Genomic DNA, 57,671 nt, shown 5'->3' with positions numbered 1-57,671 from the left:
GAATGGCACACTGATCGATCTCGGTGGGGCAGATGTCATTAGCGGTGGAACTGCGACCCTTGGGCTCTCAAATGCCGAGCTGAATCATATCTCCGCCGGTACAATTGTTCTGGGGAATGGGAGCAGCGGTGCGATCACCGTTTCCAGCGATGTCGATCTGAACGGTCCGTCTCCCGTAAGCACGCTCGTTTTGACCAGCAGCGGTACGGTGATGGCGACAGCAGGGGGCATTCGCGTGAACAGTCTCGCGATCACTGCAGGAGACGCCGTAGACTTTTCCAGCGGGACTTCGAACATTGGCAACGTCGCGATTCGGGCCGCGAATGGAAACATCCGATTTGCGACGACGGGTGGCGTGAATGTTACGTCTATTGCGGGCATCAATGGCCTGGATACCTCAAGCAGTTCTGGGAATATTACGCTGACTGCAGGAGGAATGATCAATCTGCTGCAGGCGGTCAATGCGGGAGGTGGAACTGTTCGCCTGGCGACAACCACCGGGGGAATCAATCAGTCCAGTACCGCTGCAATTACGTCCTCGTCTTTAGGGGCGATCAATGCGGGAACGGGCGATGTCATCTTGACCGCCGCGAACACGGCGAGTGTCTTCGCGGCAAGCAATACCGCACCTGGAGGTGCAATTAAATTCGAAAGCACCAACGGAATCACGGTCGGCGCCGTGGCGAGCGACGGTGCATATTTCGGCGGGGTGATCGGAATTGCGACGAGTAACGGCGACATCACCGTTCGTTCGGGCGGATCGATCACGATCGATGATGACATCTCGGCGGGGTCGGGAACGGTCCGAATTTCGAATGCGATCGGCGGTGTGACTCAAAATGGCGGTGATACGATTACGGCCGGGGCTCTGGGGATCAGCAACGCCGGGACAGGCAGCATCACCCTGAGCGAAGCCAATCAGTTCGGCGTTATCGCAATCGCGAATCCACTCGGGGGCAGTGTCTCGATCCATAGTACAGGTCCGCTTACGGTCGGAACGGTGTCAGCCGACGGTTCTTTATTCTCTGAAGTGAGTGGCATCGCGGTGGGCGATCTCACTCATACTGGCGGGAATATCGTCGTGACCTCCGGCGGAAGTCTGATGGTTACGGGGCCGATCCAGACGTTCGGTGGCAATATCAATCTGCAGGCATCAGGTGCTGCCGCCGACGTTGTGATCCAGGGCTCGGTGACGGCGAACGGTGGAAATGGCAGCGTAACGGTTCTGGCCGGTCACGACATTCTGATCTTCGACGCCGGTTTGCCTCCAGAGATCAAAGTGGGCGGCACAGGCTTAATCACGCTGAACGCGCAGCATCTGGTGAGCTTTGGGCCCAACGTCGTCGTGCAGACGGGGACTGGAGCGATTGCAGGAGCGCCACCTTTAATTACGAATGTGCAAACACCGCCGTTGACCGCTGTGGGTGAAGGCAGCGTGTCGTTCGATTATGGTCGTCCTGGCGAACACAATTTCACAGTCACGGTCGACTGGGGCGACGGAACTGTCGAGACATTTCAATTCGATGATCCCGGGCACGTCTCATTGCAGCATTTGTACACTTCCAATCCGGACAAGACGAATCCGTCGGCACCCATCGAAATCAAAGTTCAGGTCGTGCAAGATCCTAGCGTCAAAGTGTTGGCGAGCGGTGCGAGTTTGGATACAGCGGTCGCGTCCTCGTTCGCGACGATTCCTGGAACAGGTTTGGCCGCCTATGTCGTCGATCTGACCCCTCCAGTGGCCTATCTAACGATTCCGGACGCACCAAAGTTTGTCGATCGGCTGCAGACATCGGGGACCCCACTCAACGACGTCTCGTCGTTGAGGCTCGATGCGATTCGAACGGAAGAGCGTGTCGCGTCTGAGCGTCAAGTTGTCGTCGAAGTCCTGTCACCGGATGGACAGATTCAGCAGCGAATCATTCTGGACGAATCCGTCCTTGATGATTCATTAGAGATCATTAGAAAATTGCCCGATGGCAACTACCGGTTCCAATTGCAGGAACCCGGGGAAGAGCGGCAACGACTCTTGCTTGAATTTGAAGTTCGGCAAGGCAAGATCGTTAACAGCAATGATGAGAGCTATCGGCCGCCGTCATCCACGAAATCAAAATTGCCGGCGGGACAAGGCGAGGCCGAGAAACCCGGGGCGAAGCCAGAGCCGGAACCTGACGAAAACGGTGCGGCGCAGCTCGAGCAGATGCCTGAATCGCCAAGCCTACTTGATGCCTCTCATTCAGCAGAAATCATATCACCGCTGATGAACCAAGACGAAGGTGATCAGCCTGCCACAGCCTGGAATGGTTGGTCGTCTGTTGTCGCACAACGAGCCTGGAAACGGGCCGAACGAGTCGTTGAAAGCATGACTCGCGGTGACGATGGCGGGTTGGATGATGGGGTGCCGTACGATGAACATCAGCCAGAAGAACAGCAATCGTCTTTGGGGCATGAGACGAATACCTTCTCAGGGGCGGCGGTCGCTGGTGCTACGGCGACAATGCTTGGGATGCGTCGCAACGGGAACGATCGGGAAGCTGCGTCGCCCTCGACCTATTTCAGCCGTGCAGCACGACTGATCCGGAAGTACATGAATTACTCGAATTGAGTATGGTAAATGTCCACAATTGCGGTGACGTGTCGATTCGATCCGCAGCCTCGAGCAAATTCAATTCTGACGACGATCGACAACGAACGACGATGTGAAGGATGCGGACGGACACAGCAGGTGGACGGCTGCACGGAGCGTGAGAATGTTGAACTGTCCGCGATGCCATCGTCAGATTCTCAGCCAGGACTTGGCTGTGGGAGTTTGCGCCAGGTGTGGCACGAGCCTGACCCAGGCCGCTCCGTCTGTGCTCGCTACCCTACAACTGTCACAAGGCTCAGTCTCCCACAACGCGATCGCGGAAGAGAGCGACAAGACGATCGTCGATTATGAATCCTCATCCGAAAGTTCGCAGACGTTTCAGATGCCCGACGAACAGATCTCTGAAGAATCTCGTACAATCGTGATTCCTGACGAGACCAAAACGATCCAGATGGACGATGATGGATCAATCGTCGATTCCGCAGAGGTGGGCGACGGCGGATACTCGAAGACCTTGTTGACGGACGAAGATTCCAGCACTCACACCAGTGATGTTGGTCGCGATATGACGGCTTCAAGGACCTCCGCCGGAGCCTCTGGAACCAAGTCGAGCGTCTCGGGACGTGGGGCTACCCAGCCCAAAGCGTCTGTGGGATCGAAATCGGATACGAGTGATACAACGTCCGGTGATACCGCTAATCAGTCGCTGGTGATCAAGACTCGATTGCTGGTCGATTCGGCGGAACTTGCGGTCGATATCGATCACAAGATTCAGCCGGAATATGAGCTGATCTCCGTCTTGGGCGTCGGTGGGATGGGGATCGTTTACGACGCGCGGCAAACGTCGATCGACCGCAATGTAGCCCTGAAAATGATCAAGGGCGAGGCGGCGCAAAACGACAAACGCAATGCGAAATTCCTTGCCGAAGCCGTGGTCACGGGCGATCTCGATCATCCCAATATCGTTCCAATCTATGACGTCGGGACAAACTCGAAGGGGCAACTCTTCTACTCGATGAAGAAGGTTCAGGGGACGCCCTGGCTAAAAGTGATTGCGAAGAAGTCGCTCAGTGAGAATCTGGACATCCTAATGCGTACCGCCGATGCAGTGGGGTTCGCACACGCACGCGGGATCGTTCATCGAGATCTCAAACCAGAAAACATCATGCTGGGTGAGTTTGGTGAAGTTCTGGTGATGGACTGGGGGCTCGCACATCCGTTAGGGGGCTATCGAAAATCGCGAAGCATCTCCAGTTCCAAGTCCATGGGGGGCACGCCGGCGTACATGGCTCCCGAAATGGCAACTGGTCCGATCGAAAAGATTGGCCCTGCCAGCGACATCTATCTGCTGGGCGCGATCTTGTACGAGATTGTGACCGGGCACCCGCCGCATATTGAAAAAACGGCGATGAAGTGCCTGGTGGCCGCTGCGAGCAATGTCATCGCTCCCACGGAAAAGACGGGCGAGCTGGTGGACATTGCACTCAAGGCGATGGCAACCGAAGTCACGGATCGATATCAGACCGTGAAAGAGATGCAGTTGGCCATTCGTGAATATCAATCGCATCTGGAAAGTGTGTTGCTCTCGACGCATGCCGATGAAGATTTGAAAGACGCGAAAGAGAAAGATGATTACCAGAAGTACTCGCGAGCACTTTTCGGTTATCAAGAAGCGTACGAGTTGTGGTCGGGAAACAAACGTGCCGCTGGCGGGATTTCGGTTGCGCGACTGGCCTACGCGGAAAGTGCGAAACGTAAAGGCGATTATGATCTCGGTCTCTCGCTACTGAACCAGACTGATCCAGAACACGTGTCGCTTTGGCACGAATTAGTCGCCGCGCAGGCTGAACGTGTGGCACGCCAAAAGCGCCTCACGCGTCTCAAGCGGCTCGCGATTGGACTCGTCGCATCAGTGCTCGTGATTGCGACCGGATCCGCGATCTGGATTCGAGCCGAACAACAGAAGGCCGTTGCCGAAGCAATCCGGGCGACCAATGCCGAGAAGGTCGCGCTCGCCGAGAAGTCCAAGGCGATGGTGGCAGCAGAGCAAGAAAAGAAGGCCAAGGTCCAGGCCATTGCGGCCGAAAAAGTGGCCGTTGCCCATCAATTGAAGGCCGAAGAGGCGCAAAAGCTCGAAGAGAAAGCCAAGAACGCGGCGATCGCTGCCGAGGAAGTCGCAGTCGTTGAACGCACCAAAGCCGAAGCGGCAAAGCTGCAGGAAGAGTACGAAGCCTACATTTCCAAAATTGGTCTGGCTGCGTCGCTGATCGACAAGAATGCCTTCGACGTGGCACGGACGACCTTAAGCACCTGCAAGCCCGAATTGAGAAATTGGGAATGGGGGCGCTTGATGCATCTCTGCTCGCAGAGCATTCGTGCGTTCGATGCCCATTCGCCGCTCGAGTCGCTTGCCGTCGATCATGATGGGAAGCGATTCGCGACTGGGGGCTGGGACGGAACCGCCTTGATTTGGGATCGCGAAACTGGTCGAGTTCTTCATTCGCTGAAGCATGGCGGTGAATACGTCAACTCGGTCGCGATTTCGCCTGATGGACGATTCCTGGCGACAGGCGGGAACGATCGAGAGGGTTTTATTCAAATCTGGGAGATCGCTTCGGGAAAGCGACTGAAAGTCATTAAGGGGCATGATGACGAAGTGCTGAGCGTCAGTTATTCAAAAGATGGCTCGCGATTGCTCACCAGTTCCTATGATAAAACGGCACGGATGTGGGACATCGAGACGGGGCACGAGATCCGAAAATTCTCGGGGCATACGTGGTGGGTCTGGTCGGCCGCGTTCTCTGCGGACGAACGACGAGTGATCACCGCGGGCCATGATGGAACTTCGATCGTGTGGGATGTCGCAACCGAAAAACGCTCGCCCGCATTCACGGGCCATCATGGACCGGTTTTTTGTGCCGTCTTCTCTCCAGATGGCAAGCATGCCGTTTCGGCCGGCTATGACCGTCGAATTCTGGTGTGGAAACCGGAAGAAATCCGACCCGTCGACTTTAAGAATCTCACTGACGGAGCGACCGTCGCGAATGCTCCTGTTCGTGCCTTCGACGGGCACGCCGACGCGGTCCGCTCGATCGCCTTTTCGGCTGATGGAAGTTTGCTGCTGAGCGGAAGCTTCGATAACACTGTACGTGTCTGGGTTTTTGATACGAATCAGCCATTGAAAACATTTCGTGGACACGGCGGCCGTGTCAAAGCGGTGTCATTTGCCTCAGGCAGTCAGTTCGTTCTGTCGGCCGCGCATGACAACACGGTTCGCGAATGGAGCATCCCCGGTTACGAAGAGATCCGCACACTCCAGGGACGTGTCCTCGAAGGACACTCAGATGCCGTTCTGGCTGCGACTTATTCGCGAGACCAGCAGCAGATCGTCACTGCCAGTCGTGATCGAACGGCTCGCACCTGGAATGCAAAAACGGGTGAGGCGGGTTTGACGTTGGCCGAAGGTCATTCCTTTTTGGCGTCAAGCGCGATCTTCTTTCCCAACGGTCGAAGGTTGCTGACGGCGGCAGTCGACAATACGGCACGCATCTGGGATGTCAGCACCGGAGGACAGCTTCTGCGCCTGGATCGCAGTGGCCGCAGCGCCGCGGCAGCCATCTCGCACGATGCAAAATTGATCGCAACGGGGGCCGACGACAAGTCGGCTCAGATTTGGGATGCGTCAACCGGAATCCGACTGAAAAAGCTCGAGGCGCACAACACGGAAGTAACAAGCGTTGCGTTTTCGATTGATGATCGCTTGCTGGCGACCGGGGACACAAAAGGACACGTCAAGTTGTGGGATGTTGCAGACGGTCAAGTCGTGGCGAGCCTGGATGGCCACACTCGACGCATTTCGTCTCTGATCTTTCTCGCCGATGGTTCACGTCTATTGACGGCAAGTAGCGACAATACGGTCGGGCAATGGAATGTGGCCTCGAAGAGAGAAATTCCCGATTTGATTCTCAAACACCCCGATAGCATTCTTACCATGCATGCGGTCCCGGGAGGCAATTCGGTCGTCACCAGTTGTGCGGATGGCTTGATTCGAATCTGGAATACGGACAGCGCGAAGGTCATTCGCACACTAGGACCATTCGGGCGAGAAGTGTTTTCAATCAGTGTGTCGGTGGATGGTAAACGCTTACTCGCCGCGAATTCCGACGAACGTACGGTTCGACTTTGGGATCTGGAAACCGGAAGCGAAATTCGTTCGCCACAACCAGGCGGAACGCTGGGACCACTTGTCGACCTGAAACGTCGAGGTGGTTTGCTATGGTCAACGGCATTTCTGCCAGGAACGGACGACGTCCTCACGGTCGGTGGCAGCGATGTCCGGCTATGGGACGCCAAGTCAGGCCGGGAAAAGATGAGCTTCAGTCCACACGGTGCTGTCGCATCTGCGCAGTTCTCACCCGAGGGAGATCTGGTCGTCACCGGTAGTTGGGATAATACCGCCAAGATCTGGGATGCGCGGACGGGGCACTCGATTCGCAAGCTCGAAAATGGCCATACAAGCCTGATTAATACGGCCGTCTTTTCACCCGACGGAAACTTCATTCTCACTGCCAGTGACGATGGTACGGCCAAACTTTGGGACGTTGAATCGGGAACCGTTGTCCGTGCCCTGGAAGGACACGGCGATCGTGTCCGATCGGGCATGTTCTCTCCGAACGGTGATTACATTGTCACAACATCCAGTGACAAAACGGCTCGATTGTGGAATGCAAAGTCGGGTGAGTTAATTCGCGAGTTCAAAGGGCACGAGTGGGCCGTCGTGTGCGTGGACTTTTCCAAAGACGGCCGCTGGATCGTCACGGGAAGTGAAGACAATACAGCACGTGTCTGGAATGTTGAGACCGCTGAGCAACTACTGACGCTCTCAGGTCACACAGCTTCGGTGACTTCGGTCAATTTCTCACCCGATTCCATGCGAATCATCACCGGTGGTCAGGATCAAGCCGCAAAACTGTGGGACGCCAAAACTGGCAAAGAAATCCTGACCCTTAGCCGTCACACTGAAGAAGTGACCAGCGTGGCATTCTCGCCCGATGGCCACCAGATCCTCACCGGCAGCCGAGATGGGACGGCCGTCATCTGGCTCTCACGCAACTGGAACGATACTCCATCCGTCGCCGCTGGCGGTAGCAGTCAGTAATTCGAATCGAAGACTCGAATTGGTGTTGCACCTCGAAATCGAAAATTTTATCGACTTCTATCTAAGCGTGGTCACTTCAAGTCGCCCGTTTTAGCTTCGGGGAGATTATCAAATCTCTTAAGATACTCGGCACCGAATCGATGGTACCACTGCCACAACGCACCCACGTTTGGAGCTTGTGGAAGAGAATCAATTCCAGGTGCGTTTTCGGCGCGGAGCATGTCGTTCAATTTCGTCGCGATTAGTTGTTCGTCTTGTGAAGATTTCGCACGGACCAGAATCGCCGACTGCAGGTGATAACGCCCCCTGGAGCGAATTGCGGCCTCAAATGCGGCAAGACGTAACGCATCGTTGTTGTTTTCCGGCTCAAAGTGTTCATGTTTCAGTTGATGCTCGTCTCCAAGTAACGCCATGGAAAGTTGGTGCATGCCGGTTTGAGGATTCGCCGATTCAATCAACGCCTTTGCCGGTTGATGCCGCAAATAAGCCAATGCGAGTCCCGCGACCTCTGCATCGGAACAGTCTGGGGCGATAACTTCAAAGTATTTCCCCAGATTCGAGGATTCATTTGGCGGTGCTTCGGGAAGTGCCCATGTCTCAATCGTACCACCTTTTAAGATCGTCATTAGCAGACTGATCGATTCCTGATTTTGAGCTCGACCGGCGATCAGCATGGCTTGTCGTCGTACTTGATGTTCGGGATCGTGAAGTCCAGTGTCCAGACGTCGCTGAAACTCATCATCCGTGAAGTCCTTTTTCCAACTCAAAAGGTCCTCCAGGGCCTCGATTCTTACGGAGGAAGATCGTGCTTCCTGTTCGATCTGAACCGTCATGCGGTTCCATTCAGGTTGACGCTTCGATCCCCATTGTTCTTTCGAAATGTCGGCATCCTTCCAGAGTCGCGCGGCGCCACGTCGCATCTGCCGGTCAGGGCCGTCGAACGCATTTCCAACAGCCAACTGCAGATCACTATGATGGTAGGTCCGAAGTTGCTCGCGCGCGACTGCACGAAAGAAGCCTGGTGAATCCCAGCGCGTGTTGCCCGTTCCGAGCATTCGCAACAGGATCTCGATCTGGCTGACTTCCTTTGGAAATTCTTTCTTGAGTGTGGCCTGAAAAGTATCGTGGATTGAAGCGACGCCATCCGCAAAATCAAGTGCCTTGGCCAGCGAGGATGGTAAGCTTGCGCGGATCAGATCGGCGTCTGTATCGGCTTCCCGATCTTGCTTTTCAGCGTCCCTAAGATCCCGATGTGGTTCCCACACATTTCGGTCCGCCAGCCAGGCGACAAGAAATTCACGCGATTCTCGTGTCAGATTGGCATCACCGGGCCATACCGCGCCCCATCGTAGGTGACTTCCGTGGTGCACACTGATTTTTGCGATGTGACTTTCGTCAGTGAAGAAATCCAGTACGACGCTTCCAAAGCAAAAACACGCGGCACCTCGATCTGTCTCGGTAAGACGAATGTTCGAGATCAATTGCTTGAGCTCAGGTTTGTCTCGCAGTTCAAGCAGGGCGATTCCTATAGGTTCTCCGCCTTTAAGCGGTCCTCGCACCCGAATACGTAGTCGCGTTGCGGGTGTCAGCAACATTTGAAATGAGTGATTCCATCCATTGAGCATTTCACACGCAGGATTGCGTTTTCTGAATTCGGAAACTTCGGATTCCGTCAGTTCCGAGGCAATCGAATTAAAGAATTTCAGCTTGGGAAGCGTTTGCGGCAATTTCGTAAGTGAAGAAAGCCGTGCGTCAATACGTTCAAGTTTGGGAAGACCATTGAGCGGACTGAGGTCTGAGATAGCCGTTCCAGAGATGTTGAGCGTTTTCAGCTCATTGAGACCAGCCGCAGGGCAGGTGATGACGGGGGTGTAAGCAACACTGAGCGATTCCAATCGCACCATTGATGGTAAGAACGACAGATCTGTCAGTTCCTGGCAAAAGTCGATGTTCAGGACTTGGACATGGAGCAACGACTTTAGGCTATTGCCGTTTATCAAAGTGCAATTCGAAAATAGGAGAGCGCGAATGTCGAACGACTTTGACAGCGCTTCACAATCAAAGTCCGCGTCTCGCACCATGAGCGAGCGAAGCTTTGTCAGGTGTCGAAGTGATGCGAAGTCCTTGAATCCGTGTTGCATTGATGAGGCAATAACAAGGTCTTCAATGTCGTAAGGTAATGGCGGCAGTCGAGCATCAGTCGGGCGTTGCTCTTGTTTGTCAAATGTGCTCAACACTCCGTCGTTGATCGTGACGCATGTTCGCTTGCCATTGATGTGGCTGAGCCTTTTAGCGATTTCATCGGACCAGAAATTGAGCTCGAGCCCCCACAAGCCATTGATCTCTGCGTCAGATAAAGTTGACAACGGATCCGTCCATGATTCATCATCCTCGGAATACTTCGTTGGAATCTTCACACCGACCAGCTTCGCCTGTTGCCCCGGCGTAGTCACATAGAGATAGGGAGAGTCCCCGGCCTTCCTGGTGAATTGCAGTTCCGGTTCGGGACCCAATTGCAATTGAAGGCCGACATCGGCGTGTCGAATCCCCGCGGTCTCTCGAACGAATACTTGAGAACCTTCTGGCCCGAGAATCACTGAAGAGGATCGATGCGGCGTATCAACATCTTCTGCATGTGCAACACATATCGCAGCAATTCCCGCAATGCAGAGCGTGAAGATAAAGATTTGAAGCGTTCGTGAAGGGTAAATCGAATGTTCCTCTGACGCGGCCTGAAAAAATCACGCTGCCCGAACATCTTCAGGCGATCGTTGAAGCAAGAATACCAGAGGTGAGGAGATTCGGTGCGGAAGCTTCGCAAAGCAGCCATTGATTTCGAATTATTCGACTCATCGTCCCCATCCGTTCAAAAAACGAACTGAATAGAGGGTTGCTCGATTGTCTGCGAAGGGAAAGCTTCGGTGAAGAGCATCTTCGTGGTCTAGAATTGGACTTTGTATTTCTCGGTCATCGCGCGACGAAGAGCGACCAGTCCATCTTCGATTTGCTTCCATTCTGAATAGACGACCGCACGTGAGGCCTGCCGGTTTGAGGCATCGATCGACATGCCGACGCCAGGGCCAGCCGTATAAGAGCCCACATACCCGTTGTTGTTCGCACCGTAGTAAGTCGTTCCAAATGAGTTGGCTTTTTGTGTGATCGCACCAAGATTATTCATCCGAATGCTTTGTGATTGATATCGCAGAGAATTGCTCACCTTTGCGGCGAAATCCAGCAAGGCGCCGTCGACATTCAGCGTCGGCACGTTATCGATCTTGCGTGCGTATCGCAGAACAATGTTCGTGTTAATACGGTTCGTCGCGCTAAGTTCCTTTCGCAGATCTTCCAGCAGCACTTGGATCGATTTGGAGTATTTGAGCGAAACCTTCTGGACCAGATCTGCGTCCGGCGTGGCCGCATTGCCTGCGTCGGCTGGCTTGGCTGCGATCGACATTGTGATTGAGGGAGGTTCGAGAATCGATACCAAACGACGTCCGGCACCGGGAGCCACAGGGCCGTTCCCGATGACCTGTTTGCCTTTCGTGATCCATTTCCAGTTTTCGACCTCCTTATCGGAGATGCCGGCGTGCTCGAGGACCGCTGCAACGAGCTGATCCATAACCGGTTTCAGGGGCGTAGTGTCGATTCCAAAATCGACAGTCGCTTGCCCCAGTGCCGTATCGCTGACTGTGATTGCGATCGTGATTCCCTGAACTCTTTCGAGGACTTTTGCGATCGTCTCGGCATCAAAGTCGGTCTTAAACCAATCGGTCGCCTTCAATTCCTCGGTAATGGCCTGTCCCGAAAAGTTGTCCTGCAGGTCGATCGCCATCAACAACTGAGCCGTTGAATCTTTCGAATTCAATGCGGATTTAAGATAGTCTGACAACTGAGGTGCTCCTGGTGTCACTCCGGTCTTCAGCCATCGTGTGATCATTTGGCGATTGGAAGATCCGTTGGTGAGCCAGTATCCGTCGCCCGTATCTGCCACATAGCCGTTGCTTCCAAAGTTTCCCAGCGGCTTCCCCAAGAATTGCTCCAACCGGCCCGGAACCCATGTCGACAGCGTTTCCAGCGTCATTTGTTTATCAGGAACTAGTACGGAAAACGTTCGAGTTGCGGTCACGCCGTTGGAAATCTCGAGATCCGCGCCCGTCAAAATCAGACTCGTGCCTGGTGGGACAAAAGCCTCTTGTTGGATGAATGCTTCAGTCGATTTCTTGAGCCAACCTTCTTTGATTGCGAGTTGACTTTTATAGATGTCGGCCACGTTGATGCGGGCCACAGCGTTGATGTCGCCTGGCAGCCAGGCAATCGGATCAGCGGCGATGCCAGTTGCGACCTGACATGCAACAACAAAGGGCAGCAACAAGACCGCGGAAGCTCGCATAATTCATTCTCGTTGTAATAAAGACAAACCGTATCGGGTGCGTGATCCCTTCGCCCCTTAGAGGGGAAGGGATCACGCCTGAAGATGTGATGTTCGCGTTGTACCGTGCAATTCCGCCAATATTGCGGGCGACGTTGTGTCCAGCATGCAGATTTGACGGTGAATCGGTGATGGCGATTGTGGGATGACGGCCTTCACTTCGCGGGCAAATAAGGTGTCCCGCGAAATTTCAGACGTTCGAACAATCGGCTTCACGTAGAGTGCCAATTCAATTGTCGAAAATCAATCGATCACTGAACTTTGTACAGGCTGGATGAAGAGATGATCGAGCGTCAGTCGCGACTGATTGCAAACGCTTCGATTTCAATCAGCAGATCTTCGAACGCGAAGCCAGACACACGGATCGCAGTTACGGCCGGGCCTGGGGCGGGGTAGAACTCACGCTGGACTCGCTCAATTGTCGCCTTGGTTTGAGCGATCTGATTCCAATCACCATCGCAGTGATAATAGATATACAGCTTGGCAACGTCACTTTCGTCCAGGTCTCCTTCGGCCATCACGTTGCGGATGAACTGGAAGACATTGCGCGTCTGAGTTTCCATGTCCTTGCCAACGGCCTTTGCACGATTGTCGGCCGAGATTTGTCCGCCGATAAAAGCCCACTTGCCGATCCGCCAACCTTGCGTGAACTGTGTGTTGGGGATGCTCCAGTCCCAGTGGTTCTCTGGCTGCAATCGCTGTTTGTCCTCTCCCAGCACTCCGATTCCTTCGACCTGAATCAGTTCCGACGAGTTTGGAAACCCTGTGATGCGAAGTCCCGCTCCTGCGGCAGACGGCACGGACATGTAACGTCGTCGAACGTTTGTCATTTTCTCCCAGTAGTCGGTCACTTCGCGACCTTGGCCATAAAACCGGAAGTACGTGTTCTGTCGCATCAGGGTGTTTCGATCTCCGCCGGCCGCGCGTAGCAGCGTGTCGAGGTTACGGAAGGCATGGTCCGTTTGGATCTCGATATCGCCGATTCCCTGGACATTTCCCTTTTCGTCCAGCGAACGCTGTCCACCGACAAAAACCATGTCGCCGACTTTCCACCCGTGCGAGAATGGCATCGGTTTGCTCCAATTCCAATGACCAGGTGGCATCAGCCGTTCTTTCGCCTCGCCGACAACGGCCCAGGCATCGATCTGAATCATCGCACCCTCGCGGTCAAGTCCGACGCGCGTTTCGGTTGTCGTGGGACCAGGTGCAGAGAAGTACTCAAGCCGCACTCGGTCGATTTCATTCAGGAACGTTGAGACGGCTTCGTCATCACCTTCGCACTGGAAGTAGATGTTGTGCTTGACGACGTCCCGCATCGTGGCACCCGCCTCGGCGAGGACTCGCTTCAGCGATTCCAGTGCATTTCGCGTCTGCGTGGCGATGTCATCCCCGACAACTCGCCCCTGCTCGTCCAGAGACATTTGCCCACCGACGAGAATCAAGTTTCCCGCTCGAACCGCCTGCGTCCCGCTGCCAGATGCACCGCCGCAATGGTTTTTGGGTGCCAGAAAGTCCTTGTGCATTCGTTGTGTTCCGTATGAATTGATGTGGTTCAAAGTTGCGGTCGCACTCACGAGATCCTAACGAATCACTCAATTGCCGCCCAACCATCCGAGTCCGCCAGATTGCGAAATACCCATCAACGTCACTGCGACCATTGACGATGGAATTCAGACGAATGCGGTTGCGACAGCTTGAGCATTCGGAATGTTCGGAGAATCATCCGTCCCGCTGTGAGTCGGTACGGTGGAGATGGCGTGAGCGGCGATGACAACTGATGAACGTTCCAGGTCATCGAGTTGCTGCGATCCGACACAGCCAAGTTCCTGAAGAGGACCTTCAAGTCTACACTAAGGTACCTAAACCTACTGACCCCGTACGTGTCCGTTCGTGCATTCATTCGACAAGGCAAGCAAGTCCGTGTTATCGCGTATCAGAGATTCGAAACTGGTCAGCTATTGTGTCGCAATCGTGTCGGTCGGCGTCGCAATCGTGCTGCGTGAAGGGCTTGATCCAATTCTGGGCGACCAGTATCCGCAGGTTACGTTTCTGTTCGCGATTGTCTTTAACAGTTGGTACGGAGGACTCGGTCCGTCTTTAGTTGCTGTTGTCTTGGGGTTTCTGTCTGTGGCATTTTTCTTCGCCAATCCCCGTGGATCGATCGCCATCTATGGTCTCGATGCGCAAGTGGGGACTGCCTTGTATTTGGTAATCGGCATCTCAAGTGCCGTTTTTAGCGAATCATTGAGGTCTGCGAATCGGCGAGCGAATGGGATCGCCGCGGAATTGCGAAAGCACCAACAGAATCTCGAGCACGAGGTCAACGAGCGGCGCGAGGCACAGCAGACACAGGTGAGTCTGCTACGGCGACTTGTCAGTGTGCAAGAAGAAGAACGCCGACGCATTTCTCGCGAACTGCACGATCAGTGTGGTCAGGATCTGACGGCCTTGCATTTAGGATTGAAGTGTCTCGAGGATGCTGTGAAGACGGATTCTGCGGCCAAGCGGCAATTCAAGGCGCTGCACGAACTGCTCGATCAAGTCTCGCTAGAGATGCATCATCTGGCCCAGGAACTGCGTCCCCCTGCGCTGGATGAACTTGGTCTGCAAACTGCTATGCAAGGCTATCTGAAGACCTGGACTGCTCGGACCAGTATTCCAGCGGATGTTGAGTGTGTCGGGATGGAGGGCGAACGAATTCCGGCAGAGATTGAAACGGCCCTTTATAGAACGTTGCAAGAAGCACTAACCAATGTTGCCAAGCATGCACAAACGCCACGTGTCAGCGTGATCTTGAGGCGAAATGAGTTGGATATATTGATGATTGTCGAAGATCAGGGAGTTGGATTCGATCCCGAATCCAATCCTCATTCTCAGGGCCCCCGGCAGCGGCTGGGGTTACTCGGGATGCGTGAACGGATTGAAGCGGTCGGCGGCAGCCTGGAAATCGAATCCATTCCAGGGACGGGCACTACGGTTTTTGCGAGAGTCCCGCTCGCGGCCTGTTGAAAACGCGAGGTCCGACTCCAACAATCCTCAGAAGTCGCGAAGCATGTATCCGATCCAGATGTCTGGTTGATGTTGTCGTTCCGAATGCTCGCCGATGCGGCGAGATGAGGCATAAATGAAAAAGTTGAGAATTGTCGTAGCGGATGACCACGGGGTCGTGCGTGACGGACTGACGATGCTGATCAATGCGCAGCAGGACATGGAGGTGACGGGCGAAGCCGCCAATGGTGCAGACGCCATTGATCTGATTCTGCGACTGTCTCCCGATGTGGCAATCATCGATATCAGCATGCCGATTCTCAATGGAATCGAACTGGTGTCTCAGATCAGCGCCGCTCGCGTTGAAGCAAAACTGCTTGTACTGACCGCCAACGAAGACCGCAACTACATGCAGCGGGTACTGAAGTTGGGGGCGGCAGGTTATTTGCTCAAGCGGTCCGCCGCCGATGAACTGATCAAAGCGATTCGTACCACGGTGACAGGTGGCCGATATCTTGATCCGCTGGTGATCGACGACCTCGTTGGAGAAATCCAGGCACCTCGCCCTGCTGTCGTCGACGAGTCGGATGGAAATCTGAGCGAACGAGAAGACGAAGTGCTTCGGCTGATTGCCCAGGGTTATTCAAATAAGGAGATCGCCGCTCGGCTGGGCGTCAGTATCAAAACAATCGAGACCTACAAGTCTCGCTCCGTGCTGAAGCTGGGGCTGAGCGGACGTGCCGACATCGTTCGTTATGCAATTCGAAAGGGGTGGCTCCGCGAGGAATAGTCTTGGTTTCTCCCACGTGTTCGATTGTTGTCGGGGGCTTGTTGACGTGCCGCCTGCGATCCGCAAATGAGTCTATGCGGCCGCGGAATCCGACATCCCAATTGTTCGACTTCGCGATGTGATCAGATGGATGGCTGCCGTGAGACCGTGCAGCGCCGAATCGATCTGACTGGAATCGTTGAGTAGTCGCAGGTTATCGGCCAGAGACGTCTGCAGCTCGACGAGCCGCCCTTCTCCACGGGCGATGGCATTCATGGCTTGCAGGAGTTGGCTGACATCTTCGCGGAACATGCTGGCTCGGTCCAACGCCAGTTGGATCTGAGCCCAGTTCTCGTCGTGCCGCTTGTCGATCAGGGCAAAAAATTGCCGCATTTGATCCTCACGCTGGGATTCGAAGCTCTCGTATCTCTGCCGCAACGCATCGAACGATGCTTGTTCTCGTAGCAGTTCCAATCGCTGGCGCTCTGCGAAATGCTCGAACAACACGTCGAGACCTTTGGTCCAGATCTTCACCTGTTCCTGAGATGTCCGCGCAATTCCGTCCAGTGCCTCCCGGTTGGCCGTTTGAATCACGGCCAGGAACGGAACAATGTTGGCATCCTTCACTTCGAACCGGTGCAGCAAATCATGATCGATCAGGCGATCGATTGAGGCCACAACGCTTAGCTCGACCCGTTCACAAAGGAACATTGCGAACATCATCGTCATGGCCGTGGCCAGGGCGACGCTGGTCGTGTTGAATGCCGTTCCCATTCCACTGACGATTTCGGGCAGCTTCGCTTCCATGTCCTCGAATGAAAAGCCTCCGATCGCGGCCCCAAAGTGCACCACCGTTCCCAAAAAGCCCAGAATCGGCGTCACGGCAATCACGAAACGGAGAACGGTATAGTTGGTATGAGATTCCTGATCATCCAGGTCCGCAAGGTGCTGCAGGTGCTCTCGATAATCGGCTGCTGAACCTTTCTCTGCAACAAAGGTCAATGCGTTGATCAGTCTTCGGCCTGTGCGCGAGGCCAATAGCCAGGCAGAGTTGTTCCGCACATGCGCCAGCAGCTCGACAGACTTTGACGCAGGTTCGCGGCCGACCTTCGGCGGAATCCACTCGTGTCGCGTCGCGAGATACTCACGCGGGAGTGCCAGGAGCTTTAGAATGATGTCGAACATGCCCCAAAAGAACAGCGTCACGATGACATATTCGACGGCGTGTTCTGACGTGTACCGGGCCAGCAGTGTCCCATGCATCGCCGGTTGCAGTACGATGCAGTAGAAGACGACCGTACTGCCGAGTGCCAGGACCAATGCAGGATCGGTCTTCAAAAGTGACCAGGATTTACGGTTCTCGGACATCGTCATCGGCCTTTCGATAGATTTTGTCGTGGTACAACTCTCTGTTGTCACGGCCGTGCCGTCCTTCTGGTATCGAACAGCGACGCGCGGGTTCTATCTGAATGTCGCCGCTTTGTCTGTCAGGCTGTTCGGTGAGTAAAGCATCGAAGCGTGTTCTGTTTTTCCTGACGTGTGTCAGGGGGAGCAGAGTTCATTGCCGGTGGAAAATACCTCGACGATTCGGCTATTCTTCAATAGAGTTAAGGCGGGATGTCTTGTTTGAGTGGTTCAACAGAGATGTTTTCAACATGGCATTTCTTCGATGGCGACGTTGGTGGCCTTGGAACTGGTCGTCGAGGACCTGGCTATTCGCGATCGTCCTGGGGTTACTTGCGTCGCCGTTCGTCTCACGTTGGATCTGTTTGTGGCAGGTTCCTGATATCGCAGTTCCTTTTGATATCGAGTCTGTGATTCGTGCAGAGGTTCCGCCCGAGGAAGATGCCTTTGCGAAATATGTGGACGTCGTGAAGAGTCTTCGTCAATTCGAACCCGGTAAGTCCACGACAGACTTTGACTTCAATGTCAGTCACCTAGAAGGATTGGGGGACGCGAGATTCAATCAGTGGCTGATCGATCGCCGCGACATCCTTGCCGAATACCAGGCGGCGGGTGCGATGCCGCAGGCGGGTGGTCCTTCGCTGAAAACGGCAGACTACAATGTTCCCCTTTCACCTCATCAGGACTTCCGCGGGCTGGTCAGGTTCGCGATTGCCGAAGCGTCGCTGTACGAGCGGGAGGGGAACCTGGATCAGGCTTGGGCGTGCTATCTGGCAGGGGTACGGAGTGGCGTACATGTCGAACAACCTGGATTCGCGCTCTGTTGTCTGATTGGGAGCACCACAAGAAGTCTTTCCTACGAGGGGGTGTCGAATTGGGCGAGCCATTCGGTGCTCAAACCTGAGCAATTGCGGACTGCGCGCAGAGACATTGCCACGGCTTTGACTCGCCGTGTGCGTATGTCAGATATGGGAAGGGTGGAATACATTGTGATGAGGAACAGTGCGCGCGATCCGGAATTGGCGAATCAGATGATTCCCCATCCGGCGGTCTCCGGACCAATTTTGGGCTTTAAGCGATTTCTCTTGTGGTGCGTCGGCGAGCCGGAGCTCTCGCTAAGACTGGAGCGGCAATGTCTAGTAAATCGAGGGACGGAACCTGAAAAGCCCAAACATATACGCCGAAAGCAGCGAGCATCCACTCGGCTCGTCTTTGAACTCGATCCTCAAGCTCCTCGTCAACGCGGTCAGCTCGATGCGATAAGTCTGGTGCGAGCGATTGAGAGCACCTTTCCATTTTACGGCAATCGGCAATTTTATTCGGCAGATCTTCATCTCGATCTTGCTCTGCAGCGTGGAGACGCGCGTGCGACGATGATCATGGTCCTGCTGGCCGCTCAGGAATATCAGCGAATCCACGGAGAGTTCCCCGAGTTGCTTGCCGAGCTTGTCCCCGACTTCCTGAACGAGATTCCCTTTGACCCGATGGATGTCACAGGGGCTCCGATTCGTTACCGTCGCGAAGCCCATGGAGAAGCGATCGTTTGGAGCATCGGGCAGAACGAAGTTGATGACGATGGCAATATCGACAGTCCAACATTTGATGACATTGGCTATCACATCCGCGTAAAGCCCCTGACCGAAGCGACAACCGACCATCCGTCTCGGGCCCAGAAGTAGTCCGACCACGAAATCGGCTCTTGTAGGTCAGTCTCCATTCAAATTGCGTTGGGTGTGCTCAAAATCTTCTAGCGGTGGAATTCGTCTGGACGATTGGGTTATTCTTGAATGAAAAAGTCGAAATGTCTTGTCGCCGGGGTGGTGCGTTAGGTGACTTTCACTATGAAATTACTTCGGCAGTGGTGGTGGAAGCCATGGAACTGGTCATCGCGGACCTGGCTAATCGTCCTCCTTGTCGCGTGTCCGTGTATGCCTGTTATCTCTCGTTGGAGCTGCTTATGGCAGATCCCGGACGTGGTGCTGCCGTTCGATGTTGAGGCCGTCAGTCACGACGCCCTTCCTTCCGATGGGGATGCGTTCGTCAAGTATGCTGCAATTCTGGCGAGTCTGCGTCGGCATCCAATTGGGGATTACACGGTGTCGTTTTGGGTCGATGAAGACAAACGAGACGCAGATTGGGAGAAGCGATTTCAACAGTGGTTGATCGACCGACGCGACATTATGGCCGAGTATCAAGCCGCCGGAGCAATGCCACACGCAAACGGCCCCTCACTGAAGACGGCAGACTTTAATACGAGCTTGTCATTCCAGCAGGACCTGCGCCGCTTGGTCGATTTCGCCGAGTCGGAAGCAGAACTCTATGAGCGTCAGGGGAATCTCGACCTCGCTTGGGACTGCCACTTGGCCGCAATCAGGAGTGCGAATCATGTGGAAAAACCGGGATTGTCAATGTGCTGTATGATGGGGCACGCCGTCCGGAAAGTCGCATTCGATGGAATTGTCAAGTGGGCCTGCAATCCTGACTTAACCGTTGACCAAATTCAGACGGCTCGCAGAGATCTGATGAAGTCACTGGTCGGTCGCTTTCCTGCCTCGGATTCCGTCAAAGCGGACTACCTCGTCTTAAGGAATTCATTGCGTGCGTTCGATTTTCGAAATGCAATCCCGGGGCGACCGCTGGTGCAGGTCCCGATGTCGATATGCGAATACATTTCTTCCTGGAGCACTGCCGAGCCGGAACTGACACTGCGGTTGGAGCGACAACTGCTTGCCAATACGGTACCGGAACTCGACAAGCCTCGCTACTTGCGTCGTCCTCTGGCACATTCAAGGCGACTTGTGTTCGAGGATGAGCCAGACCGCCGTCTAGCACGGGGACAGATGAGTTCTGTCGCTCTGGCTCGCGCCGACGAGGCGATACTCTTCCGCTCAAGATTTCGGAGTTTGTCGAGTTCTGATCAACAGATCGACATGTGGTGCTTAAGGGCTCAAACGAGACAGGAGATGGTACTCGCTCTCTTAGCGGCTCAAGAATACCAGCGTGTCCACGGTGTATTTTCCGAATCGCTTGAACAGCTTGTTCCTACGATTCTGCCTGAGATTCCTCGTGATGCGATGGACCCCGCAGGATCTGCGATCCGCTATCGTCGCGATCCCAACGGGGGAGTCGTCATCTGGAGCGTCGGCGACAACGCAGTCAATGACGACGGCAAAATTGACGGCAAATCGCCCCTTGATCTCGGCTACGATGTCCAAGTCGGGGCCCGTAAGACCACCAGCGAATTATTGGAAGGTGTCAACGAATAATCGGGACGGTTTCCACTCAGGTTCAAAGGTGACATCACATCGTGAAGACCAAGGTACCTGTTCCACATACTTCATCAAGCTACGGTTCGCTTCAATGGAGGTCATCTCAATGCAATTGCCAGTGCCGCTCGCGATGTGTGCCTTCTTGATGTTGTGTTTCGTGGAGGCAATTCCCGCTGACACTGCGGATTCGAAAGAAGGAACCAAGAACACCGTTGTTACGCCGGCTCCGATCATTGGGGTCGGTGTCGCGTTGATTGCGCAGAAGCGGCCTCTGGGGTATGAGATTTCGAGTGTTGTTCCAAATACGCCCGCGGCGCTGTCGGGAGAGATTCGTCCTGGGGATCTTTTGATTGGGGTCAGGGCTGACGAGACGGCTGATGAAGTGGATGCACGAGAACTGGAGTTTGATGGTCTGCTGAAGCTCATTCGGGGGCCTTTGGATTCTGAAATTCGCTTGCGGGTTGTGCCGAAGGAGTCGCGGTTTGTGAAAGAGAAGGTGGTGGCCCTTAAGCGACGGCGGCTGTTCGGAGATCATTTGATTGGAAAGAAGTTGGATGTCACCTTCACGTCCATCGTTGATCGAGAGTCGCTCACGCTTGAGCAGTTCGAGCATCGGGCCGTATTGATGATGCTCTGGTCGAAAGAGAACGCCGATGAGCTTGCGGAACTGTTTGAGACCTTGGAAACACTGATTGGTCGGGAGACGATTTTTGACAAGGTCGAATTAATTGCCGTCAATTGTGATGAATCCGTCGATGCGGCTGACACGAACAGTCAGAACTTTCAGATCGACGGGCTGCGGCATGTGTGGCTCGATCCCCAAATTGCCAGAAAGGTTTCGTCGGGGAAGATGCCGTTGTTCGTGATTGTCTCTCCGAGTGGCAAAGTGGATGCGGTTTGTCCTCCTTATGCGATCGATGTCGATAAGTTTCTGTTGCAGTATGGGCTCTGAAATAAGGGCATCTGCGGATTCCTGTTTTCGGAGCGATTTGCTATTCCGGAGATCGAGTCACTCGCCCAATACGCCTTTATCAACCACGGCCTGCGCGAGTTGTTGTCCCAAGGTGGTCAGGTTCTCCTGCTGTGGCGCGGGCGCAAAACCTGGTTTAGTTGGATGGGCGGCGGGGATCGGACTCACGAACAACGTTGCCAGGTCGTAAACTCCGTACACAACGTGCATTGAACCGCCTCCGAATGCCGCGATTTCGCGGCGAAGATCGAAGGCCGTGATCGCTGCATTTAGATAGACTGCGACTTCGATCAATGCGTCTTTGTAGTTGGGGTGTTGTTGCACCTTCCTGCCGCACACCTGTTGAATAGCGCCGGCCGCACCGCGAACGGCGATCATGATTCGGTCGATCAGTGACCTGAGTGCGTGCGTAAACGCAATGTCCGCATAATCCGTGGGACTTAGGTAGGTCTCGACCGCCGCAGAGACTGCTCCACAACCTGTGTGTCCGAGGACGACGACCAGTTTCAGACTGTCGGCGAACTGTCTTACAGCGTAGTCAAAACTGCCGAGGCATTCCGTACCTAACACGTTGCCCGCGATTCGAAGTACGAACAGATCATTGAACGACTGATCAAAGATGGGCTCGACCGGGACACGTGCGTCCGAGCAGCCAAGTACCAAGGCATAAGGACGCTGCGTCGAAACCGCTCCGGCAACTAATGGCAAGCCAAGCGATACGGGGCTCATGGGGACAACGATTTCGCTGACGCCACCTTCGCCCAGGGTCGCCTTTTGCATTTGTGCCACAACCGACGTGAGTCGGAGATTGCCATCACACAGCAGTCGCATGGCGGCAGCGGAATCCGAAGGGCATTCCACTGAAATCGGCAAATGAGGGTCATATCGATAGATCAGATCCATGTAGAAGCTCGCTGTGAATGTCGTAACGAAGGCTGTGCGAAGAATGCGAGTTGCAAGCAAAACGTGCAGGCAACAGGTGGTCCACTGCCAAGTGGCGGGGGCGAAAATGACGTATCAAAGGGGCTTAGTGTTCACCCTCGATCATCAACAGGATCTCGGCTTGCCGAGTCGGAGGCAATCGCACCAGCCATAAAAACTGTTCGATTCCCGCGTGCTTAAGATGCAAGCTCGCGTACCGCGTGACCACAGTTCTGAAAAATCCGTGATTGACTGTCAGCGAGTGGTCGTCCTCGACGATGGTGACACCAGCGGGAAGATCCGGATCTTCTGGATTGTCATTGAAGTGGATCGTACAGAACTCGCCACCCGCACTGAATGAATCACCGGATTTGATGCTTTCCAGAAGTTGCAGTGGCCACCTTAGCCAGATCATCGAAATCAGGCCGAGCAGCCGCAATTCGTCGGTCGGGGGTGTCAGCGAGGCGAAGATCTGCCCATTCTCGCTGCGGAAATCGACACGGAAACGATGCTGATCGACGGTGAATTCTGTGGACGAAAGGCCGGTGGAAGTCTGGCTCATTGGCGCATCGCTTCGAGAGTTGGTCCCACGAATCTTGAAATCCTGCCGGGTGTGGCGTCATTCAAGGTGAACAGCCATCGTAACAATCGTTGCGATAGAAAGAGATCGACCAGCGCGGCAAACTTGAACAAGTTTGAACGGCTGGTCGATCCCATCTTTCGGGCGGAGGCATTGAACGTGTGTTCAATGCCTCCAGAGTTTTGGCACTCACTCTTGTGCGTCGATGGGCTTCTCACTTTCCCGCGGTGGGCTGCATCACGTATCGATCCTTCAGGGCCAGATTCATCTCGAGCACATTGATCAGTTGAACGCCGACAAGGCCGCCCAAGGGGGCCTGCGCCTTCTGACGAAGCAGGGTTTCGATTTCCTGATGGACCGTGGTGAGTTCCCGATTTGTTGTTTCTGCCCATTTCGTGGCGACGCGGTCCAGTTGATACAGCGCGTTCTTCAGCGTGATGTGCGGGTCAAGCCCCGACCCTGATGCCATCACCAGGTCGCCCGGAACCTGTTCCAGATCTGCGTCGGGGTGCTCTTGGCGCCACATGTCAAAGAAGATCGACTGAATGTCGGCACCTTTCGCGGCGGGTTGGATGGCTTTGTCGGTTGAATCTTCACGCGTGACTCCCGCCGGAAACGTTCCGGGATGTTCTTTCGAGTAGCTCGTGAAGAACGCCACGGCCAGGTCTTCAGGCTTTGGATTAGTGTTGTCGGGGTTGTCTTTTTGCCATTGCGCCAGATCCGCGGGATGGCTTGCCTCCCACGCTGTCACAAATGCCGCGTTCAACGGATCCGCTTTGACCCAGTTGACAGCGAGCGTTGAGTGCGTGGTCGCCCATTCTGCGACGATGCCGGGCTTATCCTGGAATCGATCCTGTTGGAACCATGTCTCGATATCTGCCGCGACAAGCTGACCTTTGCTCGGTCCACTGCGATACTTGACGATGGGGCCGAGCATTCTCGCGACGCGGTCTCGCAATAGAGAGTTGCTTGAACCCCAGTTGCTGGCGCCTGACGCGGCGGCATTGTACGACGCGGCCGAGGGGCGTGGATGGAAATATTGATCTTCGCTGAACGGCTGGGCTATCAGACGCGAGCCAATCGCCTTACCGTTTTGGTCGAAAATCAGACTTCCCTCGGCCTTGGAATGAAAAACGGTTTGGCCGATCGCCAGCAGGATCAATGGATAGCCGACGCAGCACAGCAGGACCGTCGTGACAAGCAGCCACGAACAGGCGCGAAGATGGACGAACATGAGATGACCTTCCAGTAATTTGATCGATGTCGATTGCCAAGCTTGCGAGCTGAATTCAGCGGCCAGGCAATGCTCGCGTGATCGACTCTTAGATGTTTTCGAAAGTTGGCCGAACCCGTCGATACGAACTCAACAGGTTCGGAGTGGTTACGATGCAAGATGTAGGCCGACAAGTGTCAGGTCGATCAATTTGATGCCGATAAACGGAACGATAACGCCACCGAGGCCCCACACCAGCAAGTTTCTTCGCAGTAGGGCATCGGCCCCGACGGGGCGATATGTCACACCCTTCAGTGCGATGGGGATCAGCAGCGGAATGATGATCGCATTGAAGATGACGGCCGACAGAATCGCCGACGTCGCTGAATGCAATCCCATAATGTCGATGCTTTTCAACCAAGGCAGAGTCGCGGCGAACAGTGCTGGGACAATTGCGAAGTACTTCGCCAGGTCATTGGCGATCGAGAATGTCGTGAGCGCACCACGAGTCATCAGCAATTGCTTGCCGATCTCGACAACCTCCAGCAATTTTGTGGGATCGCTGTCCAGGTCGACCATGTTGCCGGCTTCTTTTGCGGCCTGCGTCCCGGAGTTCATCGCCACCCCGACATCGGCCTGAGCCAGCGCCGGTGCATCGTTTGTTCCATCTCCCATCATGGCCACCAGTTTTCCAGCGGCCTGTTCCCGGCGGATATAATCGAGCTTGGCTTCGGGGGTTGCCTGTGCCACGAAGTCATCGACGCCCGCCTGTTCTGCGATCGCTTTGGCGGTCAGAGGGTTGTCGCCTGTGACCATCACGGTTCGAAGTCCCATGCGGCGCAATCGTTCGAACCGGTCCTTCATGCCCGGTTTAAGAATATCTTCGAGCACGACGATGCCGGCCAGCTTGTTTCCTTCGCACACGAGCAGCGGAGTTGCACCGCGTGAAGCCACTTCGTCAACTTGCTTCTGCACGCGCTCTGACACCTGGCCCTGCCCTTCTCTGATGCGGCGCAGCACTGCATCGGGGGCTCCCTTGCGGATCTGTTGTCCGTCGGGCAGATCCAATCCGCTCATTCGAGTCTGTGCAGTGAAAGGCACGAAACGAGCGCCGGTGGACATGGCGGCTTCGAGGCGGTGGACGGCACCGTCGCCCATCAAATGCTGATTCAGTTCGACAATGCTCTTTCCTTCTGGGGTCTGGTCGGCATACGAGGCTAGTGCCGCCAGGCGACCGACTTCCTTCGCGGTGTAACCCTCCACCGGAATAAACTGTGTTGCGCGGCGATTCCCAATTGTGATCGTTCCGGTTTTGTCCAACAGCAGGGTGTCGATATCACCCGCCACTTCCACGGCTTTTCCACTCTTGGCGAGGATGTTGGCTCGAAGAGCGCGGTCCATCCCGGCGATTCCAATCGCCGCCAGCAAAGCACCGATCGTGGTCGGGATCAGACACACGAGCAAGGCGACCAGTGTCGGAATATCCGTTCCTAGACTTTTCAGGGGCTGTGGGAGACCCAAGTAGGACTGCATGTAGAGTTCCGCATTGTGGGCCATGGGCCACAACGAGGCGGTGACAATCAGAAAGATCAGCGTGAACGCCGAAAGAACGAGTGACAAGGCAATCTCATTTGGTGTCCGCTGCCGGATGGCACCTTCGACCAATGCGATCATGCGATCGAGAAATGACGCGCCGGCTCCTGCAGTGATCTCGACGACGATTCGGTCAGAGAGCACGCGTGTCCCCCCGGTCACACCAGAACGGTCGCCCCCTGCTTCGCGGACGACAGGCGCCGACTCGCCGGTGATTGCCGATTCGTCCACCGACGCGACGCCTTCCACGATTTCACCATCGCCAGGCACAACTTGACCGGCTTCGACAACGACACGGTCGCCGGTCTTGAGTTCCGTCGAGGCGACTTGTTCGAGCTGGCCGCTTGTACGCAGACGAAAGGCGGGCGTTTCGCGACGTGTTTTGCGCAGGGTGTCTGCCTGGGCCTTGCCGCGTGCTTCTGCGAGGGCTGTGGCAAAGTTTGCAAACAGCACGGTCGCAAGCAGCCAGAAGTCGAGCGCCAGCAGATAGCCGGTCGAGACCTGGCTCTGATAGCCGATCAGATTCGCAATGGTGAAAATGACGGTCAGCACCGTACCGACTTCCACCACGAACATCACGGGGTTTTTCCACTGGATGTCGGGACGCAGCATGGCAAACGACTGAATGAACGCAGCCTTCAGCAAGCTGGGTTCGAATAACCCATTGCGCCGACTGGCTCGGCGTGACGCCTTCTGTGCTTCTGCAACTACCCTTTCGGGAGGGGTACTCGGAGGTGGGGCAATTGGAATCGCTTTATTAGACATAGCAACCTCAACGGAACTGTTTTCGATAAAAGTGTGTCAGCCGTTCTGAATGGATCAGTGAACGGGCCATGTTCGAGAACGTGTCGGGACGGGGTGGCAATACCACTGCCCGCCTGATGAAAAAATGGGGACGGGCTCCGCAAAGACTCCAACACGCCAAATGATCGTGAAGACAACGGTGTCTGTCCCCCTGATTGCGATGGACGGCTAGCCACCAAACGGGATTGGTCCCAGATGTTCCGCCACGGGGCCCAACACGGCTGCCGGCAGGAACGTCAACGCTCCGAGTAACAACACTGTGCCCAGCAGCAGGCAGCCGAATGTCACGTTGTCTGTTCGAAGTGTTCCTGCGGTGAACGGTGTCGGCCTCTTGGCTGCGAGACCCGCGGCGAGGGCGATTGGCGCGATGATGGGGATGTACCGACTGATCAACATTACCAAGCCTGTCGCGATATCCCAAAACGGACTGTACGGGGCTGGGGCCGGATTGTCGTAGTAACCATAGGTATCTCCCAAGCCCTCAAATCCCGAGCCGTTGTTCGCCGAAGCCGAACTGAATTCGTACAGAATTTCCGAGAAACCATGCGCACCCGGATTGTTGGTGGCACCCGTTCCCCATGGCATGACTGCGAACAGTCCTGTCGGTCCGAGGACCATGATCGGATGAATCAGGAAAGCCAGCATCGCCAGTTTCATTTCGCGCGCTTCGACCTTCTTTCCCAGATATTCTGGAGTTCGTCCGACCATGAGTCCCGCCAGAAAGACGCCAATGATCAGGAAGACCAGCATGTTGACCAGGCCGACGCCTTTTCCGCCATATACGCAGTTCAACCACATTCCCGTCAGGGGCGTGATTCCCGCGAGCGGATTCAGGCTATCGTGCATACAGTTGACGGAACCGCAGGTCACTGCCGTCGTGATGGCGGCGAATGTTGCCCCAGCCGATGTGCCGAATCGAAGTTCTTTTCCTTCCAGATTCCCCAGTTCCTGATCGACGGGCAGTCCTGCGACCGCCGGGCTGTTGATGATTCGCTTTCCTCCTGGGATCGTCGGATCGGCAACCTCATACGACTGGGCCAAGTGGGCGGTCAGAGCGGGATTCGGGTGCATGGCATCCCAGTAAATGGCCCAGCCAGCCAACACCATGAACATTGCGGTCATGACAGAATAGATCACAATGGCGTGCCGCATCTGCTTCAGCATGTGACCGTACATCAAAATCAGTGACAGCGGAAAAATCAGAATGTTGATACAGCTCAGGATGTTGGACCATGCCGAGGGGTTCTCGTAGGGATGAGCCGAGTTGGCGCCGAAGAATCCACCCCCGTTCGTGCCCAGGTGTTTGATCGGAATCACGGCGGCGACGGGGCCACGAACAATCATCTGCGGGTTCGGCTGGCCATCAGGGGCCGTTCCCATGGCACCAGACTCGATCGTCGCAATGGAGGCTTGCCCGTCGAGAGTCATCGGCTGACCTTCGGCCATCAGCAGGATTCCCATGACGACGCTAAGCGGCAGAAACGCATAGACGACCACGCGCCACATGTCCAAGTAGTAGTTGCCCATGTGGGCATCTCCACGTAACCCGCGGATGATCGCGGCGAGTGCGCAGAAGCCTACCGCCGCCGAGACGAACATGTTCCAAATGATGAACATGATCTGGCTGAAGTGTGACAAATGCTGGTCACCGGAATAATGCTGCAAATTCGTGTTCGTCATGAACGATGTCACGGTATTGAAAACGGTTGTGGGACTCAGCGTACCGCGACCGTCAGGATTCAACGGCAACCATGCCTGCGATTGCAGGACGGCAAAACCGAAGACGAACATCACGATGTTAAATAGCATCAACGCGATGGTGTACTGCTTCCAGTCTTGCGGGCCGGTATCGATCCGACGCTCAAACCATTGCAGCCAGCCGGGAGCGTGATAACGCCCGTCAATGATCCACGCGAGATATCGTCCCAGCGGGATCGATAAGACAATGGTGGTCGCAAGAATCAGAATTGGCAGAGTCCACATGATGCAAAGCAGCCTTTCGCCACTTGTGTAATGTCACACGTTGAATTTCGGGGGCCACGGGGTCGTGCGAAATGAGGTCGAATGTTCCGCGACAGTTCGACGATCCGTTGGGGCGAAGTCTGATAGGTGACAAGACACTAGAACCATTCGGGGCGCAACAGCGCCGCCAGAAGATAAATGAACAAGAACACGGTGACTAACGCAGCGAGAGCGAGCATGGTTGATCTTTCACACCTTGTCGCAGACAAGGATAAACGAGAACAAAAAGGCGAGAGTCACGAGGCCAAGAATGACCATCGCTGGAATCCAGATTGCTAAGCTCATGATGCTGCTCCATCAGGTGTAATTTCAGACAGGGTCCTCAAACGGCCCGTTGAAACAAGGGGGGCAAGCACTTTGGCTATCACGATGTCACTGCGTTTGTGAATCGTTCTTGGGCCAGTCCCTGTTATTTCAACAGACCACTAAAGCACGAGTTGTGCCGCATCTGATGTTTTGTCGTAAACTGTTGTTTGGTAATGTGTTGTTGTTGATTCTTGTTTGTCGTTCGGGTCGCGGCTCATTGCAAAGTGCCCGACGAATCGGGCGAATTGCAGGCACGTGAGAGAATTCGATCCACAACGCTTGGATCAATCGCTCGCGGTCGAATGCAGGCCTACTGAAGTTCCGATTGCCTCAGCAAATGCTCAAGACTTCGCACGGCTTCGCGACGGTTGCTGTCGGAATAAGGGTGAACGGCAAGTTCGACGATATACATCGATTTGCGCGACAAAACATAGTAATTCAACTTCTGTTCCCAGCATTCGGCCTCGCAGCATCGTCGTAGCGACTCGCTGAGTGGATCAGAGCGATCGCGATCTGTGAGAGCTGAACGAGTGGAGAGCTTTGTGCTGTTTCCGATAAGCCTCTTGAAGAGTATTGAGAGACTTCGTCGAAACCAAACCAGAAGTGAATAAGTGCGGGAATTGTGAGCGGTCATGATGACATCCAAGTCAAATAAGAGCTTTCGATCACTACACGAGCCCACGACGACCGCTGATTCGCACATGTCGCCAAATCGGGCCGTTAAAATCACGAGAATCGGCGGCTTCGGTCTTCGCGAACTCATGGCACGTTCAAATCTGTGCGTAGCCCGTCATCGCGATTCCAACATGCGGTTTGTCCTCGGTCGGCCTTGAGTGCGGGCCAAGGCAAGGCAGCAGAGACTTGGCTGAAACGCGCATTGATCACGTCACGATGGTGATGCGCGAGACGAAATCGCGGGCAACGACCTGGATCAGTTGCTGGCTGGTGCCTCAATGTGTTGCTCATTCGCCAAGCAGCGCTGCATGGTTTCAGCGTCCAGCTGCAGGGCTCAACCGCTTTCGCGATCAGCTCGTTGCATGGCAAGTTGTGGAAAGGGCGAGCGCCTCTTGGTGGCTATCGTCCATTCGTCGTGCGATGACCTTTCGCGGCAATTCAAACGTCACAACGCAAGCGACGTGCCGAGATGACAAGGCGAGTCGTAACCAGTTGCGGGACTGGCGCAAAACGTCGAAGGGCCACTTTGAACCGGGTTCACCTGGATTGCAATTTGCCCGATGCTGCGGGCAAATTGCAAGATCCGCTCATGAGAATTGGAGCGTGTGGTCGTTCGCAGTTTGAGCAAAAGAGCGACGCGCCGCTGAGCTTGCGGTGCGGTGTAAGTCTTTATTGGGGATTGGGTTGTGGTTCGTTGTTTGGGGCTCGGCGCAGGGCGGTTAGCCGAGTGGATGGGAACGGTATGGAAGTTTCTAATGACTGACGGATCGGGGGCGTCTTAGTCTTTGGTTGCTGCGTACTGATCCGATTTGGATCGCATGTGTTCCCAGCATTTTTCTGCGATTGCGAACACAGCCAGGACGCCCATGAGCGCTGCCAAGTCCAGAAACAGATGAAACAGCATACTCCTACTCCCGTTCAGAAGACGCCGAGAATTGCAAAGATGATGAACGTGGATTCAATGTCACAAAGAAGTGATTCAACTCGACCTGATACGTCCGATCGTCGAGGCTGGGGGCGAATTTCAGATACGCTGTAGCAGGTTTTATGCCGACCAAACAAACTCGATGCGACGAGTGCGGCACGGGAGAGTTTGATTGCTCGGCTTGGGACGTGCCAGATGCGCGACACTGTGATTCGCACGATCGCCTCGGCAGAATGCAGCAGAAGGATGGGAGAAACACCCGAAGTGACGCGTCATTTTCAGGGGCACAATCGGGGTTTGTTACTCAAGACCGTATTGTTGACCGTGAAACGCTCACAGCCAATTCCGCGTGTGCCCAGCGACTGAAAAGGTGAAGCCTATGAACATTTTGCTGATCGACGACGATCCGGGATTGCGAAAGTCGATTCGAATGGCCCTCGAGACCATGAATCATAAGGTCACCGAAGCACGCGACAGTTCTGAAGCGCTCGATAATCTGGCACATGGTCTTTTTGACGTCGCTTTCTTGGACGTTCGGCTGGGGAAAGAACGCGGGTTGGACGTTCTTCCTGATTTATTGCGGCTGACGCCAGGGTTGGCAGTCGTGGTGATTACGGCCTATGCCACGATTGAAATTGCGGTCGATGCAATGCGACGTGGAGCGATCGATTTCCTTCCTAAGCCATTTACGCCTGCCGAGATCCGCATTGTGCTGGATCGTGTTTCGCGCCTCCGTCGATTGCAGTCTCACGTCGAAGAATTAGAGGAACGCGTAAAGTCCATTTTTCCGGAAGTGGATTTAGAGACTGACGAGCCTTCGATGCGTCAGGCGCTCGACCTGGCGTTTCGTGCTGCACCCACCGAAGCGACGATTCTTCTACGTGGCGAAAGCGGTACGGGCAAAGGAGTTGTCGCCCGAGCCATTCATGCGCGAAGTCAGCGATCGGAAGCCCCATTTGTAACGGTCCATTGCCCCAGTCTTTCTGCAGACCTCTTGGAAAGTGAAATGTTTGGTCACGCCAGGGGAGCATTCACGGGGGCTGTTCTGGAGACGCTTGGGAAAGTCGCTGTGGCTGAAGGCGGCACGTTGTTTCTGGACGAGATTGGGGATCTTCCACCGGCGCTTCAGCCGAAGCTACTGCGACTCTTGCAAGATAAACAGTATGAACGCGTGGGAGAGGCGCGGACCCGCCTCTGCAACATTCGAATTCTTGCTGCCACAAATCGTGACCTGCAGGCCGCTGTGGCAGCGGGTACATTTCGCGAGGATTTGCTATATCGGCTGAATGTTTTCGAGATTTTTCTGCCGCCGCTCAGGCAGCGACGAAAGGATCTTGAGACATTGATTGACCATTTATTGCAATTCTTTGCGCGGCAAAACGGAAAAGGAATCAAAGGCTTTACGGCAGAGGCTCGCGCCGCCGTTATGAAATATCCCTGGCCGGGCAATGTACGAGAATTGCGTAATGCAATTGAACGCGGTGTGATCCTGGCAACCAGTCCCGAAGTGGGATTGGCGGAGCTTCCCGCGCAGATTGGGGCCGAGCGACCACAGCCTGTGATGGAAGTCGGCGGAGCGATGACTCTTGAACAACTGGAGTCCGCGCATATCCAGCGTGTGCTGGAGAATGGATCGAGTTTGGAAGAGGCTTCAGAAATCCTGGGAATTGATCCCAGCACGCTTTATCGAAAGCGAAAACGATATGGGTTCTGAATGCTCCTCGCAAATTGGATTTCGACTCAACCTCGCCTTCTTGGAGTCCGACCGCTTGTTTGAACAGGCCGCCCGGCGCCGATCTCCGAAAAGTGATTCTCCATGAATATGTCGATCACCCTTCGCCAGCGTATTCTGCTGACGCTACTTCCCCTGTTGATCCTCTTGGCAGTGATGGGCGGCGCCGGTGTGTTCCTGTTGCGCCATCTTGGCGGCAGCATTGATGTAATTCTGCGTGAGAATTACGACAGCGTCGTTGCGATGCAGGAATTGAAAGAGGCGCTGGAACGGATCGATTCGTCATTCCAGTTCCAGCTTGTTTCACACGGACTGCAAGACGCGACGGAACGAACGAAGTTGTCAGAAAACGCCAGAATGCACTTCGACTCGAACTGGGAATCTTTCGAGCACGCGCTGGCGGTGGAAAACATCAATGTCACAATCCATCCGGTCGAAGATCGACTGGCACAAAGCCTGCGTGAACTGAGCGAGCGTTACCGGATGCAAGGCCGCAGGTTTTACGAAAGCGGGCAATCAGGCCCCGTGCTTCACCAGGAGTACTACGGCAAGGGGGGATTGTACGACAGCTTTCTGCTCATCAAGCAGCAGGCGGATGATATTCTGCAACTAAATCAACGAGAGATGAAGCAGGCCAGCCATGCGGCCAGTCAGGCGGCCTCTACATCTTTAATTTATTTGAGCGTCGGCCTTGCCGCTGCCGAGTGTCTGGCAGGACTTTTGGCTTGGCATGCAATTCGATCGACCCTTCGCCCCATCCAGGCGGTGACGCAGGCGGTGATGGGAATTCGAGCCGGCAATCTGGATCAAGTTGTGCCGGTGTTTTCTCGAGACGAACTTGGACAACTGGCGGAAGCGTTCAATGTGATGGCGCGTCACCTTCGAGACTATCGCCAGTCCCAGACGGCACATCTACTGCGGGCTCAACGGACTGGTCAGGCGACGATCGACTCGTTTCCCGATGCGGTCCTTGTCATTGATGCCGATGCCCGAGTCGAAATGGCCAATCCGGTCGCGCGACGCCTGTTCGGGGTGGCGCCGAAAACACCGGAGCAACCCGCTTCTGGCATCTGGCAGCCACCAGATGCATTGCGCCAACCACTCGAAGAAGCGCTGCTCGGTCAACGCGATTATCTGCCAGAGAGCTTCGATCGAATTGTCCTGCTTGGCGAGAGCGGTTGGGAGCGGGCATTTTTACCCAGAATTATGACGATCCGTGATACGCAAGGCCACACGCTTGGTGCGGCCGTCCTGCTGCAGGACGTGACACGATTGCGTCTGCTGGATCAGATGAAGAGCAATCTCGTGGCCACCGCCAGCCATGAACTGAAGACTCCTCTGACGAGTGTGCGACTGGCCGTTCATCTTCTGTTAGAGGAATCAACCGGACCACTGACATCGAAGCAGATCGAGCTGTTACTCGATGCGCGTGAGAACAGCGAACGTCTGTTGAGCATGGTCAATAACCTTCTGGATCTCGCACGACTGGAACAGGGACGGCCTCAGCTGGATGTGCAGATGGCGTCACCTGCCTCACTGTTGCGAGATGCCGCCGACGCCGTACGTGTTCGCGCCCAAGACAAAAGTGTGACGTTGATCGTGGATGTTCCCGGAGTTCTTCCTGAAGTCGCAGTCGATACAAGTCGAATGGGGCATGCGTTGAGCAATCTGCTCGACAACGCACTTACCTATACGGACAGCGGCGGAACGATCAGCCTGTCAGCCGAGCTAGTTGGTCGCGACATCATCTTGTCAGTGAAGGACACCGGTTCTGGCATTCCCCCGGAATACGTGCCCCATGTCTTCGAAAAATTCTTTCGTGTTCCCGGGCAAAGCCGAGGCAGCGGCACAGGGCTTGGTCTGGCTATTGTCAATGAAATCGTCACCGCGCATGGTGGCACTGTCTCGTGCGAAAGTCAGCCCGGCATCGGTACCGCCTTCCACATCCGACTGCCGACTGTCGTCGACGATTTTCCACGGGAAGGGGCTGCGCGATCGGGCGGTCCTGCTTCCGAGCCCGTGCGATAATTCTGCAGGAGAATCCCTTGTCTGCCGACCAGAGTGGCCCGACGCCCGAACATTTCCTCACGCTAATCCGCCAGCAACAGCGGGGACGTCTGAAGATCTATTTGGGCTTCGCCGCGGGAGTTGGAAAGACCTATGAGATGCTGCAGGAAGGGCAGCGTTTGAAGGCACGTGGCGTCGATGCCGTGATCGGAATCGTGGAAACGCACGGCCGCGCCGACACCGCGGCGCAGGTGAGCAATCTGGAACAGGTGGCACGTCGCAAGATCGAATATCGGGGCGTCGTTCTTGAAGAAATGGACTTGGATGCCATTCTGGCGCGACATCCGTCAGTCGTCCTGGTGGATGAACTCGCGCATACGAATGCGCCGGGCAGCAAGTTTTCGAAGCGTTATCAGGATGTTGAGGAGCTACTGCGTGCCGGGATCAACGTCATCAGCACGCTCAATATTCAACATCTCGAAAGCCTGTACGACATGGTCGAGAAGTCGACGGGTGTCAAAGTCAAAGAGCGTATTCCTGATTACATTGTCGGCATGGCCGACCAGTTGATCAACGTTGATCTTTCCGCAGAAGACCTTCGCGAACGTTTGCAGGCCGGAAAGATTTATCCCGCGGAACGCATTGATCGCGCTCTGGACAGTTTTTTCACTCAAGCCAATCTGACGCGGCTACGCGAGTACGCACTCGAAGAGATCTCGCATCGGTTGGATCAGCGACGAACAAAAACGGACTCCGTGGCGGCGCAGGGCGGCACCGCTCGGGTGATGGTCTGTTTGAGTTCTCGCGGCCCCAATGTCGAGCATTTGCTGCGGAAGGCGGCACGTCTGGCCGATCGACTGAACGCTCCTTGGTATGCCGTCTACATTCAGACTCCCCACGAGGATCTGACCCGCATATCGGCCGCTGTACAGCGCCAGGTTAGCAACAATCTGGCGTTGGTCCAACAACTGGGCGGAGTCGAAATGACGTTCAAAGGCGCGGATGTTGTCAGCACGATCGTTGCCTTTGCGAAGGAATACAGCGTCACGCACATTGTGCTAGGACGCACGCAACGTCCCTGGTATCGCCGCGTGTTCGGCCAGTCAGTCTTGGACAAACTGCTTCAGGCCATTCCGGAAGCCGACGTGCTTGTCGTCGGACAGCCCTGACGAATCCACTCTGAAGTCGATTGGGACGCAGTGGGGTCTCTGTATGGCGCGTAGCGCCGCAAAATCCTAAAATGAATCGAATTGTCATTGAAATGAGCCATTTTCGCCGTTCATTCGATTGCACAAGAACAGTTCCTGAATATGGGCATTTCGAAGCGGGGCCGGCACTTCGGTTTCATTTCGTGGAAAGATGTCGCACGACTGGTTAGCATGCTGGACCGCGCGAGACGATTTCGTGCGATGACTTTGGCCGCTAGGAGTCGTTCGTAGGGATACGAGTTCTTGAAACAACAGAAGAGTGGATTAACAATGAGTGACGGCAAGAGTGAGGGTATCGCGCCGAATGCACAGCGTCTGCTGTGGGCCGGCTTCATGGCGATTCTCGCCGCGGGGGTCGGATTTTCGATCCGCGGGGGGATCTTGGGCCAGTGGGCGGTGAAGTTCGGATTCACGATGACTGAGCTGGGAAATATCACCGGCGGCGGGCTCGTGGGGGCCGGCGTGATCATCCTCATCGGTGCCTTTGTTGCCGACAAAGTGGGTTATGGAACGCTGATGGGGGCCGCGTTCGTCGCGCATTTCGTTTCGGCGGTTGTGACGTTGGCAGCAGGTTATGCGTACACCGTCGGTGGAAAAGAAGCAGCATATTCTTGTCTGTACTGGGGAATGTTCCTGTTCGCGGTTGGTAACGGAATCTGCGAAGCCGTGGTCAATCCCCTCGTCGCGTCACTGTTTCCGGCGAACAAGACTCACTACTTGAATATTCTTCATGCAGGTTGGCCCGGCGGACTGATTCTGGGTGGCCTGATGTCCTATTTCATGAACCCTGATTCGGGAAACGCAGTCGACTGGAAGATTCAAATGTCGCTCTTCCTGGTGCCGGTGGTTCTGTATGGCCTGATGGTTTTGGGGCAGAAGTTTCCGAAGTCGGAAGCCAGCGATGCCGGCGTCAGCTACGGCACGATGATCCTTCAGTTGATCGCGCCGCTGATGCTTCTGCTGTTGGTCCTGCACGCACTGGTCGGCTATGTCGAACTGGGAACCGACTCGTGGATTGGGAAGATTACCGGTTCGATCATGGGAACGAAGCAAGGTGGTTTGCTGCTGTTCGTGTACACGTCCAGTCTGATGTTCGCCTTGCGCTTCTTCGCCGGTCCGATCGTGCATCGCATTTCGCCGCTGGGGCTGTTGTTCGTCAGCAGCTTACTTGGTGTTGCCGGTTTGCAGCTGCTTGGCGCCGCGAATACCGTTGTGTTGTGCGTCGTTGCCGCGACAGTCTACGCCTGCGGCAAGACGTTCCTGTGGCCTACAATGCTCGCAGTCGCTTCCGAGCGTTTCCCCAAAGGTGGCGCGATTACGATTGGTGCGTTGGGTGGAATCGGAATGCTTTCGGCCGGATGGTTGGGCGGACCTGGGATCGGTTTCAAGCAAGACTACAATGCCTCGAACGAACTGAAACGCGAAGCGCCTGAAGTCTATGAGCGTTACAAAGCGGACGGAGAGAACAGCTTCCTGGGATACAAAGTCGTCGGCCTGGATGGATTGAAAGTCGGGGTTCTCGACGACAATGGTAAGGAATTGGAACGAGCCAACCAGTTGCTGCGCGATGCGAACAAGCCGGAAGAAAAGTTGACTCCATGGTGGGCGGAAGCGCAAAAGACCGCCGCCGAGGATAAGCAGCTTGTCGATAAGGCCGTACTGCATGGTGGCCGCCGTGCTCTGCAATTGACGTCGTATGTGCCTTTGACGATGGCCGGACTTTACCTGTTTCTGATTATCTGCTTCCAGTGTGCCGGTGGCTACAAGGCTGTGCATATCGCAGGGACACCCGTCCCAGAGTCGCACTGAACGTTGCTGTGATTGCATCGAGAAGTCACGTTTGACGCGACTTCTCGAAGTCGAGGAATTGAAAGCAGCCGAGACCATCTGCGAAGATGGTTTCGGCTGCTTCGTTAAGGGCATCCGTGTTTGAAGCGGCGCGAACCTCTTTTCGTCGCGTATTGTTGGGGAGAATCCCTTGAGGTTTGGCAATGCCTGATCGGTGGGATTGGCTGACCGAAGAACTGCGAGTCTGGGCCGCGGGCGGCTTGTTGCGGCGTCGGCGCGAGATTCGTCCCTTGGCAGAGGGGCGTTGCTGGGTGGATGGACATGTCGCCTGGGACTTTGCATCGAACGACTATCTTGGCCTGGCAACTCATCCCAGTGTCGTCCAGGCAGCGATGAGCGCCCTGGAAACGCACGGAGTCGGCGCGAAGGCCAGCCCTTTGGTCTGCGGCCGAAGTGACGAACATGTTCGGCTTGAACAGGCTCTGGCTGAGTTTGAAGGGACCGAGGCCGCAATTGTTTTTCCGACGGGAATGGCCGCAAACGTGGGGACCGTCGCCGCCCTGGCATCCGAAGGAGATTCGGTCTTCTGTGATCGACTGAACCACGCCAGTCTGGTTGATGGTTGCCGGCTCTCGGGCGCACGGCTGCGAGTCTATCGCCATGACGATTTGGATGGATTGTCTCGTTCGCTGGCCCGTGAATCGTCGCGGCGACGATTCATTGTGACCGACAGCGTGTTCAGCATGGATGGAGATCTCGCTCCACTTCCAGAGCTATGTGCAATTCGCGATCGATACGGGGCGATTTTGATTGTGGATGAAGCGCATGGAACCGGTGTCTTCGGTCAATCCGGTCGCGGTGTGGGCGAAATGTTGGATGTGGAAGAACGAATCGACGTCCGCATCGGCACGTTGAGTAAGGCGATCGGCGCGTTGGGCGGATTCGTGGCGGGGCGCAGGGAACTCATCGAGTTTCTTTGGAACAAAGCGCGAACGCAGATCTATTCGACTGCACTGCCACCGGCGATCTGTGCGGCGGCGACGGCGGCGCTGCAGGTCATTCGCGCGGATTCGACCGGACGTGACCGTTTGCTGCAGCGGTCTGCCGCGTTTCGGAACGCATTGGTTCGATCGGGTATCGTTCCTTATCCGCATTCCGTCGGGCCGATTGTACCGGTTGTGCTCCACGCGCCCGAAGCGGCGATCGAGGTGTCAGATTCGCTGCTGAAGAACGGGTTCCTGGTCGGGGCAATTCGCCCGCCGACGGTGCCACAGGGAACCTCGCGCCTTCGAATTACGTTACATGCAGCAACTCCTGATAATGCCCTGGAATCGTTCGTCGCCATCCTCGCTGAAACGTGTGCGGGACGCGTTTGACGTGCAAGTCGTTTATGTGAATAAGGTTGTGGAGTCACGAGGGCCAAGGCCAGATGCGTGACGAAACGCGAAATTGTGGCGATTGGCTCGATTTATTCGTGATGCATTATGTCAACATGTTGCGAGAGTGAAATAATCATCACATTCGCTTCGGTCGGTAGTCGAATCACCACGCCGTTGCAAATAGAAGTCACCTGATCGCGGCCAGGTGACCGTCTTTGAAATAAACTTGGGTCGTGACTATGGAAGCGCGAGCGTTGGTGATGCTTGGAATTACCGAGCGGAATGACGAGCGTCACAGGAATAGGTAAATGAGCGTTTCGACATTCAAAACAAGTGCCGCTTCAAGCGATGACGAGTTCGCCGACTTGTACGATCAGTACGTGGCGGACGACAGTTTGCCGCCGCCAGAATGGCTGACGAAACTCCACTTAGATCGACCACGTCGTAACATTCATTGTATGAGTGAGTCGACACGCCGCTGGAAACGCCTGCTTGATATTCTGTCGTCCTTTACATTGCTGGTTCTCTTAAGTCCCGTGATGTTGCTCGTCGCGATTCTGGTCCGGCTGACGTCGCCAGGCCCGATCGTCTTTAAACAGACTCGTGTCGGATTGAATCTGCGACAGAAAAAAGGCGACCGCCGGAAGAGTGATTCGCCTGGCGTCCCGCCCGACGGAATCGAACGTCGTCGTCTGGATCAGGAACGCCGGCGCGATGGTGGATATGGACGGCCCTTCGTGATCTACAAGTTTCGCACGATGCGTATTGATGCAGAGAAAAACGGACCTCAATTCGCGGTGAAGGGCGACACGCGCGTCACGCCGATCGGTTGGTTTCTGCGAAAAACTCGGTTGGACGAACTGCCGCAACTCTGGAACGTCCTTCGTGGTGAGATGTCATTCGTCGGCCCTCGGCCTGAGCGTCCCGAATTTGTGCAGGAACTGACGAAAGAGATTCCGAACTACATCAATCGGTTGGGATTGAAGCCGGGCCTGACCGGCTTGGCACAGGTGATCAATGGATATGACAACGACATCGAGAGCTTCAAACGCAAAGTCAATCTCGACCTGCTCTACCTGCAGAACTGTTGCCTGACGAACGATATCAAGATCATGCTGCGAACCATCCGCGTTGTTCTGACAGGAAGCGGAGCGCTCTAACGCGACTCCGAGTGGTGCCGAGACACGTTCTCAGTCCATTGCGACCGGTTGACACTCAGCTTGTGAACAGACGGCGAGTGTGCGGCAGGGCAGGATGTCTGACTCCCGTCTCAGATTCTCAAAAATGCGACTGCCGCGAGTTCTCTCTGGACGGCGTTGCGTTCTCGTTTGCTTCACGAATATCATCATTGTCACGTCGTTCTGTGAGTGCACTCGCTTACTAGGGAGAGAACGTCCAATATGCCTACCGTGACATTCGTCAACGAAAAGAAAACGGTCGAAGTTCCCGCGGGATCAAACCTGCGACGCGAAGCGATTAAGGCTGGAGTGCAGCTCTACCCCTTCCCGCACAATTACGTGAACTGTCTTGGCTTCGGTGCTTGCACCAGTTGTCGGGTCATGGTGAAGAAGGGCGTCGAAAACTGCTCGGTGCAAAGTGGGTACGAGAAGTTCATGATGACGGTTCCTCATCCGCTCACATTCTTTGCGCGGATTGGTAATGAATCCACACTTCGGCTTGCCTGTCAGATGCAGGTCAACGGCGATATCGAAGTGCAGACTCAGCCGTCATTGAACTGGCACGGCGAAAAGTTCTGGAGCTGACGACGTCTGATTTGCGAACGACACGTTCGTCCAGACCCGAATGGTCGCGCGTAGTGATCAACTGCGCGCTATGACTTCACTTTCGATTTGGTTGTTGCGATTTTCAATCGGAATTGACGCGTTCATAAACTCATCGTGCGCAGGCCGACGAGCCTGTGGGTAAACCTTAAGGGCCTCTCAGAACAGAGTGGCGGCGCAATTAGCTTTGGAGGGTAGGCGCGTTATTGAACAGCGCGCTCACTTCGTCCCAGCGGAAGTTGGGATCGAATTGCCGGGTCGCATCCCGGCTGTTATCACCGAGTGACGAGAGCAATCGGCGAATCAACTGTTCCGCCTCGGATTTCTCCATCAGCCATCGGTCACGGGCGGCCAGCCATTTTGTGTGGTTTGCGGCCGCTTCATTCGCGGCGATTCGCAGTCGTTCTTCTCCCAGTCGCAGGTCTTCATCGCGCTTCGTCAACCAGGATGTCAGACGCTGACGTTCGTCATTGAACTCGGCACGCTGTCGTTCAAACTTGGACTGTGATTCCACATGTTCGCGTCGACGCTCCGACAGGGATTCGTGCATCTGCTGGTGATATCCAGCGAGCGAATGTCGAACTTGGTCAACTCGAAGTCGTGCTTCCTCTTCACCTGCCACATCCGTTAATTGTGCCCACGATTCCTCGACGGCCAATCGCATTTCGAGGGTGGCGCGATGTGTTTCTTCGAGTTCTGCACGCAGTTTGTCGAGTCGAATGCCGCGGCTTTCCAGGTTTTCGGTCCGTGCAACCAGCGCCTCTTGCTGTCGTCGCAATTCGCTCTGCTGAATCTGGCGCTCTTGTTCCCAAGCGTGCTTTTCGGCCTGGAAGTTCATGCGATCGTAGTCAGCCGTGCTGGTGATCGCTTTTCGTGTGCGGCTGAGCACTTCTTGCTCGCGATCCAGCGACTTCTCACGCTCGTCGATCGAGGAGCGATAGAGGTCGACCTGCCGCTGCCGCTGCAGTGTGATCTTGTTGGCTTCTTCAAGTCGCTGCAGCTCGATCTGTCGATCGCGGCGATGTTCGTTTTGGGCCTGCTCGAATTCGGCTCGCGATTTATCCAGGTGATCCTGTTGGAATCGAATTCGATTTTCAATCAGGGTCAATTCACGAGACTGTTCGTCGCGACGTGTCTGAAGAGCGGCTTTCTGCTCGGCGACCTGCTGTTCCCAATTGTCCCGTTCCGCTTGAAGCTGCTGTGCGTGCTGTTGTCGGAGAGTGACGAACTCGACTTCGAGAGCTTCGCGTGAGGCGGCCAGTGCGGAATCGCGTGAGGCGACCCATTCGGCCTGTTGCGATTCCCGGAATGCCCGTTCCGCTTCGGTAGAGTGCTGCCAATCGGCTTTCTCGGCTTCAAGTTGCGTTAGCTGCTCAAGCCGAGTTTGTTCCCATTCCGCCCGTTCGCTTTGCAGTGACTGGTCGTGATGTTCGCGGGCCGCGCGCAGTTCATGTTGGATCTGATCGCGCCAGGCCGCCACTTCTGTTCGCTGTGCTTCGAGCGATTCGATCTCTTTCTGACGAGATTGTTCCCACTCGGCGCGATCCTGAACGAGTGCGGCCGTCTGCTGTGTGACCGTCTCGGCCAATTCCTGCTCGAACTTCACACGCTCGGCCTGCAGTGCTTCGGATTGCACCGTCAGCTCAGTCTCGCGAATGCGACAGTTTTCTTCCCATTCGAGTGACAATTGTTGAAGCTTGGCGGTGTGTTGCTCCTGCTCGGCCGCCAACTGCAGTCGCGTCGCTTCGCATGTGCGTTCCCATTCGCTTTGTTCCTCTCGTAGCACCGCAGCTTGCTGGGCACGCAGGGAATCAAATTCGACGGTCATTGCATCGCGTTCGGCCAAAAGCTCGGCACGTTGCGTTTCGATCAGAATCGCCAGTTCGGCTTCTTCACGCAGGCGAGCCTGCTGCCACTCTTCGCGTTCGAGCTCCAACTTGTTCGCGTGTTGCTCACGCAACTCCGTCAGCTCCGCCGCGAGAGCGTCGCGTGCATTCAGGAATTCGGCATTCGCACTCGCGATTGTCGCGTCGAACATCGCACGTTCACGATCGATCTCTGACTTCTCGTGGTCACGCGTGCGCGCCCAGGAATCGAGTTCTTGCTGGAATGCGACCTTACGCTGCTCCCATTCTTCGGTCAAAGACTGCCACAGTTTCTCGCGCTCGTCTTTCAGCGTCCGCTGATTCTCTGCGGTCAACAGAGTCAGTCGCTCTTGCAGCGAATCTTTCAAGCCCCGTGCATGATGAAGTTCTTTTTGCAGCTCCGCCTTGGCGACTTCGATGGCTTTTTTGTCGGAAGCGAGTTCCGCAAGGATCTCTTCCCGCATTGCTTTTTTGCGATTCTCGATGTCCGCTCGCTGCTGCTGAATCGTCGCCGCTTCAGATTCGAGTTTTCGTGAATGCAGTTCGAACGCGATCATGCGTTCGGCAAGGGCGGCTTCGTTCTTTTGGAGCTGGCTGCGACGAGCGTCGAGTTGCGACTGGTCGTGTGCCGCCTGATGATGGAAACGCTGTTGATCTTCTTCGAGCTCAATCAGCCGGCTACGCAGCTCCATTTCGCGCTTGTCCAGCACCGCTTTCTGGGCCTGAATCTGATTGTGAATCAGGCGAGCTCGCTGACTGATGTCATCCAGGAACTGCGTATCAATATGTGAGACGTCAGGAGTGACGGGCACAGGTGCAGGCGCCGGGCGACCGGCCGCGCGGCCGGGAACAAAATGTTCCAGGTTCTGCCACTCGACCTGGCGGGCTTCCGCCTCGGGGGGCAGTGTATGGGCGGGATCAATACGTACCCCGATCCCGTACGAGTTCATGTGATGATGCTCACTGAGCGAACCGGTCACAGGCAGGATGCGTTGCGCGTGCTGTTCGTCCTTGACTCGCTCATTCATCTGGGAGTCCCTTCCCAATCACACAGCTGCATTTGAAACAAAAATGCGGACGATTCAGGGATTCAATCCGTCGAAACCCTGAATCGCCGACGTCTTACAGGTGGCTATCGATTGCGGCACTCAATTTTGCTTTAGGTGTCACACCGACGAAGCGGTCGACAACCTGCCCACCTTTGAAAATCATGACGGTGGGAATTGAGCTAATCCCATAGTCGCTTGCGACTTGCTGATTGTCATCAATGTTGACTTTCCCAATTCGGACGCGGCCCGAATAGGTGTTGGCCAACTCTTCAATGGTTGGGCCAAGCATCTTGCAAGGGCCGCACCACGGCGCCCAGAAGTCAACCAACACAGGTTGTTGGCTATCAACAACATCGGATTTGAAACCGGCATCTGTAAACTCAGCGACGTTACCAGCCATGATCTGCCTCTCGGATGAAAATTTGCCATAACTCAAAGCCCGACGCAGAACCCCGTCGCGACCGGTTGAGTCATAGATTATAAGGAATTCGCACTTTCGGTCAATTTGGATAACGCTGTCCAAATCGGAAAACCAATCGGCGCCTTCGCTTCGGAAGAGCGCCACGAGGTGTGAAAAACGCGATTTCAAGCGGCCGATGCAGATCAACTGTTTGAGAAGTCGGCCCGAATCGGCAATGATCACCGTGATTCGGCCTGTTCGTGTCAGCGTTGTGACTGTGGGGCCACCGAGTATTCCTTGCGGACCGGGTGATTTTTCTCATGAACGAACCGTCACCCGATAAGCCTCCGCGACGGCCACGCTATCGAGGGAAGAATCCGCGGCAGTTTCACGAGAAATATAAAGAGCATCAACCGGAAAAGTACGGTGAAGTTGTCGCGAAGGTCCTTGCCAGTGGAAAAACGCCGGCGGGGACGCATCGGCCGATTCTGGTTGATGAGATTCTTGAGTTTTTGGCTCCCGCGCCAGGACAAGTTGCGGTCGACTGCACGTTGGGGTTCGGCGGGCACGCCACGGCAGTGCTCGCAGCCCTTCAACCCGGCGGCAAGTTGATCGGTGTCGACGCCGATCCCTTGGAGTTGCCCAAGACCGAGGCGCGACTGCGTGGGCTGGGCCACCCCCCCGAGTCGCTTGTCGTGCGGCGGATGAATTTTGCCGGGATTCTCGGTTTCGTTCTGCAAGAGGCACCGGCTGGGGCTGACATTCTACTGGCGGATCTGGGACTCTCGTCCATGCAGATCGATGACCCGAGTCGAGGGTTTACGTTCAAAACAGACGGGCCGCTCGATATGCGGCTGAATCCTGGACATGGGCAACCGGCGTCGGAACTCTTGTCGCGGATGACCGAGACGGAACTGGCGCTGATTTTGGAGCAGAATGCGGATGAACCGCAGGCCGTGAAGCTGGCCGCAATGATATTGCAGACGCATTCGAAAACGCCGATGACAACGACCGGTGCGCTTGCCAGCGCGATCGCGAATTTCATGCAGAAAGGCCGCGCGACAGAAGAACGAACCAAAGAGACCGTCAGGCGTGTGTTTCAGGCTCTTCGAATCGCGGTGAATGATGAGTTTGGGGCGCTGGATTCGTTCTTGCGGCAGCTACCAGACTGTCTGAAACCGGGCGGACGGATTGCCATTCTGACGTTTCATTCGGGCGAGGATCGACGCGTCAAACAGAGCTTCAAGCGCGGACTTGCCTGTGGTGACTACTCATCGATTTCTGAGGAGGTCATTCGGGCGTCGGCGACCGAGCGGCATGCCAATCCCCGTTCGACATCTGCAAAACTCAGATTTGCTGTTCGCGGTTGATTTTGCGACTTGGCGGATTGAATGCGAGAATGGGGGATTGTCGAAGAGGGCGTAGTACCTCCCGCAACGTTGTTCTGTCAGGGGCATGCAAACGGCCCATACATGAGTTGGCCGGCTTGCAACGAGGTCATCGAGGTGTGCCCGTTGAGGTTTGAAGCTTCGCCGACATCGACCGCAGCTTCCGCTGGTCAAACGGATTCCGACATCGCGGCTTCAGATCGATGATGCGACGACGGCTGTTTCGAGAGAACTTTTTCCAGCGCCATGATGTCCTGCTCCAATCGAATCACCTCGTCATTGGTGAGTTCTTCTTCGCCGAAACGAACTCGATAGAATGCTTGCGAAATCCCGTTCGGGGCCATGGCGTCGGCATCGGCAGGAAGCTCGGAAGCCAGTGCCATTGCGACTTCTTCTGCAAACTCACGCTGGGTCTGCGAGGGTTTACGTTTCATTCCACGGCTGCGCATCAGTTTGGCGAATCGTTCGTAGAAGGCGACAATTCGTTGACGGCGTTGCTGGCCCTGATCAATTCGATTGAGCCACCAATCGCGAAGTCGCGAGGATGACCAGCGGATGAGCCATGTGATACCTGTCAGCAGAAGCAGTCCAATGAAAATAAACAAGAAGCCTCCGACGCTGAACCACTTCTCGCGATCCGTCAAGAGGTTCCAGAGCGTCTTCATTGCCGATTCGGGTGACGTGAACAGTTGTTCGACGAGTGTGGCGAGCATATAGGCTAACTCACGCATCGGCTTGTAGATCGATTGTTCCTGGCGGTCGAGGGACATGTTCAACACATTCTCGGACCAAAGGCCTGAGAGCGTGGTTTGAACTCCTTGCCAGACGGAGGATTTTTTCGCGGCAACTTCGGCCACACTGAGGGACCTTGCTTCCAGCGGGGTGGCGTCAAATGTTGTCCATTTCTCGTGATCAACCCATGCGTCGACCCACAAATGCGCAAACCTTTGCTGGACTTCAAACGAACCGTCCGGGTGCGTAATTCCTCCCTTGAAGCCGCTCACGACGCGCGCTGGAATGTCGACACTGCGCAGCATGAGTGCCAGTGCTGTGGCGAAATATTCGCAGTGCCCTGACTTGCGATTGACGAGAAAATCTTCGACTGGGTCAATCGTCGAATCATGGATCGCAAGGTCGAGCGAGTACTTGTAGATTCCGGACTCGCGCAGGTAGTACTCGATGGCCGTCGCCTTCTCGAACGGCGTGAGTTCACGCGCTTTCGATCGGTTCTCGGCTCTTTGGATTCGTGCGGTTTCCTGTTCGACGATGTGACGCGCTAGTTCCTTTAATTGCGACAGCCCCTTGGGCAGTTCGGTATTGTCTTTGAGGTATCCTCGCGTGTAGTACGCCGAACGCGTGTCGGGCGAAACTTTGATGGCGTAGTATGGTTGTTCGACCGTCGGCAGGTTGGAGTAGGCCAGGTATTCTGTGACGTTTAACTCGCCTCGGACTTCATTGCGCATTGCGACGCCCGTCAGGGCATCAAAATCTCCGAATGGAATTCGACGCGATGTCATGGCCAACGGTGAACCCAGACAGTACAGCACCTGAGAAGTCGTCGGTTCCAGCCGAACGTTCTGACGAACGGCGGCGTCTGCGGAAGCGATGGTAAAACGCACGATGTGGAATTCATTGCCGCGACTGGGGGACCAGCGTCCCTTTTCATACTTTGTAAAGACGGCACCTCGGAAAAGCGGTTCGGCCATGCCTAGCAATTGTGCGTAGTCTTCGACGGGAATGTTGGCTTTCGTTTCCCGGTTTGTGAGCTGAATCTCAAACACGCGTTCGGTGCTTTCGAGGACTCGACCGAGATCACCCAGCTTGATGAAGCCAGCAAGTCCGGTTTTTCGTACCAGGCCGGACATGGCATTGGCATCGTCCTGTAATGAGAAGTCCGGCCCAACCCAAACGCGGGGGATAAATGCAAAAAATGCCGTGCTGACAAGCAAGGCCGAGCAGGTTGTCAACAACACCCCGGTAACAAATCGTGCGGTCAGCCACTGGGTTCCCTCTTCGTGTTGCACGGCACTTTGAACTTCGCTCTGTGACGCGCGATTGCCCCTCGTAAGTGGCTGCGCCAGCGTTTCACCGGGCGTTCCTTCGATCCGTCTGAGGTTTTCTTCTTCGAACATCTGTTCCGCCCGCCACAGCGAGAAGATCGAAAGAGTCCAGACGGCGCAGAACATGTAGCCGACAGCACAGAATCCGAACCAGCCTTTGCTTGTCAGGACTGACGCTACGGCCAGTTGCAGGATTCCCAGTGCTAACAAGAACCAGTAAAGGCGGATTGTTTTCTGCTGGAAGAGCACGATCCACGTGACATAGAGCAAGAGGTGTGTGCCGGCCAGCAGTTTTCCTTCGCGGCTATCGCCGGAGAATTCGTACCCGGTCGCAATGAGCGCCATCATTCCCAGGACGTTGGCCCACGTTGAACTCAAGCCGAGGCCTGGTGAAGTCGTGCGTCCCGATTTCCGTTCTGTTACGAGATATCCGCCGATGACGACAGGCACTGAGAGGAACGGCAGTAGCAGGCTGCTACGAAAGCTGTAACTCTGTGATCCTTCGCCTTCCGCAAGGCCGAGAATGATGCCGATCAGCGCCGTCAGGCCGTAGAGGCTGATCTTGAAGACGGTTCCGAGTTCCATACATCCAGTTCCTCATTCGTCCCGATGCAAAACTGGTTCTCGGCGAACGGAGCGTAGTTGTCGTTCGTCGTCAAAAATCAGCAGCGAGTCATCCGTCCGTGTCGTCAGGTTCAGTACGTCAATCCGATGCGAAAGCAAGGATTGGTACGGCAGTTCTCCCTCGCGTGTTGTGATGAGCAACAATTGAGTTGTTGACTGAGTTTGTTCGAGTGTGGATTGAAGATTTTCGGCGACTTCACTTGCGGAGCCCGGTTCAATGACCGCCAGTCCGTCGAACAGCGATTCCAGGCTGCTCGAATGTCCCTGCCCTTCCCATCGAAAGGTGCGCGCTCCCGAAACGGTCAACGACAGAAATCCATCTCGACATTCGCGTCCCCGTTCGACCAGGATCGAGGCGACAAAGCTCAGGGCGAAATCCACGCTTTCGTGATCGGCGGCTTTCGCGTTCGGCGGTTGGAAAAGATCGAGTACCACTGCCAGTGTATGCTCGCGATTCTGATGAAATTCGCGAAGGATCAATTCTCCTCGTCGTGCTGTTGAACGCCAGTGAATCGCGCGTGGGTTATCACCCGATCGAAATTCTCGCAGGCGATGAAAATCGTCGTGAAACACGCCGCGTTGCGGTTGATTGCGAGAAACCAGTTCGGTTGCCCCCACCAGCTTCAATCGCCAGTCGGGAGAGATTCGACCGATTCGAGGATAGATCAGAACTTCACTTTTCACGGGGAAGATGCGGCTGCGCTCAACGAGTCCGAGGGGGAATCGAGACGAGACTGAAAGAGGGCCAAGTCGATATCGACCGCGATGCACAAGGCGCAACTGGTACTGTCCTGCCTGCGACGAACGTGGAGAGACGCGCGAAAACAAGACCGTGGCATTCAGCGATTCGAGCGTGTGCCCGATCTCGTCTCGAATTGACATCATCCAGATGGCCAGCAGCGGGCGACTGTTGTGAAGCTTTAGTTCCACCGAGAATAATTCGCCTTGCATCGCTCGCGGTGGTGAATCGCGATGAACTCTGGCTGCCTGAAGCATTCCAAACGTCATCCAGCCGTTGATCACAAACGGGCCTGCCATGAAGGCGAACACAAGCAGCAGCGTGTTTTGTTTGGTGAGCATCGCCCCTGTGAACAGGACGAACATGATTCCCAGGTAGATCCAGCCTTCGAGTGGAATCGTCATCCAGTGCTGGCTAAGACGCATCCACGACGGAAGTCGCGGGCGGTGCTTGAGCTGGTTCATGAACTGAATCACGCCAGTCAAGCCAATAATCAGGACAATCACCCGAATCAGAATGTGTCCCGGCATTGGCAGTCGGGCGGTGAGCTGCGGCTCATGAAAGTAGATCGCCGTCAGCAAGCACGCCACCACAATGGGCAGAATGCCTGCCCACGGATTCTGTTTCAGACGCTGATCAGAAATTGGTGAATCAGACATTCAGGGCATGGCCGAATAGCAGGAAGGCTCGGGTCGATGCGAAGTCTTCCTATTACACGGTGTGCACGCCAACTAGTCCAGCCTTCGGGATGGACAGATTGGGGAACTCAAATATGTCTGAGAATGTGATGTGGCCGGCTTCTATTTCGCTGCGGCGGTTTTCTTTCGGAAGGGGGCGTAAACTTCACGAATCTTCGTTTCGAGGTTTGTCGCGTCAAGGTTTGTTTCTCCCACAATTCCATTCGGATCGAGCAGGAACATCGTGGGGAGCGAATTGATTCCATATTGAATCGCAAGCGGCGAATTCCAGCCTCGTTCCTGTTTGCTCGGGAAGAAGACTTGTTGCCAGTCCAGGCGATTGGCTTCCACGAACGCGTCGACAGCTTTTTCATCCGTGTCCAGATTGACTCCGACCACTGTCATGAAATTGCGGTATTTTGTCGTGATTTCGAGGATCTTGGGAAGCTGTTGTGTGAACGGTGCTGCATTCGATGCCCAGAAGACGACCAGTACCATCTTTCCTTTGTGTTGCTTGACGTCGATATCGCCACCGTCGATTCCGGGGCCCGCCAATTCAAGCTCCTGCCCTTTCAATTGTAGTCGACGCAATACACTTGCGGCCTGTTGTCCCTGCGGAGTGTCTTTGAATTTTGCGCCGAGCAACTCGTAACAACCGCGTGCTTCGTCGGTCTGTCCATTCATTTCGCAACTGCGTGCGGCGGCCATCAAAAGCGGAACCGATCGTGGCATTTCGTCAGGGAATCGGTTCGCGTACGACTGTGTGCACTTCGAGAATTCTTTCAGCCAGCGTGGGTCTTTACGTCCATATCGCAGGCCATTCGCGTGCGTCAAATTCACAAGCGTCAAAGCGGCTTCTGAGGCGGAATCCGATTTCGGGTTTCGCTCGAACAGAACCTCGTCTGCTTCATACAAGGCTTTAATGCTGGCTGTATCCCCCTGCAACGCAAGTTGTAGGCGAGCGTCGAGCAGATTGTGAACGGCGGCCGCGAACAGGGGCTCAAGCTCGGGATTCTTGCTAGTCTTTTGCAGGCATTCTTCGGCGAGCTTCACGATCTTCTGGTTACGCTCACGGCGAATGTCGCGATTTCGCTCGATTTCTTGTGCCAGCTTCTTTTCTTGTGCTGGCGTTAATGGCTTGTCGTCTTCATCCGAGTCGTCGTTTTCTTCCTCTTCTTTCATTTCGTTCGGCAACGGCAGTAATCGAATCTGCTGAATTTCCGCCAGCAGCCATTGGGGCGAGCCTTTTTCCAACAGTTGCTGAGCAGGCTCGCTGTTCTCGGACGCCGAATCAGGTTGAGCCTTCTTGCCGAACAGGCCTTTTGGCAGCAAAGTAGGTGCGGATTTCGTCGTGGCAGAGGCGCGAGTCACCTTGCCCTTGTTTTTCGCATCGTCAGGGCCGGGGACCGCGAGCAGAGGCAAGCCCTCGGAAACATCATTCGCATCGGCGACGGTGGTTTCGTTGATGTTGATTTCAGCGACGGGTGGCGACTGCGTTCCACATCCGGCCAGCAAAGCCGCGGTAACCAAACCCGAACCGCCCCAACTCCAAGCATTCGCGACGAAACGCATTGACCTCTCTCCATCCCTTGAGAGACCCGAAATCAACGAAATGGCCGAACGCATACATGTTCGGTTCGGCTTTCGTGGGCGAGTTTTAGGCCAAAACCGGCAGATGCCGCAAGAGCGACCCGACGCCGAAGAAGGCTGATTTCACTCAACGAATTAAGGTTCCGTCGATCGAATGAGGCTGCTGGTGGGGGCAGTGACAATCGATCCATCTTGCTCAATTTACGGGAATAAACATAATCCATCCACATCAGGCAAAGTTCGTGGCTGCGGTCGTGGGCTCGCTAGTCTGCAGGAAAAACGGGCGGTATACTTCAAACAGGTTGGCTGGAGTTTCCTCAAACCCTGCTGGTCGAATGAAGTGAATCGTTCGCTGGACGCTGTTGTCGGGATAACGGCGGAACTGGAGACGTTTGGCGCTTTGCCGATCGAGGATGCGATCTATGTATGAGAGCGACGGATCACGTGTGGCGAATGGCTCTGCTACCGGCGTAGAGGCCGGCCCTGCCTTCGCGCCAAACCCTGTCGCACCAAGCCCCTCTACTCCGTCCAGATCGAGCTGGAGCCGCCGAACGCGTTCACTGCTTGGGGTTCAAATCGTTTCGACGGGATCGTACGTTCCGGATCACATCGTTACGAATGCGGACCTGCAAAGTCTTTACGGTTATGACCCCGCGTGGATTGAGCAACGGACTGGAATTGTTTCGCGACGCTATGCGCGCCCTGAACAAGCCACCAGTGATCTGTGCGTCGAAGCCGCTCGACGAGCCATCCGAAATGCTCGAGTCGACACCCGCGAGATCGACTTGGTGGTCGTCGGAACCTTTACACCAGATTTCCAGTGTCCATCCACCGCAAATCTGGTGCAAGAAGCTTTAGGAATCGACGCACCCGCCATGGACGTCCATGCGGCCTGCTCTGGTTTCGTCTATGCATTAGCGACGGCCGCGCAATTCGTCGCGACTGGGAATAGTCGCCTGGCGCTGGTAATTGGCGGTGATTGCAATAGCCGCATCGTGAATCCGTTGGATCAGAAAGTCGCACCACTCTTTGGCGACGGTGCGGGTGCGGTGCTGATCGCTCGCGGTGACGCGCATCAAGGATTGATCTGTTACCAGCTTGGGTCCGATGGCGGCGGTGGAGCGATGCTCGACCGGCAGGCAGGCGGCTCTAAGAATCCCGTAACCCACGAAGATTTGGATGCGGGACGTCAATTCTTGCAAATGGATGGCCGCAACGTCTTTAAGTGGGCCGTTCGGGCGGTGGCGGATAGCATGGAAGTTGTCATGCGAAAATCGGGGATGTCTGTGCAAGATATCTCGCTGTATGTATTGCATCAGGCGAACATCCGCATCATCAATCATGTGGCGGAACAATTGGCGATTCCACAGGACCGGATGTACAACAATCTTCGGGACTATGGCAATACGTCAGGTGGATCGATTCCCATCGCCTTGGACGAGGCCGTTCAAGCGGGCCGCATTTCGCGCGGAGACACGATGCTGATGAGCGGATTCGGTGCCGGTTTGACTTGGGGCACCTGCTTGTTCCGCTGGTGAGTCGGCATGTTGCGACCATGGTCGCAGGTCGTCGGACACTCTGGTCAATCGACTCTGGTGGAACTGGCACTTTGTGCTGGCAGGCTTGGAGGCATCCTCGAGAGGCCGGGTCAAGATTTCCGCCAGCGAGCGTCGCCCTTACAGTGAGCCTGCCACCTAGTTTAACAGTCCAATGTGTGTTCTGTTTCCCATTTGGACACATGGCTGGAATAGTCGCGCCACTCCGCTCGTTTCAACTTTAGGTAGGCACGGGTGAACTCCTCACCGAGCCCAGCTTTGAGAATGGTGTCGTTCTGCAACGCGCGAAGTGAGTCGAGGAGGTTATCGGGCAAGACTCGCATGTCGGGAGGAAGCTGCTCGAAGTAGGCGTTGGTTTTGGACGGAGGACCTGGCTGGCAATGATGCGCCATTCCGTAAAGTCCCGCCTCGAGAAGGCCTGCCGCCATCAGGTACGGATTCGCCGATCCGTCGGCCAGGCGCAGTTCGAACCGCCCGCCATCCGGAATGCGAATCATGTGTGTGCGATTGTTGCCAGAGTAACTGATCGTGTTCGGCGACCAGGTTGCACCCGAACTGGTTCCGCGTGCGTGAATTCGTCGGTACGAATTGACCGTAGGGGTTACGAGTGCCGACAGTGCTTCGGCAGAGTTCAAAACTCCGCCCAGGAATTCGTAGGCAAGCGTCGAAAGGCCAAGATCGTCACGCGTGTCGGCGAAGAGGTTCGCTTTCTTTTCTCGGTCCCACAGCGAAACATGAATATGACAGCCGTTTCCAGTCAATCGAGAGAATGGCTTCGGCATGAACGTCGCACGCATGCCGTGCAGTTCGGCCAGCGATTTCACCAGGAACTTAAAAAACGTCTGGCGATCGGCAGTTTGCAGAGCTTCGCCATATTTCCAGTTGATTTCGAACTGGCCATTCGCGTCTTCGTGGTCGTTCTGGTATGGCTCCCATCCGAGGTCGGTCAATGCATCACAGATCGCGGCGATCAATTCGTAACGACGCACGAGTGCTTGCTGGTCGTAGCATGGTTTTTTCTGATCATCAAAGGGGTCACTGACCGACTGACCATCGGGGGTGAGGAGGAAAAACTCGCATTCGACGCCCGTTCTCATCTCGTACCCGTGCTGCGCAGCACGCGCGATCGAACGTTTCAAGACGTTGCGGGGCCCTTGTGCCAGTGGCTGGCCGTCCATCCATAAGTCGGCGGCCAGCCAACCAACTTCCGGTTTCCACGGCAACTGGATCAGGCTCTCGGGATCGGGCTTTGCGAAGACGTCAGGGTCGGCGGGGGTCAGGTCCAGCCATGTGGCAAATCCTGCAAAGGGAGCTCCATTCTTGCAGACCTCCTGGATCGCGGCGACGGGAATCAGCTTTGATCGCGATGTCCCCATCAGATCGGAGTAGGAAACCAGGAAGTAGCGCAGGCCCAGGGTTTTGGCCGTTTCAAGCAATGACATGGCATCTTCTTTCATACGGACGAGATCGCCCCGATTGCATTGTCCTGACGAAATCTTCGGTTTAAGCCTCACGGCTTCAGTGTCTTCAGAGATGCATTGACTTCACGACGTTTTCTTTTTTTGTAAGCCTTTAGGCACTAAGAATCTCGGCGACGGCGGATCTCAAGAACGTCTGGTCCGCCGGATTCTTGGCGGGGTTGCCGGCTCGATGCCCCCAGATTGACGGTATGGGAGAAAATGTCGCACGGGGAATCTGTTGTGCTTCGCGCTGGCAATCTTCTGATGTGAAATACAAATCGGTCTGCCCCGGGATGATGTATGTCTTTGCTGCAATGGACCTGAGCGCAAGGCCGATGTCGCCGTCAAACGTTGCGTTGTTGCTGATGTCTGACCGTTTCCAGGTGTCGATCATCGACAGCAGGTTGCCCGCGTCGCGTCGTAAAAAACTGGCTTCCCAGTCCCGAACCAGAAAGTCTTCGAGCGATTCATAGCCCAACTGAAGGTGGATCTGCTCGCGATAGAACGCTTGTGACAGTGCCCACCCGGCATATACCCGCCCAAAGGCCTTCAATGCTGCTTGTGGTGGATGAGTAAAGTGGTCACCCGCCCATGCGTCATCTGCCATGAGGATTGCGCGCAGGCCGTCGAGAAAGACCCAGTTGTGCGGCGTCGTCTTCGCGGTGCCGCAGACGGCGACAATCCGCTCGACCGCATCGGGGAACAATGCTCCCCAGTGCAGTGCCTGCTGAGCACCCATCGACCATCCATAAGCGAGCGCCAGCCGCCGAATTCCGAAGACGTCATTCAGCATGCGCCGCTGGGCAGTGACATTATCGACGTGCGAGAACGGAGGTGTGCAATGACCTTCGGTATTGCTCGGTGAGGTCGAGAGTCCATTCCCGAACATGTTGGGGATTACGACGAAATAACGCGACGAATCGAGGATTCGTTCTGGGCCAACGATCCAGTCGATATCCGAATGATGGGCGCCGTACGAGGTTGGGTAAAGGACGACATTCGATCGATCGCGATTCAGCGTGCCATACGTCTTGTACGCGAGTCTCGCTTCGCGCAGCGTCTCGCCACACTGCAGTCGAAAGTTTTCAAGAAGAAACAGTTCGCAGGTTGCACCGGAGGATGAACTGGATGACGCATTCGCCACGTTCATGCCTCCTGTTTCGCCTGAGCGAGAGCTCGGATGATGATCTGGTTTGCCACGACATAACTGGGAGCCAGATGGGCGAGTTTGGTTTTCAGTTCATCGTGTGCACGCGGCAATTGATAGAACGGGATCGACGGATACAGGTGATGCTCGGTGTGGTACGGCATGTTCCACATCAGCAAACGAATGGGAAAGTTCGTGAGAGTCGTTCGCGTATTGGTAAGACCATTTTCGTCATAAGTACACCCGGTATGTTCCGCGAGCAGAATCGCGCGCAGCAAGGGTTGGGCCAGCAGGACTGGCAAAAAGAAGTAGTACAGAGCGGCGGTGTGGCCAAGTGCGATCGAGACAAGCCCCGTGGCATAAACTCCAAGCTGGATCGATGCTGAGATCGCGATTTTTCGACGGGCATTTTCGGGAACGAATGGATACCGTCCTGTTTGTCCGGTGGCCAGGCGAATGAACATCAGAGGTCGATTACACCAGAAGGTGATCGCGCTAATCTCGACCAGATATTCCCAGACGTTCCGTGGTTTGGGAGACATCAGCTCGGGATCGCGTTCGGGGTCCTGCGTGTACCGGTGGTGCCACGTGTGGTAGTAGCGGTAGTAGGTGAAGTTGTAGAAGCTCAACAGTCCCGCGATCCATCCGAAAATCTCATTCAAGAGGGGTGTCGCGAATGCGGTTTTGTGCACGCATTCATGCATCGGCGCGAACATCGTGACGATCGTGAATCCGTGCAGCATCATGGCTGGGATCATCAGATACCAGTTCGGTGTCGCCATCCAGATCAAAATACCAGTCAGCGCCATACATCCGAAGTGGGCTCCAAATCGTGCGTAGCCCTGCAGGTCCGAACGAATGCTCAGTGATCGAAGGACGGAGATCTCCAGCACATTTCGGCCAGGGAGGGCCGCTGTTCCCATGTCAACTGCGTCGAGATTGGGCGCATTCTCGGAACCCATCGCATGGCACCTTATGGAGACTCGAAGGGGGATTACTAGTAGATCTACAAAGCGGAATTGACCTGTTGATGAACTTGCGGTGAGCAGATCAACGAATCAAGAATCTTGCGAACATGTCAGAACAGAATGGGTGTGGTGCTTAAGGCGGTTGAGCGTCATGCGACTTACTGAGCGTATCGACGTCTGTGTTGTGAGCGTAAAACCGTGCCGACACCTCGACAAGTGTCACTTTAGGTTTGATTGTTCGAACTTCGGTTATGTGAAGCGGATCACAGAAGACCTCAAGGCGGGATGGCCGTGAACGTCAATGGTCAGATCGTGGCCGATGCGTGTCATGCATTCATTTGAAAGCAAGTTCTCATCGGTTCAATTCGCCGAATGCATCGCCGTGCGAAACGCGTCAACTGTTCACAGGTCGGGAAAGGACTGCTCGGGTCGAAGCACGATGGATTCCCATGCCTCGGGAAAATGTGCCTATTCCCCGCGCTTCGGACTGGGAACTTTTACGAAATGCGAAACATCATTCCTGGTTGAGATGCTCATTGCATTGGGGTTCGCTCAAGAACGCGTTAGGCTGGATTCGCGTCAACTGACGTCATCTCGACACACATCTCGGAAATAAGGGCTCGGCTATGTCATCGGAAATGGTCATTACGTCTGTGCATCAGATTGGCCTCGATGAACTCAAGAAGCGATCCGGCTGGTTCATCGCCTTGGGCGTCTTGCTGGTTGTGTTGGGAACGATCGCACTCTCGTATTCGGTGATGTTCACAATTGCCTCCGTCACTTTTGTTGGTTGCCTGATGATCATTAGCGGAATTCTGCAGGCCGGGCACGCCGTTATGGCAAATCGTTGGGGTGGCTTCTTCATGGAGTTGTTGATTGGGCTGTTGAGCGTTGGCGCGGGGACATTGATTGTCGCCAATCCCGTTGCCGGCGCGGCGGCGTTGACACTGTTGATCGCGATGTTCCTGATTGTCGGGGGGCTATTTCGAATCGCGATGTCATTTGCGATCCGCTTTCATCATGCGTTCTGGTTGACGCTACACGGGATCATCAATCTCGCACTGGGGGCCATGATCGTTCAAGACTGGCCGATCTCTGGACTCTGGGTGATAGGTCTGTTCGTCGGAATCGACATGCTGTTTAACGGCTGGTCTCTAATCATGCTCGGTATCTCGGCACGGCAACTGCCGCAAGCCGGGACCGGCAATCCCCCCGCGTGACTGTTGAAGATACGCGTTAGCGTTAGGAAGGCCACTCGAAGATCTCGGTCTGACAACTCACTCAGAGCGAGCCCGGATTGGCGACGCCGTGAAGGTCTTCTTGCGCGGACCAATTGTCGTGAAGCTGTCACACGGACATGGAATGAGGCGAGACAACTCAAGTCGAAGATCCGAGAGCGAACGGGAGTGGTTGAAGTTATGGGGACGGGCTCCGCAAGGTGCCTGTCCCCATAACTTCAACCACGAGATGGCTTAAGAACGAGAGGTCGCCTTCTCGAGACTACTCGCGCTCGGCGATGAAATCAACACGCCGGAATGCATCTCAGCCCGGCTGAATGTTTCGCTCTCCGGTGGCTCACAAAACTCACTGAACACATCATTCATAGCACAGTGGCGTGGAACGAAAGATCATTCCGTATC

Annotated in this window: 38 protein-coding genes (2 of these 38 only partly in view); 17 read left to right on the top strand and 21 right to left on the bottom strand. The window is 55.2% G+C overall.

The genetic code is table 11. The features are described from left to right. Both OSO_RS51355 and OSO_RS0121870 read left to right on the top strand, forming a co-directional pair. Window positions 1–2,605: part of a beta strand repeat-containing protein coding region (locus OSO_RS51355; protein ID WP_010585258.1), annotated on the top strand (this coding region is incomplete at its 5' end). Its footprint begins 2,588 nt before the window's first position; the window shows 2,605 of its 5,193 annotated nt. A gap of 145 nt (window positions 2,606–2,750) precedes the next feature. Further along, window positions 2,751–7,745, top strand: coding sequence for a WD40 domain-containing protein (locus OSO_RS0121870; protein ID WP_010585257.1), 4,995 nt, complete (start codon window positions 2,751–2,753; stop codon window positions 7,743–7,745). A gap of 71 nt (window positions 7,746–7,816) precedes the next feature. Here OSO_RS0121870 and OSO_RS0121865 read toward each other — a convergent pair whose 3' ends face one another. The 3 genes from OSO_RS0121865 to OSO_RS48380 form a co-directional block, all read right to left on the bottom strand. Beyond that, on the bottom strand, window positions 7,817–10,342 hold the full coding sequence (locus OSO_RS0121865) for a leucine-rich repeat domain-containing protein (protein WP_010585256.1): 2,526 nt from the start codon (window positions 10,340–10,342) through the stop codon (window positions 7,817–7,819). A 344-nt stretch (window positions 10,343–10,686) separates the two neighbouring features. After that, on the bottom strand, window positions 10,687–12,135 hold the full coding sequence (locus OSO_RS0121855; RefSeq protein WP_010585254.1) for a hypothetical protein: 1,449 nt from the start codon (window positions 12,133–12,135) through the stop codon (window positions 10,687–10,689). A gap of 332 nt (window positions 12,136–12,467) precedes the next feature. Further along, window positions 12,468–13,697: a RidA family protein gene (locus tag OSO_RS48380; RefSeq protein ID WP_010585252.1), complete on the bottom strand. Its 1,230-nt coding sequence runs from the start codon at window positions 13,695–13,697 to the stop codon at window positions 12,468–12,470. A gap of 397 nt (window positions 13,698–14,094) precedes the next feature. Here OSO_RS48380 and OSO_RS44560 point away from each other — a divergent pair, with 397 nt between their 5' ends. Together OSO_RS44560 and OSO_RS0121830 are read left to right on the top strand one after the other, a co-directional pair. Then, entirely contained in the window at window positions 14,095–15,183 is a 1,089-nt protein-coding gene (locus OSO_RS44560; protein WP_010585251.1) for an ATP-binding protein, read from the top strand. A gap of 115 nt (window positions 15,184–15,298) precedes the next feature. Next, window positions 15,299–15,952, top strand: coding sequence for a response regulator transcription factor (locus OSO_RS0121830; RefSeq protein WP_010585250.1), 654 nt, complete (start codon window positions 15,299–15,301; stop codon window positions 15,950–15,952). A 72-nt stretch (window positions 15,953–16,024) separates the two neighbouring features. On the opposite strand, the gene OSO_RS0121825 is transcribed toward OSO_RS0121830, so the two are convergent. After that, window positions 16,025–17,305, bottom strand: coding sequence for a MotA/TolQ/ExbB proton channel family protein (locus tag OSO_RS0121825; RefSeq protein ID WP_010585249.1), 1,281 nt, complete (start codon window positions 17,303–17,305; stop codon window positions 16,025–16,027). Window positions 17,306–17,586: 281 nt separating this feature from the next. On the opposite strand from OSO_RS0121825, the gene OSO_RS0121820 reads away from it, so the two are divergent. From OSO_RS0121820 to OSO_RS0121805, 3 genes are all read left to right on the top strand, one after another. Beyond that, a complete protein-coding gene (locus OSO_RS0121820) occupies window positions 17,587–19,014 on the top strand; it encodes a hypothetical protein (protein WP_010585248.1) in 1,428 nt (475 codons plus the stop codon). Between the two features lie 162 nt (window positions 19,015–19,176). After that, complete coding sequence (locus OSO_RS0121810) at window positions 19,177–20,601, top strand: hypothetical protein (protein ID WP_157605379.1); 1,425 nt, start codon at window positions 19,177–19,179, stop codon at window positions 20,599–20,601. A gap of 109 nt (window positions 20,602–20,710) precedes the next feature. Beyond that, window positions 20,711–21,556 (top strand): PDZ domain-containing protein, encoded by an 846-nt coding sequence (locus OSO_RS0121805; RefSeq protein ID WP_010585245.1) that lies wholly within the window; start codon window positions 20,711–20,713, stop codon window positions 21,554–21,556. Between the two features lie 57 nt (window positions 21,557–21,613). Here the strand turns inward: OSO_RS0121805 and OSO_RS44555 are convergent, their stop codons facing one another. From OSO_RS44555 to OSO_RS52295, 8 genes are all read right to left on the bottom strand, one after another. Next, window positions 21,614–22,477 (bottom strand): carbonic anhydrase, encoded by an 864-nt coding sequence (locus OSO_RS44555; protein WP_010585244.1) that lies wholly within the window; start codon window positions 22,475–22,477, stop codon window positions 21,614–21,616. Window positions 22,478–22,601: 124 nt separating this feature from the next. Then, the gene (locus OSO_RS0121795; protein WP_010585243.1) at window positions 22,602–23,057 is read right to left on the bottom strand and encodes a hypothetical protein; all 456 of its coding nucleotides are present in this window, start codon (window positions 23,055–23,057) and stop codon (window positions 22,602–22,604) included. Between the two features lie 232 nt (window positions 23,058–23,289). Then, window positions 23,290–24,309, bottom strand: a complete 1,020-nt coding sequence (locus OSO_RS49980) for a potassium-transporting ATPase subunit C (protein WP_010585241.1) — start codon at window positions 24,307–24,309, stop codon at window positions 23,290–23,292. A gap of 147 nt (window positions 24,310–24,456) precedes the next feature. Beyond that, a complete protein-coding gene (kdpB, locus tag OSO_RS0121780; protein WP_050986174.1) occupies window positions 24,457–26,646 on the bottom strand; it encodes a potassium-transporting ATPase subunit KdpB in 2,190 nt (729 codons plus the stop codon). Between the two features lie 207 nt (window positions 26,647–26,853). Continuing rightward, a complete protein-coding gene (kdpA, locus tag OSO_RS0121775) occupies window positions 26,854–28,668 on the bottom strand; it encodes a potassium-transporting ATPase subunit KdpA (protein WP_010585239.1) in 1,815 nt (604 codons plus the stop codon). Between the two features lie 137 nt (window positions 28,669–28,805). Next, window positions 28,806–28,886 carry a K(+)-transporting ATPase subunit F gene (kdpF, locus tag OSO_RS52670; RefSeq protein ID WP_083842940.1) on the bottom strand — a complete coding sequence of 27 codons (81 nt, stop codon included), beginning with the start codon at window positions 28,884–28,886 and terminating at the stop codon, window positions 28,806–28,808. A 437-nt stretch (window positions 28,887–29,323) separates the two neighbouring features. Next, window positions 29,324–29,776 (bottom strand): hypothetical protein, encoded by a 453-nt coding sequence (locus tag OSO_RS0121765; RefSeq protein ID WP_010585238.1) that lies wholly within the window; start codon window positions 29,774–29,776, stop codon window positions 29,324–29,326. Between the two features lie 690 nt (window positions 29,777–30,466). After that, on the bottom strand, window positions 30,467–30,592 hold the full coding sequence (locus OSO_RS52295; protein ID WP_261340389.1) for a hypothetical protein: 126 nt from the start codon (window positions 30,590–30,592) through the stop codon (window positions 30,467–30,469). A gap of 400 nt (window positions 30,593–30,992) precedes the next feature. Here OSO_RS52295 and OSO_RS0121745 point away from each other — a divergent pair, with 400 nt between their 5' ends. From OSO_RS0121745 to OSO_RS0121705, 7 genes are all read left to right on the top strand, one after another. Further along, window positions 30,993–32,327 (top strand): sigma-54-dependent transcriptional regulator, encoded by a 1,335-nt coding sequence (locus OSO_RS0121745; protein ID WP_010585236.1) that lies wholly within the window; start codon window positions 30,993–30,995, stop codon window positions 32,325–32,327. Window positions 32,328–32,429: 102 nt separating this feature from the next. After that, on the top strand, window positions 32,430–34,373 hold the full coding sequence (locus OSO_RS44540; RefSeq protein WP_083842939.1) for a HAMP domain-containing sensor histidine kinase: 1,944 nt from the start codon (window positions 32,430–32,432) through the stop codon (window positions 34,371–34,373). 17 nt (window positions 34,374–34,390) lie between these two features. Next, the gene (locus OSO_RS0121730) at window positions 34,391–35,521 is read left to right on the top strand and encodes a sensor protein KdpD (RefSeq protein WP_010585234.1); all 1,131 of its coding nucleotides are present in this window, start codon (window positions 34,391–34,393) and stop codon (window positions 35,519–35,521) included. 309 nt (window positions 35,522–35,830) lie between these two features. Further along, window positions 35,831–37,369, top strand: coding sequence for an MFS transporter (locus OSO_RS0121720; protein ID WP_010585233.1), 1,539 nt, complete (start codon window positions 35,831–35,833; stop codon window positions 37,367–37,369). 182 nt (window positions 37,370–37,551) lie between these two features. After that, window positions 37,552–38,724, top strand: a complete 1,173-nt coding sequence (gene bioF / locus OSO_RS0121715) for an 8-amino-7-oxononanoate synthase (RefSeq protein WP_010585232.1) — start codon at window positions 37,552–37,554, stop codon at window positions 38,722–38,724. Between the two features lie 311 nt (window positions 38,725–39,035). After that, window positions 39,036–39,887, top strand: coding sequence for a sugar transferase (locus OSO_RS48375; RefSeq protein WP_010585231.1), 852 nt, complete (start codon window positions 39,036–39,038; stop codon window positions 39,885–39,887). A 240-nt stretch (window positions 39,888–40,127) separates the two neighbouring features. Continuing rightward, complete coding sequence (locus tag OSO_RS0121705) at window positions 40,128–40,490, top strand: 2Fe-2S iron-sulfur cluster-binding protein (protein ID WP_010585230.1); 363 nt, start codon at window positions 40,128–40,130, stop codon at window positions 40,488–40,490. Window positions 40,491–40,689: 199 nt separating this feature from the next. Here OSO_RS0121705 and OSO_RS0121700 read toward each other — a convergent pair whose 3' ends face one another. Both OSO_RS0121700 and trxA read right to left on the bottom strand, forming a co-directional pair. Continuing rightward, entirely contained in the window at window positions 40,690–43,401 is a 2,712-nt protein-coding gene (locus OSO_RS0121700; protein ID WP_010585229.1) for a coiled-coil domain-containing protein, read from the bottom strand. Window positions 43,402–43,495: 94 nt separating this feature from the next. After that, window positions 43,496–43,822: a thioredoxin gene (gene trxA / locus OSO_RS0121695; protein ID WP_029247310.1), complete on the bottom strand. Its 327-nt coding sequence runs from the start codon at window positions 43,820–43,822 to the stop codon at window positions 43,496–43,498. Window positions 43,823–44,142: 320 nt separating this feature from the next. Here trxA and rsmH point away from each other — a divergent pair, with 320 nt between their 5' ends. After that, window positions 44,143–45,192, top strand: a complete 1,050-nt coding sequence (gene rsmH, locus OSO_RS0121690; protein WP_010585227.1) for a 16S rRNA (cytosine(1402)-N(4))-methyltransferase RsmH — start codon at window positions 44,143–44,145, stop codon at window positions 45,190–45,192. 188 nt (window positions 45,193–45,380) lie between these two features. Here the strand turns inward: rsmH and OSO_RS0121685 are convergent, their stop codons facing one another. The 3 genes from OSO_RS0121685 to OSO_RS0121675 form a co-directional block, all read right to left on the bottom strand. Continuing rightward, window positions 45,381–47,855 carry a transglutaminase TgpA family protein gene (locus OSO_RS0121685; RefSeq protein WP_010585226.1) on the bottom strand — a complete coding sequence of 825 codons (2,475 nt, stop codon included), beginning with the start codon at window positions 47,853–47,855 and terminating at the stop codon, window positions 45,381–45,383. A 12-nt stretch (window positions 47,856–47,867) separates the two neighbouring features. Next, window positions 47,868–49,292, bottom strand: coding sequence for a DUF58 domain-containing protein (locus OSO_RS0121680; protein WP_010585225.1), 1,425 nt, complete (start codon window positions 49,290–49,292; stop codon window positions 47,868–47,870). A gap of 141 nt (window positions 49,293–49,433) precedes the next feature. Continuing rightward, window positions 49,434–50,882: a TlpA disulfide reductase family protein gene (locus tag OSO_RS0121675; protein ID WP_010585224.1), complete on the bottom strand. Its 1,449-nt coding sequence runs from the start codon at window positions 50,880–50,882 to the stop codon at window positions 49,434–49,436. 440 nt (window positions 50,883–51,322) lie between these two features. Between OSO_RS0121675 and OSO_RS0121665 the strand changes: the two genes are divergently transcribed. After that, window positions 51,323–52,438, top strand: a complete 1,116-nt coding sequence (locus OSO_RS0121665) for a 3-oxoacyl-ACP synthase III family protein (protein ID WP_010585222.1) — start codon at window positions 51,323–51,325, stop codon at window positions 52,436–52,438. A 161-nt stretch (window positions 52,439–52,599) separates the two neighbouring features. Here OSO_RS0121665 and glnT read toward each other — a convergent pair whose 3' ends face one another. From glnT to OSO_RS0121650, 3 genes are all read right to left on the bottom strand, one after another. Next, window positions 52,600–53,898 (bottom strand): type III glutamate--ammonia ligase, encoded by a 1,299-nt coding sequence (gene glnT / locus OSO_RS0121660; protein ID WP_029247308.1) that lies wholly within the window; start codon window positions 53,896–53,898, stop codon window positions 52,600–52,602. Between the two features lie 130 nt (window positions 53,899–54,028). Then, window positions 54,029–55,066 (bottom strand): alpha/beta fold hydrolase, encoded by a 1,038-nt coding sequence (locus tag OSO_RS0121655; protein ID WP_010585220.1) that lies wholly within the window; start codon window positions 55,064–55,066, stop codon window positions 54,029–54,031. Next, window positions 55,063–56,025 carry a fatty acid desaturase gene (locus tag OSO_RS0121650; protein WP_010585219.1) on the bottom strand — a complete coding sequence of 321 codons (963 nt, stop codon included), beginning with the start codon at window positions 56,023–56,025 and terminating at the stop codon, window positions 55,063–55,065. The genes OSO_RS0121655 and OSO_RS0121650 overlap by 4 nt, the downstream gene beginning before the upstream one ends. A 632-nt stretch (window positions 56,026–56,657) precedes the next feature. On the opposite strand from OSO_RS0121650, the gene OSO_RS0121640 reads away from it, so the two are divergent. Next, window positions 56,658–57,251: an HdeD family acid-resistance protein gene (locus OSO_RS0121640; protein ID WP_010585217.1), complete on the top strand. Its 594-nt coding sequence runs from the start codon at window positions 56,658–56,660 to the stop codon at window positions 57,249–57,251. 418 nt (window positions 57,252–57,669) lie between these two features. On the opposite strand, the gene OSO_RS44530 is transcribed toward OSO_RS0121640, so the two are convergent. Further along, window positions 57,670–57,671: a 2-nt sliver of a PVC-type heme-binding CxxCH protein gene (locus OSO_RS44530; RefSeq protein ID WP_010585216.1), read on the bottom strand. 4,816 nt of this gene lie beyond the right edge of the window; a 2-nt sliver of its 4,818-nt coding sequence is all that appears in the window; its start codon lies off the right edge, out of view; the stop codon is cut by the window's right edge — 2 of its three bases fall inside, at window positions 57,670–57,671.

Source organism: Schlesneria paludicola DSM 18645 (genome assembly GCF_000255655.1).
Classification (GTDB): Bacteria; Planctomycetota; Planctomycetia; order Planctomycetales; family Planctomycetaceae; genus Schlesneria; species Schlesneria paludicola.
Note: the sequence above shows the minus strand (reverse complement) of the source record. Positions and strands in the feature narration are given on the sequence as shown.

Coding starts and splice junctions, on each gene's coding strand:
- OSO_RS0121870 (WP_010585257.1), top strand. CDS start 2,751: ATGTTGAACTGTCCGCGATGCCATCGTCAGATTCTCAGCCAGGACTTG.
- OSO_RS0121855 (WP_010585254.1), bottom strand. CDS start 12,135: ATGCGAGCTTCCGCGGTCTTGTTGCTGCCCTTTGTTGTTGCATGTCAG.
- OSO_RS48380 (WP_010585252.1), bottom strand. CDS start 13,697: ATGCACAAGGACTTTCTGGCACCCAAAAACCATTGCGGCGGTGCATCT.
- OSO_RS0121830 (WP_010585250.1), top strand. CDS start 15,299: ATGAAAAAGTTGAGAATTGTCGTAGCGGATGACCACGGGGTCGTGCGT.
- OSO_RS0121825 (WP_010585249.1), bottom strand. CDS start 17,305: ATGACGATGTCCGAGAACCGTAAATCCTGGTCACTTTTGAAGACCGAT.
- OSO_RS0121820 (WP_010585248.1), top strand. CDS start 17,587: ATGGCATTTCTTCGATGGCGACGTTGGTGGCCTTGGAACTGGTCGTCG.
- OSO_RS0121810 (WP_157605379.1), top strand. CDS start 19,177: ATGAAATTACTTCGGCAGTGGTGGTGGAAGCCATGGAACTGGTCATCG.
- OSO_RS0121805 (WP_010585245.1), top strand. CDS start 20,711: ATGCAATTGCCAGTGCCGCTCGCGATGTGTGCCTTCTTGATGTTGTGT.
- OSO_RS44555 (WP_010585244.1), bottom strand. CDS start 22,477: ATGGATCTGATCTATCGATATGACCCTCATTTGCCGATTTCAGTGGAA.
- OSO_RS0121795 (WP_010585243.1), bottom strand. CDS start 23,057: ATGAGCCAGACTTCCACCGGCCTTTCGTCCACAGAATTCACCGTCGAT.
- OSO_RS49980 (WP_010585241.1), bottom strand. CDS start 24,309: ATGTTCGTCCATCTTCGCGCCTGTTCGTGGCTGCTTGTCACGACGGTC.
- kdpB (WP_050986174.1), bottom strand. CDS start 26,646: ATGTCTAATAAAGCGATTCCAATTGCCCCACCTCCGAGTACCCCTCCC.
- kdpA (WP_010585239.1), bottom strand. CDS start 28,668: ATGTGGACTCTGCCAATTCTGATTCTTGCGACCACCATTGTCTTATCG.
- kdpF (WP_083842940.1), bottom strand. CDS start 28,886: ATGCTCGCTCTCGCTGCGTTAGTCACCGTGTTCTTGTTCATTTATCTT.
- OSO_RS0121765 (WP_010585238.1), bottom strand. CDS start 29,776: ATGAGTTCGCGAAGACCGAAGCCGCCGATTCTCGTGATTTTAACGGCC.
- OSO_RS52295 (WP_261340389.1), bottom strand. CDS start 30,592: ATGCTGTTTCATCTGTTTCTGGACTTGGCAGCGCTCATGGGCGTCCTG.
- OSO_RS0121745 (WP_010585236.1), top strand. CDS start 30,993: ATGAACATTTTGCTGATCGACGACGATCCGGGATTGCGAAAGTCGATT.
- OSO_RS44540 (WP_083842939.1), top strand. CDS start 32,430: ATGAATATGTCGATCACCCTTCGCCAGCGTATTCTGCTGACGCTACTT.
- OSO_RS0121720 (WP_010585233.1), top strand. CDS start 35,831: ATGAGTGACGGCAAGAGTGAGGGTATCGCGCCGAATGCACAGCGTCTG.
- bioF (WP_010585232.1), top strand. CDS start 37,552: ATGCCTGATCGGTGGGATTGGCTGACCGAAGAACTGCGAGTCTGGGCC.
- OSO_RS48375 (WP_010585231.1), top strand. CDS start 39,036: ATGAGCGTTTCGACATTCAAAACAAGTGCCGCTTCAAGCGATGACGAG.
- OSO_RS0121705 (WP_010585230.1), top strand. CDS start 40,128: ATGCCTACCGTGACATTCGTCAACGAAAAGAAAACGGTCGAAGTTCCC.
- OSO_RS0121700 (WP_010585229.1), bottom strand. CDS start 43,401: ATGAATGAGCGAGTCAAGGACGAACAGCACGCGCAACGCATCCTGCCT.
- trxA (WP_029247310.1), bottom strand. CDS start 43,822: ATGGCTGGTAACGTCGCTGAGTTTACAGATGCCGGTTTCAAATCCGAT.
- rsmH (WP_010585227.1), top strand. CDS start 44,143: ATGAACGAACCGTCACCCGATAAGCCTCCGCGACGGCCACGCTATCGA.
- OSO_RS0121685 (WP_010585226.1), bottom strand. CDS start 47,855: ATGGAACTCGGAACCGTCTTCAAGATCAGCCTCTACGGCCTGACGGCG.
- OSO_RS0121680 (WP_010585225.1), bottom strand. CDS start 49,292: ATGTCTGATTCACCAATTTCTGATCAGCGTCTGAAACAGAATCCGTGG.
- OSO_RS0121675 (WP_010585224.1), bottom strand. CDS start 50,882: ATGCGTTTCGTCGCGAATGCTTGGAGTTGGGGCGGTTCGGGTTTGGTT.
- OSO_RS0121665 (WP_010585222.1), top strand. CDS start 51,323: ATGTATGAGAGCGACGGATCACGTGTGGCGAATGGCTCTGCTACCGGC.
- glnT (WP_029247308.1), bottom strand. CDS start 53,898: ATGTCATTGCTTGAAACGGCCAAAACCCTGGGCCTGCGCTACTTCCTG.
- OSO_RS0121655 (WP_010585220.1), bottom strand. CDS start 55,066: ATGAACGTGGCGAATGCGTCATCCAGTTCATCCTCCGGTGCAACCTGC.
- OSO_RS0121650 (WP_010585219.1), bottom strand. CDS start 56,025: ATGGGTTCCGAGAATGCGCCCAATCTCGACGCAGTTGACATGGGAACA.
- OSO_RS0121640 (WP_010585217.1), top strand. CDS start 56,658: ATGTCATCGGAAATGGTCATTACGTCTGTGCATCAGATTGGCCTCGAT.